Here is a 50,545-nt window from a genome sequence, read left to right as displayed (position 1 = left end):
ATACCGCTACCGCCAGCGAAGCGGTGCAGCCGTTGATCAGGGCCGAGGCATCCTTGGCTTTCAGGTCGAACTTGACCGGGCCGACGCCGGCCTTGGCAATCGCTTGCGGCGCGCTCATGCGCTGGCCTTGGTACATCACTTCAGCTTCGTCAAAGCCGGCAATCGCCGCCGCCAGGTAAGACAAGGGGGCCAGATCGCCGGACGCGCCGACCGACCCCTTTTGCGGCATGATCGGATGGATGCCTGCATTCAGGAAAGCCAGCAGGCGGTCTACCACTTCGACCCGTGGCGCCGAATAATTGCTGGCGAAGGCATTGGCGCGCAACAGCATGGTGGCGCGGCTGACTTCTTCCGAGAATGGCTCACCGATGCCGGCGCAATGGGCCCTGATCAGCTGGGTCTGGAACAGCTCGATATGTTCGACCTTGATGCGGGTGTCTTTCAACAAGCCGACGCCGGTGTTGAAGCTGTACATCATCGGCGCTTCGTCGTGCATCCAGGTCGATTCGATGTAGTCGCGGCTTTCTTTCAGGGCGGCGCGTGAAGAGTCGGCCAGGGTCACCGGCAGGTGCGGCGCGCGGGCGACGTCGACGACTTGCTGCGCGGTGAGATTAAAGCCGTCGATGGTGATGGTTTGGGACATGAGAACTCCAGATTTTTCTTCAATGAGGTCAAGCGCGGAGGCTGATTGAGCGCAGTAAAACTGCGCAATCAGCTTCCGGCTTTCAGGATAGCTTCAGATACCGGTGCGCCCGGCTTACTTGGCGCCGGAGGTATACCAGGTGCCGATCAGGGCACGTTCTTCATCGGTGATATGCGTCAGGTTAGCCAACGGCATCGCCTTCAATTGCACCGCTTGCTGATAGACCTTGTCGGCGTGCTGACGGATCTGGTCCGCCGTCTGCAACATCACTCCGGCCGGAGCAGTAGCAAATCCTGGCTGGGTTGGCTGTGCCGAGTGGCAGGTGGCGCAGCGCTGGCCGATGATTTCCTGGATATGCGCCATATCGGCAGTCGGTGCGGCTGCTGCCACGGCAGCGTCTGCCTTGGCAACCGGCGCCACCGGCTGCACCGGCTTCGGTGCAATCGCAATCGCCACCGCCAGCAGCAAGGCAACGCCGGCAATCGGATAGCCGAGCGAAACACGGCCGGCATGACGCAGGTTGAAGAAGTGACGGATCAAGGCGCCGGCAGCAATAATCGCCGCCAGGATCAGCCAGTTGTACGGATGGCTATAAGTCATGCCGTAGTGGTTGCTGATCATGATGAACAGCACAGGCAGCGTGAAATAGTTATTGTGCACGCTGCGCTGCTTGGCTTTCTTGCCGTAGATCGGATCCGGCGATTTACCGACGCGCATCGCTTCCACCAGCTTGCGCTGCCCCGGAATGATCACCATCAGCACGTTACCCACCATCATGGTGCCGATCATGGCGCCGACATGGATATACGCAGCACGGCCGCTCAGCAAATGCGTCAGCACATAGGCTGCGGCAACGATGAACAGATACATGACGATACCGAGCAGGCCTTCACGCTTGCCCAGCGGCGAACGGCACAGCACGTCGTAGACGGTCCAGCCCACCACCAGCGTGCCGAGGCCGACGCCGATTGCTTGCCAGGTATTCAGATCGGCCACGTCCTTGTTGATCATCATGGCCGAAGCATTGAAGTAATAGACGATGAACAGCATGGCAAAACCGGACAGCCAGGTGGCGTAAGCCTCCCATTTGAACCAATGCAAGTCGTCCGGCAATTCAGCCGGAGCCACCAGGTATTTTTGCGGATTGTAGAAGCCGCCGCCGTGCACTGCCCACAATTCTCCGGACACGCCCTTTTTGGCCAGATCGGATCCTGCCTTCGGCGGCCGGATCGAATTGTCCAGCCAGACGAAATAGAAGGATGCGCCGATCCAGGCGATGCCCGTAATCAGATGCAACCAGCGGACCAGCAAATTGAGCCATTCGACTCCATACGAAACTAATAATGCATCCATGTCTTCCCCAACGATTGTCACTCGTTTGCCACCGCGGGCTCTGCAAACGATAGAGGTTATTTCGATTTCTATTTGAAACGATAACTGCGTTGCTTCGCCTTGCCGTGCCGCAGCACTGTCTGCGGCTTTGCGCCTTGTTCTCGCTCCAAATAAAAACCGAAATGATTGCCTCCAACAAGGCCGCGAACTTTTTATAAACGTTGTTTTATATCAGCTCCGCTACGACCAACATGATGGGATAAGCAAGATACTTGCCTATCCTTCATTCCCCTGCCAGCGTCCAAGTACAAAACGCTCCAGATTCACGCAAGATAAACGTATTGGGAATCTAAAACATGGATTTTCAGATATATTTGACATACTCATATCCGTATAACAAAATGAACTTCATCATACCTATAAATATTAATTGCTGGAGACAACATGGCCAAGCTGCCGGACCACCTGGATATTCACCTGATACGCATACTGTATCTGTTGCTATGCGAGAAGAATGTATCGCGTGTAGCCCTCAAGCTCAACCAGCCGCAACCCTCTATTTCGGCCTCGCTGCGCAAGCTGCGCGAACTCACCGGCGATCCCCTGCTGGTGCGCGGCGCGCGCGGCATGGTGCCGACCCAGCACGGCGAAAGCCTGCTGAAGCCGGCCAAACGGATACTGGAAGAAACCGAACGGCTGTTTGTCCAAAAAACCGCGTTCGTGCCCCAGGCTGAAGCACGCACCTTCCATATCGCTGCACCAGATTACATGAATACGCCGTTCTTCCTGGAAGTCGTGGCGCGCTTGCGCCGCGAATCGCCGAAGAGCCGCATCGTGATTCACGCATTGGGGCCGGAAACCGATTATGTCCGGCTGCTGTCAGACGGCGACCTGGACTTGGTCATCGCCAATTGGGACGAACCGCCGCCGCATCTGCATTTATCGAAACTGTTCGACGATCCTATCGTCTGCCTAATGCGCGCCGACAGCGCCTATGCCAAACGCACCGGACCAGACCAGATGACGGTCGAAGACTATCTCTCGCTGCCGCATGTGGCGCCATGGCAGGTGCTGCCCGGTTATCACGGCATCATCGATTCCTTTCTCGACAGCCAGAACCTGAACCGCAACGTGGTGGTCGAATCCGCCTATTTCGGCATGCTGCCCTATATGGTGGCGCAAACCGACCTGGTGCTCACCACCGGCCGCCAGTTCGCCCGTTTTTATGAAAAGACCTTGTCGCTGAAAAGCTTCACCTTGCCGATCAAGTTTCCGCCGATGCGTTTTTATCAACTGTGGCATGAACGGGTGCATCAGGCAACCGAGCATAAATGGTTGCGCGAACAAATCGGGATTGCTGCCAAAGCAATGCTTGCCAAGTAAGCAGACAGAACCGCGTTGTCCTACAGGAAGCAGGTTAACTCATATATCCAAATACATAAATTAACTATCAATCAGCAAATATATCGTGAGGGCCTGGGCCAAGTAGTATCGGTCAGTACAGGCCCTGTCTTTACCACAGGTGACTTGTAAGGCTGCAGCGCATCGGCCGGAGTTTAAAAAAGCCGGGTTGATGTCGCCGCAAGCACTAAAATCATAATTAGCACCTAGGAGACACATGATGACCCGCAGCACAGATCCTGTAGATGAAAGACTCCCCGTAGGTAAACTCGCTGCACTCGGCATGCAGCACGTGCTGGTGATGTACGCCGGCGCGATTGCCGTGCCGCTGATCATTGGCGGCGCGCTCAACCTGGCAAAAAGCGACATTGCATTCCTGATCAGCGCCGACCTGTTCTGCTGCGGCCTGGTGACCTTGATCCAAAGCCTCGGCTTCTGGAAATTCGGCATCAAGATGCCGGTAATGATGGGTGTCACCTTTGCTGCCGTCGGCCCGATGGTGGCAATGGCCGGCAACCCGCAACTGACTATCGTCCACATCTACGGCGCCGTGATCGTCTCCGGTATCTTCTGTGTCTTTGCCGCCCCTTTCATGAGCCGCCTGATGCGCTTCTTCCCGCCGGTGGTGACCGGCACGGTGATCAGCGTTATCGGCATTTCGCTGATGGGCGTCGGCATCAACTGGGCGGCCGGCGGCCAACCGGTGATCGGCACCCTGGTCGACGGCGTCTTCACCAAAATCCCCAACCCTGACTATGGCTCGCCGACCAGCCTCGGCGTCGCGCTGGTGGTGCTGGTATCGATCCTGCTGATCACCAAATACGTCAAAGGCTTTATCGCCAATATCTCGGTGCTGAGCGGCATGATCATTGGTTTCGTGATTGCCATGGCGATGGGAAAAATCAGTTTCTACGGTCTCGGCGACGCCGAATGGTTTGCTTTCATCCGTCCCTTCCACTACGGCTGGCCGAAATTCGACCTGGGCTCGATTATCAGCATGTGCCTGGTCATGATCGTGACCATGATCGAATCGACCGGGATGTTCATCGCCCTGGGTGAAATCGTCGGCAAGAAAATCGATGACAAGACCCTGGCGCGCGGCTTGCGCGTCGACGGCCTGGGCAGCGTGATCGGCGGCATATTCAATACCTTTCCCTACACCTCGTTCTCGCAGAATGTCGGCCTGGTCGGCGTCACCGGCGTGCGCAGCCGTTACGTCTGCGCCGCCGCCGGCGTGATCCTGATGATGTTCGGGCTGTTCCCGAAAATGGCGCACGTGGCTGCTTCGATTCCGCAATTCGTTCTGGGCGGCGCCGGCATTGTCATGTTCGGCATGGTGGCGGCAACCGGCATCAAGATCTTGTCGAACGTCGATTTCCAGCGCAACCGCCATAATCTGTTCATCGTCGCCGTCAGCTTCGGCGCCGGCATGATTCCTATCGTGGCGCCGACCTTTTTCGACAAGATGCCGCTTTTCATGTCGACCATCCTGCACAGCGGCATCTTGCTGGCTTCCACCATGGCGGTTCTGTTGAATCTGTTTTTCAACGGCAAGGGTTCCAGCGCAGACAGCCGCTCGCATGCGTTGGCGGCGGCACAAAGCTCTGATCACTAAAACTGTTTTGAAGTAAATTGAAGTTGATGTTGCAGTAGATGTGGGTCCAACCCGTAACAGAAATAGAAGCGATTTAACCAAGGATGAAGCGGGTCGGACCCGCCAACGACACAAATGACAACATTAGAACAACTCAATAGCAGCGATGTAAGCTCCTTCGTTTCAACGCTGCATGGCATTTACGAGCATTCGCCGTGGATCCCCGAACGCGCCGCCGCGCAACGGCCGTTTGCCAACATCACCGCACTCAAGCTGGCCATGCAGGCCGTCGTCAGCAAGGCCACCCGGGAAGAGCAGCTGGGCCTGATCCGCGCCCACCCGGAGTTGGCCGGCAAGGCAGCCATCTCCGGCGAGCTGACTATCGAATCGACCGGCGAGCAAGCCAAGGCCGGCCTCAACAATTGCAGCCCTGAAGAATTCGCCACGCTGCAAAAACTGAACGCCGACTACAACAACAAATTCGGCTTCCCATTCATCCTCGCAGTCAAAGGCGCCGATGGCCAAGGCCTGTCGCGCCAAGCCATCATCGCCACCTTCAGCCGCCGCCTGAAAAACCAGTTCGACGATGAACTGGGCGAAGCGCTGCGCCAGATCGGCCGGATTGCTGAAATGCGCAGCAATGATCTGCTCGGCTACAGGCCGCAACTCGGCACAACCATCATGCAATGGGCCGAACAGATCGGCGCCTGGAGCGATGACGAGACTGGCCTCACCTGCGCCTACATGACCGAAGCGCACCAGCGCACCGCGACACAGATTGCCGGCTGGATGCGCGAAGCCGGCATGCAGGCCGAGACCGACGCCGTCGGCAACGTGGTCGGCCGCTATCTGTCCGACAATCCGGCGGCCAAGACGCTGATGACCGGCTCCCATTACGACACCGTGCGCAACGGCGGCAAATACGATGGCCGCGAGGGTATCTTGCTGCCTATCGCTATCGTCAAGCACCTGCATGAGCGCGGCGAAAAATTGCCCTTCCATTTTGAAATCGTCGCCTTCTCGGAAGAAGAAGGCGTGCGCTTCAAGAGTACTTTCCTCGGCAGCAACGCGATCATCGGCCAGTTCAACCTGGAGCTGCTGAACAGTCTCGACCGCGACGGCGTCAGCATGCGCGACGCTTTGCTGCAAGCCGGGCACGATCCTGCTGCGATTCCCGCCATCGCCCGCAACCCGGCCGACTTGCTGGGCTACGTCGAAGTGCATATCGAACAAGGCCCGGTCCTGCTGCAGCGCGACCTGCCGGTCGGCATCGTCACCTCGATTGCCGGCAGCTGCCGCTATATGGTGCAACTGAAAGGCGTCGCCAGCCACTCCGGCACCACGCCGATGTCGATGCGCAAGGACGCCGCCACCGCCGCCGCTGAAATCCTGCTGTATGTGGAACAGCGATGCGCGCAAGACCAGCAGGCATCGCTGGTCGGCACCGTCGGCCAGTTGCAGGTGCCTAACGGTTCGACCAATGTGATCCCCGGCGCCTGCGTATTCTCGCTGGACATCCGCGCCGCCGACGACACCATCCGCGATGCCGCGGTAGCCGATGTGCTGCAGCATATCGAAAAGGTTTGCGAACGCCGCTGCGTCGAAGCCAATGTCGAGAAAATGGTATCGGCGCCTGCCGCGCCTTGTGCTTCGTGGCTGATGGACCAGTTGTCCGCCGCCACCGGACGGGCCGGCGTGCAGCCGTTCAAACTCGCTTCCGGCGCCGGTCATGACGCCATGACCATCGCTAAAATAACTGATGTCGCCATGCTGTTTACGCGTTGCGGCAACGGTGGCATCAGCCACAATCCATTGGAAACAATGACTGCGGACGATGCCGAAGTATCGGCGCAAATCTTGCTGGATTTCCTACGCCGCTTTACACCAAAACCTTAAACCAGGGCTTGAACCAGCGTCTTTGGATTTAACGTAATGTCTAAAACTTTATTGATAAAAAATGCGCGCGTTGTAGTCACCATGGACCACGCGCGCCGTGAAATTGCCGGCGGCGCGGTTTTCATCCGCGACAATGTGATTGAACAGGTCGGCAACAGCGCCGACTTGCCGCAAACCGCCGACGAAGTCATCGACGCCGGCAATCATGTCGTCATCCCGGGCCTGGTGAACACCCATCACCATATGTACCAAAGCCTGACGCGCGTGATTCCGGCGGCGCAAAACGGCGAACTGTTCAATTGGCTGAACAACCTGTATCCGATCTGGGCCAACCTGACGCCGGAGATGATCCAGGTCTCGACCTTGACCGCGATGGCCGAACTGATCATGTCCGGCTGCACCACCAGCAGCGATCACCTGTACATCTATCCGAACGGTTGCAAGCTCGACGACAGCATAGAAGCGGCGCAGCAGATCGGCATGCGCTTCCACGCTGCGCGCGGCTCCATGAGCGTGGGCCAGTCGAAAGGCGGTTTGCCGCCGGATCGCGTGGTGGAAGATGAAAAAGCCATCCTGCAAGATACGCAACGCCTGATCGAAACCTGGCACGACCGCAGCCGCCACGCGATGCAACGCATCGTGGTGGCGCCCTGCTCGCCGTTTTCGGTATCGCGCGATCTGATGCGTGAATCGGCGAGCTTGGCGCGTCATCATGGCGTCTCGCTGCATACGCACCTGGCGGAAAACGCCAACGACATCGCCTACAGCCGCGAGAAATTCAACATGACGCCGGCTGAATATGCGGAAGATTGCGGCTGGGTCGGCCACGATGTCTGGCATGCCCATTGCGTCCAACTCGACGACGAAGGCATCTACATGTTTGCCCGCACCGGCACCGGCATCGCCCACTGCCCTTGCTCCAACATGCGGCTGGCCTCCGGCATCGCGCCGATCCGCAAGATGGTCGATGCCGGCGTGCCGGTCGGGATCGGCGTCGACGGTTCGGCCTCCAACGACGGCGCTCACATGCTGGGTGAAGTGCGGCAAGCAATGCTGTTGCAGCGGGTCGGTTTCGGTCCGGACGCAATGACCGCAAGGCAGGCGCTGGAGCTGGCGACGTTGGGCGGCGCCAAGGTGCTCAATCGCGACGACATCGGCGCGCTGCAACCGGGCATGTCGGCCGATCTGGTGCTGTTCGACCTGAACCAGGTCAAGTTCGCCGGCGGCTGGCACGATCCGGTAGCGGCGCTGGTATTCTGCACGCCGTCGGACGTCGCCTACAGCATCATCAACGGCCGCGTAGTGGTGCGCAACGGCCAGTTCACCACGGTCGATCTCGGCAATCTGCTGGAGCGCCACAATAAACTGGCGCGGTCACTGGCTGAAGCTGCGCGCTGATAAATAGTCCCGGCAGTAGTTCCGGCAACGCAAAAAATGGCCGCTCGCTGCAAGCAAGCGGACATTTTTTATTCAGAACGGTTTAACGATTTATTCAGCGCCGCACAAAGGAAAACGGCCACGCAGAACGCCGTGGCCGTCGAATTCACAGGCAGCGGTTTTACTCCGGCCAGATTTCCGCCAGACGCAACAAATTGGTGCTGCCCGACTGGCCGAAAGGCATGCCGGCGGTGATGGCGATCTGGTCGCCTGCCTTGGCAAATCCTTCCTTGACGGCGGTCTGGCAAGCGGCGGTCACCATCTCGCTTTCATTATGCACCTGGTCGCTGATGGTCGAATGCACGCCCCATACCAGCGCCAGCCGGCGCGCTGTGGACAGCTTCGGCGTAATGCTCAGAATCGGCGCCATCGGCCGTTCACGCGCTGCGCGCAAGCTGGTGTGGCCGGAACTGGTGTAGGTCACCGTCGCCTTGGCGCCGATGATGCGGGTAACATCGCGCAAGGCCGAGCAGATGGCGTCGCCGCGGTTCGGCAATGGCGATTCGTGTTGCGCGTCCAGCATGTTCTGGTACAAAGGATCGCGTTCGACTTCGGTGATGATGCGGTCCATCATCGCCACTGCCGGCAGCGGATAAGCGCCGCTGGCCGATTCGGCCGACAACATCACGGCGTCGGCGCCGTCGTAGATGGCGCTGGCGACGTCGGAAGTTTCAGCGCGCGTCGGCACCGGCGAAGTGATCATCGATTCCAGCATCTGGGTCGCGATCACGATCGGCTTGCCGTGCTGACGGCAGACCCGCAGGATGCGCTTTTGCACGCCAGGCACGCGTTCCGGAGGCAATTCCACGCCGAGATCGCCGCGGGCCACCATGATGGCGTCGGACACCTGGACGATCGCATCCAGTTGTTCCAGCGCTGCCGGCTTTTCCAGTTTCGACAAGATGCTGGCGCGATCGCCGATCAAGGCGCGCGCTTCCAATACGTCTTCCGGCCGTTGCACGAAGGACAGCGCAATCCAGTCGACGCCCAGTTCCAGCGCGAATTTCAAATCGCGTTTGTCTTTTTCAGTCAGGGCCGGAATCGGCAATACCGCATCCGGCACGTTGACGCCCTTGCGGTCCGACAGCGAACCGCTGTTGACCACGCGGGTGCGGATAGACTGACCGTCGCAGGCCAACACTTCCAGTCTTACCTTGCCGTCATCGAGCAATAATGACTGGCCGCCGGCGATCACCTCGAATAATTCCGGATGCGGCAGGTAGACACGTTGAGCATTGCCAGGCGTGTTGTCGCGGTCTAGCGTGAATTCCTGGCCGGCTTGCAGCGCTATCTTGCCGTCGGCGAAGGTACCGATGCGCAGCTTCGGTCCTTGCAGATCGGCCAGGATAGCGATCGGGCGGCCGACGTTTTTCTCGACGGCGCGCACGATGTCGTAGCGTTCCTGATGATCGGCGTGGCTGCCGTGGCTGAAGTTGAAACGGAAAACGTCGGCACCGGCTTCAAACAGCGCCTGGATGGTTTTCTGGTCGGCGCTGGCGGGACCGAGCGTGGCGACGATTTTTGCTTTGCGTTGGCGGCGCATGATGAGCTTTCTGTAGAAGATCGACCGACTGTCGACCAGTTGCGTGGCAAGCGTCGGCCCGGAATGGCTGCCGACGCGGGATTTTACAATTGCTGGAAACCTGACTCGGCTAGATCAGAGAATCACGATGGCACGGAAATCGTTGACGTTAGTGCGCGTCGGCCCGCTGACGACGAGATCGCCCAGCTCACTGAAGAAACCGTAGCCGTCGTTATTGTCGAGCATGGCGCGCGGACGCAATCCCAGTTCGGCTGCCTTGCGCATCGAATCCGGCTGGTAGATGGCGCCGGCGTTGTCTTCGGAGCCGTCGATGCCGTCGGTATCGCAGGCAATCGCGTGGATATCGGGAAAGCCGTCCAGAGCGCTCGCCAGGCTCAGCAGGAATTCTGCATTGCGGCCGCCGCGCCCTTTACCGCGCACGGTGACCGTGGTTTCACCGCCGGAAATGACGACGCACGGCTTGCTGAATGGTTGTCCGCGCCGTGCGATCTGTCGCGCCAAGGCCGCATGCGCCAGGCCGATATCGCGTGCTTCGCCTTCCATCTCGTCGGACAGGATATACGGCGTCAAGCCGGCAGCGACAGCGGTGGCGGCGGCGGCTTCCAAAGCGTCTTGCGCGGTGGCGATCACATAGTGCTGGTTGCGCTCCAGGCGCGGATCGCCGGGCTTGGGAGTTTCACCCGCGCCGGATTCGAGATGCTTGCGAATTGCTTCAGGCGTGTCGATATCGTATTTGCGCAGCACCGCCAGAGCTTCGGCGCAAGTGGTTGCATCAGGCAAGGTAGGGCCGCTGGCGATGATGCCGGGATCGTCGCCCGGAATATCGGAAATCATCAAGGTTACGACTCGCGCCGGGGCGCAGGCCAGCGCCAGCCGGCCGCCTTTGATGGCGGACAGATGCTTGCGCACGCAGTTCATTTCAAAAATATTGGCGCCGCTTTTCAGCAAGGCTTTGTTGACGGCTTGCTTCTGCTCGAGCGAAATACCGTCGGCCGGCAATGCCAGCAAGGCCGAGCCGCCGCCGGAAATCAGGCACAGCACCAGATCGTCTGCAGTCAAACCTTGGACCAGTTCCAGCATGCGTGCTGCCGCTTTGCGCCCGGCTTCGTCCGGCACCGGATGAGAGGCCTCCACGACTTCGATCCGTTTGCAGTCGGCGCCATGGGCGTAACGGGTCACCACCAAACCTGAGATTTCGCCCTGCCAATGATCCTCCACCGCCTTGGCCATCGCTGCGGCGCCTTTGCCGGCGCCGATCACCAGGGTGCGTCCCTGGCCTGACGGCACCGGGATCCGGGCCAGATATTCCGGCAGGCATTTGGCGGCGCTGACGGCGTCGACCGCGGCCTGGTACATGTCGAGCAGAAGCTGGCGGGGTTTGATGTTGTTCGCGGTAGTCATGCTGTATACCTTGATATATGAAGCGTTTGATATATGAAACTATATGGAACGCTCGATCTGTGAAGCGGATGGTCTCTAAAAATTCTTGTATTTATTCGGCTGCTGCTATTGCGGCTTAATTTCGTAAAACGATAACAGATATTGCGGGTCGAAGTGCAGCGCGTTCCGACCCGCAGTTTTGATACAAGACAGTATCTTACGCCTTGGCGATTTCGTGGTTCGACATGATTTCAATCGCACGGCACAGCGCCGAGTGATCGAGGCCGCTCAAGCCGTTGGCGGCGCAGGAATTCATCAGTTCTTGCGCCACCGCAGTGTTCGGCAACGATACGCCCAAGGCCTTGGCGCCTTGCAAGGCCAGGTTCAAATCCTTCTGATGCAGTTCGATGCGGAAGCCTGGATTGAAAGTCCGTTTTACCATGCGCTCGCCGTGCACTTCCAGTATCCGCGATGCTGCAAAGCCGCCCATCAAAGCCTGGCGTACGCGCGCCGGATCGGCGCCTGCCTTGGAAGCAAACAGCAAAGCTTCAGCGACCGCCTGGATGTTCAGCGCAACGATGATCTGGTTCGCCACTTTAGTGGTTTGACCGTCGCCATTGCCGCCGACCAGAGTAATGTTCTTGCCCATCAGTTCGAACAAGGCCTTGGCATCGTTGAACGCACCTTCGGAACCGCCGACCATGATAGTCAGCGATGCTGCCTTGGCGCCGACTTCGCCGCCGGAGACCGGCGCGTCCAGGTATTCGCAACCCAGGGCGTTGATCTTCTTGGCGAAACCCTTGGTGGCGATCGGCGAGATCGAGCTCATGTCGATCACGATCTTGCCGGCGGTCAGGCCTTCGGCGACGCCCTTTTCAGCGAACAGCACTGCTTCAACGTGCGGGGTGTCCGGCACCATGATGATGATGATGTCGGCGCGCTTGGCCACTTCCGCACCGGAAGTACAGACGGTTGCACCGCCGTCGATCAGCGCTGCCGGTGGATTCTTCTGGTCATGCAGATACAGTTTGTGGCCGCCGCGCTGCAGGTTTTCCGCCATTGGCGCGCCCATGATGCCGAGTCCGATAAAGCCAACTTTTGCCATGATATTTCTCCGTAATTTTTAAGATGCCTGAAACTGTTAAACGCCGTGCGCAGCGCGCCAGCCCAAACCTTCGACGGTGCCGGCCTGCGGCTTGTACTCGCAGCCGATCCAGCCGTCGTAGCCGATTTCATCGAGGAACTTGAACAGATAGCGATAATTTATTTCGCCTGTGCCCGGTTCAAAACGTCCCGGATTGTCCGCCAGCTGCACATGCTTGATTTGCGACAGGTTGGCCTTGATGGTGTTAGCCAGTTCGCCTTCCATGCGCTGCATGTGATAGATGTCGTATTGCACAAACACGTTGCTGGAACCGGTGGCCTTGATCAACTCCAGCGCCTGCTGCGTCCCAGTCAGGAAGAAACCCGGAATATCGAAGCTGTTGATCGGTTCGATCAGCAGACGGATGCCTGCAGCCTGCAACTTGTCGGCAGCAAATTTCAGATTGCCGACCACGGTGGCGCGCGCCAGCTCGGCGCTGACGCCGGCAGGAACGATGCCGACCAGGCAGTTCAACTGCTTTACGTTCAACACCTTGGCATAACGAATGGCATCGTCGACGCCTTGCTGGAATTCGCTGACGCGATCCGGGTGGCAAGCGATACCGCGCTCGCCGGCTTCCCAGTTACCCGCGGGCAGATTGTGCAAGACCAGCTCGAGGCCGTTGGTGCTCAATTTATCAGCCAGTTGCTCGGCCCGGAACGCATACGGGAACAGGAATTCGACTCCCTTGAACCCGGCCTTGGCGGCAGCATCGAAACGCTCCAGGAACGGCAGCTCGGTAAACAGCATGGTCAGGTTAGCGGCTAGTTTTGTCATGTCGTCTCTCCTGAAAAATCAGTCCAGCAAGGATATGGCGGTCGGCGCATGGCTGCGGTGGGTTGCCAGCTCTTCGAACTCGTTGATGTTGTCGATCTCGGTGCCCATGGAAATGTTGGTGACGCGTTCCAGGATGATTTCCACCACCACCGGCACGCGGAATTCCTTCATCCAGCGCTTGGCTTGCGCGAATGCATCCTGGATGCCGTTTGGATCGGTCACGCGGATTGCCTTGCAGCCCAAACCTTCCACCACGGCGATGTGGTCGACGCCGTAGCCGTTGAGTTCCGGCGCATTGATGTTTTCAAACGCCAGCTGTACGCAATAGTCCATCTCGAAGCCGCGCTGCGCCTGACGGATCAGGCCGAGGTAGGAGTTGTTCACCACGACGTGCACGTAAGGCAGGTTGAACTGCGCGCCTACCGCCAATTCTTCGATCATGAACTGGAAGTCGTAATCACCGGAAATCGCCACCACTTCGCGTTTCGGATCGGCGACGCAAACGCCCAGCGCCGCCGGAATAGTCCAGCCCAAAGGACCGGCCTGGCCGCAGTTGATCCAGTGACGAGCGTGGTACACGTGCAGGAATTGCGCTGCAGCGATTTGCGACAAACCGATGGTGCTGACGTAGCAGGTATCGCGGCCGAAAGCTTTATTCATTTCTTCGTAGACGCGTTGCGGCTTGACCGGCACGTTCTCGAAATGGGTGCGACGCTGCATGGTGCGCTTGCGCTCCTGGCACTCGTCCAACCAGGCCGAGCGGTCTGGCAACTTGCCGGCTGCTTTCAATTCTTTCGCGATGTCGACGAACAAGGTCAAGGCCGCCTTGGCGTCCGACACGATACCGTAGTCCGGACCGAACACGCGGCCGATCTGGGTCGGTTCGATATCGACGTGGACGAACTTGCGGCCCTTGGTGAACACTTCCACCGAACCGGTATGGCGGTTAGCCCAACGATTGCCGATACCGAGCACGAAGTCGGATGCCAGCATGGTGGCGTTGCCGTAACGATGGCTGGTTTGCAAACCGACCATGCCGGCCATTTGCGGATGATCGTCAGGGATTGCGCCCCAGGCCATCAAAGTCGGGATCACCGGTACGCCGGTCAATTCCGCGAATTCGACCGCCAGATCAGCGGCGTCAGCATTGATCACGCCGCCGCCGATAGTCAGCAATGGACGCTCCGCTTGATTCAGCATGGTCAAGGCTTTTTCGATCTGCGCGCGCGATGCCGTCGGCTTATAGACGGACAAAGGCTCGTAAGTGTCCGGATCGAATTCGATCTCCGCCATTTGCACGTCGAAAGGCATGTCGATCAAGACCGGGCCTGGACGGCCGGAACGCATGATGTGGAAAGCCTGCTGGAATACGCGTGGCAACAAGGCCGGCTCACGTACCGTGACCGCCCATTTGGTGACTGGCTTGGCGATCGATTCGATATCGACCGCCTGGAAATCTTCCTTGTACAAACGCGCACGCGGCGCCTGGCCGGTAATGCACAAGATCGGGATCGAATCGGCCTGGGCCGAATACAGGCCGGTGATCATGTCGGTGCCGGCCGGGCCGGATGTACCGATACAGATACCGATATTGCCTGGATTGGCGCGGGTGTAGCCTTCGGCCATGTGCGATGCGCCTTCAACGTGGCGCGCCAGCACGTGCTCAATCCCGCCATGCCGTTTCATTGCAGAGTAGAACGGGTTAATTGCGGCACCCGGCACGCCAAAGGCTTGTACACAGCCCTCTTTTGCCAATACGTGCATTACTGCGTCTACAGCCTTCATCTTTGCCATGTTGCCTCCGGATTACCAAATGTGAATTATTGCCAATGAGTCATCGCCACCGCCTGCGGCCCGCCGCTGCTGGTCCTCGCTTGCCGCGTCATCCGCTACGGATGGAGGGACGGTTCGAGACTGCCGAGTGGATGAAGCACATGCTATAACTAAACATATTGTTTGATAAGAACACAAACAATCGCTTTATTCGATACGTCAAGTATGGAATACTAGAGAAAACAACATACGGATAACTAAGCGGATAACTAAGCTGGCAAGCAAGCAGGAAGAGACATGGACAAACTCAAACAGATTGAAGCATTCGTCAGCGTGGTAGAAAAAGGCAGCCTGGCGAGCGCGGCGCTGGAGCAAAACATCACTCCCGTGATGCTGGGACGACGCATCGACGCCTTGGAGAAACGGCTGGGCACCAAGCTGATGCACCGTACCACGCGCCACCTGACGCTGACGGAGCAAGGCACGGTCTTCCTCGATCACTGCCGCAAGCTGTTGACCGAGCTGGATTTCGCCGAGAAGATTATTTCTGAAGGCAGGCACAAGGCCACCGGCCATCTGGTGGTATCGGCGCCAGCCGCCTTCGGCCGCAAACACGTGGCGCCGCATGCACCCGCCTTCATCGCCACCAATCCTGAAGTACAGATTTCATTCAACCTGACCGACCGCGTAGTCGACCTGGTGCGCGAGGGCTATGACATCAGTATCCGCATCGGCGGCGCCATCGATCCGAATTTCGTGGCGGTCAAGCTGGCCAGCAACCGGCGCGTGGTATGCGGCACGCCGGAATACTTTCATCGCAACGGCATTCCCAAAACACTGGAAGACATCGCCAGCCACAATTGCCTGTCCTTCAATCTGCAAGGCGGCCAGCAACGCGGCTGGTATTTCCAGCAAGGCGGCAAGCCGGTGATCATCAAGACTGCCGGCAACCTGGATTGCAACGACGGGGAATTGCTGCATCGCTGGGTCAGCGAAGGCTTGGGGCTGGGATGGCGCTCGACCTGGGAAATCGAATCGCAACTGGCATCGGGTGAACTGATGACGGTGCTGGACGAATTTGCACTGCCGCACTACGACATCATGGCGGTCTATCCGCAACAGCGCCATTTGCCGGCCAAAGTCCGTTTCTTTATCGATCGCTTGAAATCGATCTATGCGCAGCCGGATTACTGGAGCAAGAGCTGAAAAATTCAGGGCGACGGGCAAGAAACTTGATTTCCCTTCATTTCCTTCATGCATTCTGGAAACCGATTTCCCTCCGAACTGTCCAATTTAGTCAACCAAGTCAGTCTCGACATCGTTTTAGTGTAGTGCAACGCACATACGCAAGGCCACGAAGTACTACACTGAATACCCCAACTCATTCATATAACGAGGCAGTTATGATCATCCGCAGAACATCTCAACAAGCCATGCTGGCTGCAGTTATCGGCGGCGCGCTGCTGCTCGGCGGCTGCGCCGCGCCGTATGGCGGGCAGGGCTATGGCAACCAGGGATATAACAATCAAGGCTACGCCAATCCACCGCAGCAGACTTACCCGGCTTACCAACAAGGCTATCAACAAAACAATAGCGGCAACTACGGCGTGGTCGACGCCATCGATGTCGTCAACACACCTAGCCAAGGCATAGGCGGCGCGATCGTCGGCGGCGTGCTGGGCGGCGTCGTCGGCCACCAGATCGGCCACGGCACCGGCAATACGCTGGCCACCATTGCCGGCGCGGTCGGCGGTGCGGCGGTTGGCAATCAGCTTGAGGCACGCAACAGCCCCGGCTCCACCTCGTACAACGTGCGCGTGCGCATGAATAACAACGGCTACCAGACCATCACCGTCAGCAATCCTGGCGATTTGCGGGTTGGCGACCGGGTGCGCGTTGATAACGGCCAGATTTCCCGCTACTGATATCGCGGCGCACATGGCAATTGAAGCGTAATTGAAGCTTGGCAGCCGCCTTGTTCTTGCCGCTCTAAGCGAAGCTGTGTACTTGATTAGTCCGCATGCATCCGGCATCTTGCCGGATGCAATAAAACAAGGAGGCATCATGAAAATGCAACTGAAACCGCTATGGCTGTCACTCTTTATCGCAGCTAACGCTTTTGCGCTACATGTCAACGCTGCCGAAGAAAACGTAGAACACAGAGATCCGCCGCGCTGGACCATGGAAGACCGGACACCGCAAGCGCGTTTCCAGAGCATGAAGAAGGAAAATACCAATGCCTATGCGCAGGCATTGAATGATTGCCGTGCAATGCGCGGCCGTGAAGCCGGCGACTGCAAGAAAGAAGCCCGCATGAATTTTGACAGAGACATGCAACGCGCACGCGAAATGACGTCGCAACGGCATTAATGAAATAGTTAAAACAAGCTTAGAAAAACAAAAAGCCCGCTTGCGCGGGCTTTTCTATTTTGGCGTCCCCAGGGGGATTCGCCTACATGCCGCAGGCCGCTGAATCGCTTGCAAGCGATTCCCTTCTCATCCCCCGCGTAAGCCGCGCAGGCGGCTTACTTGTGGCCTCCAAAACAAAAAAGCCCGCTTGCGCGGGCTTTTCTATTTTGGCGTCCCCAGGGGGATTCGAACCCCCGTACTCACCGTGAAAGGGTGATGTCCTAGGCCTCTAGACGATGGGGACAGTAATCTGTCCGTGCTGCTGACCTTTTACTACTTACTCATACTACTTACAGAAACAATAAAGGCCGCAACAGGCGGCCTCATTGATTGTATCGAACCTGCCTGATACCGAAAATGGCGATCGGTTTTTGATCGCTTACCTGTCGATACCAAGATAATTCTGGCGTCCCCAGGGGGATTCGAACCCCCGTACTCACCGTGAAAGGGTGATGTCCTAGGCCTCTAGACGATGGGGACATTAATCTGTCCGTACTACGCTTATTACCTGTTACTGCTTCCAACTTTCGCTGGTGGAGGTAAGCGGGATCGAACCGCTGACCTCTTGCATGCCATGCAAGCGCTCTCCCAGCTGAGCTATACCCCCGTTTGCAGAAGCGAGATTATAGCAAGCTTATTTAGAGCTTGTAAATCCCGATTTGCAGATTTATTGCAAAATCACGCCAGATAAGACTGCAAACGTGCGATCACTGTGTCTCGACCCAACAATTCGAGCACCGCATCAATCGCCGGCGTCTGCAACTGCCCGGTCAGCATCAAACGCAATGGCATTGCGATCTGCGGCATCTTCAGCGTATGCGCAGCCAATACTTCCTTGATCATCGGCGCCAGGCTTTCCTTCTTCCACTCGACGCTTGCGCAACGTGCAGCGAAATCGGCCAGGGCCGGCTTGACCGCATCGGTAAAGTGTTGCGTCAGCAAAGCCGCATCCGGCACCGGCTTGCGATAAAACAGCATGGCCGCTACTCCGATTTCGTTGACGGTATGGGCACGCTCTTTCAACAGGCCGATCACTTTTGGCAAATCAGGCGCATTGCTGAAATCGGCGCCGTCCTGTTCCATCAGCGGCTTGACCATCGTCGCCAGGCGCGCATTGTCGGCCAGCTTGATGTAATGATTGTTGATCCACGCCAATTTCTCCGGATTGAATTGCGCCGGCGATTTCGACAGGTGATCGAGATCGAACCATGCACAAAATTGCTCCATGCTGAAAATCTCGTCGTCGCCATGGCTCCAGCCGAGGCGCGCCAGGTAGTTCAGCATCGCTTCCGGCAAATAACCTTGCGCCGGATAATCCATCACGCTGACCGCGCCGTGGCGCTTCGACAGTTTTTCGCCGTCGGCGCCCAGGATCATCGGCACGTGGCCGTACAGCGGCAAGGCCGCACCCAGAGCCTTCAGGATATTGATCTGGCGCGGCGTATTGTTGACGTGATCGTCGCCGCGGATGACGTGGGTAATTTGCATATCCCAATCGTCTACCACCACGCAGAAATTGTAGGTTGGCGTACCGTCCGGACGAGCGATCACCAGATCGTCCATTTCGCGATTCGAGATGGTGATGTTGCCCTTGACTACGTCATCCCAGCTGACGTCGCCGTCCAGCGGATTCTTGAAACGCACCACCGGCTGGCGATCGGCCGGCAGCGGCGGCAAAGTCTTGCCCGGTTCCGGACGCCAGGTGCCGTCGTAACGCGGCTTTTCGCCGGCAGCGCGCATACGTTCGCGCATCGCTTCGACTTCTGCCGGCGATGAGTAACAGTGATAGGCAGTGCCCTCTTGCAGCATTTGCGCGATCACTTCGCGATAGCGGTCCATGCGCCGCATCTGATAGAACGGGCCTTCATCGTGCTGCAAGCCGAGCCACTGCATGCCGTCGATAATCGCCTGCACGGCTTCCGGCGTCGAGCGCTCCAGATCGGTATCTTCGATGCGCAACACGAAAGTGCCGCCGAAATGGCGTGCATAGGCCCATGAAAACAGCGCGGTACGCGCGCCGCCCAAGTGCAGGTAGCCGGTCGGGCTGGGGGCAAAACGGGTACGGATCGGCTTGGAAGAAGCAGTAGAAGCTGGAGTGCTGACAGTCATGATAAATAAAAACGGCCTTGGATTGCCAAAGCCGCTATCAAGGAAAACCCCATTTTACCGCGTTGCACCAGCGGATGGAACCGCTGGCCGGTATTGGCCGGGATGAACGACTATTTGACGGTGACGTTGATGGTTTTACTCAACTCCGGACCATAAGACTGGTGAGCGCCGTTGGCAAATTGCATGGTCAGTTTATATTTCCCCGGTGGCAGCGTGACGCTGGTTTCAGTCTGCCCCTTGCCAAAATGCAAATGCTTGTCATCCACCGGGATCGATTGTCCGGCCGCGATGCTGTCTGCGTTGATCAGCAGATGATGATGGCCGGTGCCCGCCGTCATATCGCCGGCCGGTTTGACTTCCATGCCGCTGACGCCGAACTTGACGGTAAACGGGCTGCTGACTAGCGCGCCATCCGCCGGCTCGATGAAGGAAACCGATGCGGCGTGGGCCATCTGCGGCAGCAGGCTGGCGCCCAGCAGGGCTGCTGAAAACAGTACGGAAAAAATGCGTGATTTCATTGTCTTCTCCTTCATGTGGGAAATCTGAATAAAATCGGTGCAACGTAGTGGGTGCAATAATACGCCGCTGCCTAATCGTTGCTGAATACATCGCTGTTACAAGGAAAATATTATGCAAGGTGACCACGGCAACGCCCACGGCAATTTATTGACCCCGCTGCCGCCCGATGGTTCGACCGAAGTATTCGAACTTCTGCACCAGCGCGCCGGCTTGAAAATCGAGCGCATCATTTCCAATGGCCAGGCCAGCCCGCCCGGCTTCTGGTACGACAATCCGCAAGAGGAATGGGTGCTGCTACTCAGCGGCAAGGCCGGCCTGACGCTGGAGGGCACGGCCGATGAACATGTCATGCAACCGGGCGCCTGGCTCCACATTCCTTCGCATTGCCGCCATCGCATCGAATGGACCGATGCGGCGCAGCCTACCATCTGGCTGGCGATACATCATGATGTAGCCGCCTTGTTTCCGCCTTAATCGTTCTTGATCACGATAGTAGGAAACTTACTGCTCATATCCTTGGCCTTTTCCGCGACCTTGATCGCCACCTTGCGCGCGATCTCTTTATAGATGTGCGCTACCGGGCCGTCAGGTTCGGCCACCACGGTCGGCGTGCCGGAATCGGTCTGCTGGCGGATCGACATGGTCAGCGGCAAGGCGCCTAGGAATTCAACGCCGTATTCGCCGCACATCCTGGCGCCGCCGCCTTCACCGAAGATGGCTTCGGCGTGGCCGCAATTCGAGCAGATATGGGTACTCATGTTCTCGACGATGCCAAGGATCGGAATGCCGACCTTCTCGAACATTTTCAAACCCTTGCGCGCATCCAGCAGAGCGATATCCTGCGGCGTAGTGACGATCACGGCGCCGGTCACCGGCACTTTTTGCGACAAGGTCAGCTGGATATCGCCGGTGCCCGGCGGCATGTCGACGATCAGGTAATCCAGATCGCGCCAGTTGGTCTGGTCCAGCAACTGTTGCAAGGCCTGGGTCACGATCGGACCGCGCCACACCATCGGCTCGTCCGGATCGATCATGAAGCCGATGCTGGAGACTTGCAAGCCGTGGTTTTCCAGCGGTTCCATGGTTTTGCCGTCCTTGGTCTCGGGACGGCCGCTGATACCCATCATCATCGGTTGCGAAGGGCCGTAGATATCGGCGTCGAGAATCCCGACCTGCGCACCTTCCGCCGCCAGCGCCAGGGCCAGGTTGACGGCGGTGGTCGATTTGCCGACGCCGCCCTTGCCGGACGCCACCGCAATGATGTTCTTGACGTTAGACATCAGCTTGACGCCGCGCTGCACTGCGTGCGATTGTATTTTTGAATAGACATGGGGGCTGACCTTGCCGATCCCGTCCAGCGCGCCAACCGCAGCCGCGGCGGCATCGCCGATCAAGGCGAACTGGCTCTTGGCCGGATAGTCGAGCTCAACGTCAAACAACACATCGGCGCCTTCGACCCGGATATTCCTGGCCGACTTGCTGCTGATCAGATCCTTGCCGGTATTCGGGTCGACCACACTGGACAACGCTGCCTTGACCGCTTCAATCGTGACGCTCATTACTTTTCCTCTGCAGGTTCTTTATAAGATGCGCCAAGTCTAAACCAAATCGCCGGTTTTCCGCTGGTGTCGCTCTGACTCAAAGCGCGATTGACGTAAGGATTAGAGCAGGGACTGGCCGGTCACTGCTAAAATCACTCTTTTATTCCAACCAGCAGCGCTTGACGTTGCAAATTCATTGCCAAATGAGCATCACCTTGACTTCAACTCCCCGCCAATTATTCGTCACTACCGCCCTGCCTTACGCCAACGCAGCGTTCCACATCGGCCACATCATGGAATATATCCAGGCCGACATCTGGGTGCGGTTCCAGCGAATGCAGGGCCACGAAGTCAATTTTGTCGGCGCTGACGATGCGCACGGCGCGCCGATCATGATCGCCGCCGAAAAGGCCGGCATCACGCCGCAGGAATTCGTGGCGCAGATCGCGGCCGGCCGCAAGCAGTACCTGGACGGCTTCCATATCGCCTTCGATAACTGGCACTCGACCGACGGCCCGGAAAACCACGAACTGTCGCGCGACATCTATCGCAAGCTGAAAGCCGCCGGCTTCATCTCGACCAAGACCATCGAGCAGTTCTTCGACCCGGTCAAGAACATGTTCCTGCCGGACCGCTACATCAAGGGCGAGTGCCCGAAATGCGGCGCCAAGGACCAGTATGGCGATTCCTGCGAAGTCTGCAGCTCCGTATATGCGCCTACCGACCTGAAGAACCCCTACTCGACGCTGACTGGCGCGACGCCGGTGATGAAATCGTCGGAACACTTTTTCTTCAAGCTGTCCGATCCGCAATGCGTGGAATTCCTGCGCGGCTGGGCCTTGGGCAATGCTGAAGGCAAGCCGCGCCTGCAATCCGAAGTCGCCAACAAGGCCAAGGAATGGCTGGAAAGCGACGGCGGCATGGGCGATTGGGATATCAGCCGCGATGCGCCTTATTTCGGTATCGAGATTCCGGATGAGCCGGGCAAGTATTTCTATGTCTGGCTGGATGCGCCGGTCGGCTACCTGGCTTCGCTGAAAAATTATTTCGGCAAGATCGGACGCGACTACGACGCCTTCATGGCCGATCCGAAGACTGAGCAGTATCATTTCATCGGCAAGGACATCACCTATTTCCATACGCTGTTCTGGCCGGCGATGCTGCATTTCTCCGGTTTGAAAGTGCCGAACAATGTGTTCGTGCATGGCTTCCTGACAGTCTCCGGCGAAAAAATGTCGAAATCGCGCGGCACCGGTATTTCGCCGCTGCGCTATCTCGAACTCGGCATGAATCCGGAATGGATGCGCTACTACATCGCGGCCAAGCTGAGCGCCAAGGTGGAAGACATCGATTTCAATCCGGAAGATTTTGTCGCCCGCGTGAACTCCGACTTGATCGGCAAGTACATCAACATCGCCAGCCGCGCTGCCGGTTTCATTGCCAAGAAATTCGACGGCAAGCTGAGCACCGCCTGGGCTACCGACAGCGATCCGTTCCTGGCCAGGCTGCGTGCGGTTGCAAGCGATATCCAGGCGCTCTACGACGGCCGCGAATATGGCAAAGCGCTGCGCGCAGTGATGGAGCAAGCCGACCTCATCAACGCTTACGTCGACGCCAACAAGCCGTGGGAGCTGGCCAAGGATGCCAGCAAGGGAGCAGCCCTGCATGAAGTCTGCAGCCGCCTGCTGGAAGCTTTCCGTATCCTCACCATCTATCTGAAACCGGTATTGCCGGCGCTGGCAGCGCAGGTTGAAGATTTCCTGCAAATCCCGCCGCTGGCGTGGTCCGATGTGACCCGGCCTTTAGCTGACGGTCATCGCATCAATGCCTACTCGCACCTGATGACGCGGGTCGAACCGAAGATGCTGGACGCCTTGTTCGATGCGCCGGCTGCGCCCGGTGCTGCAACCGCAACTGAAGTTGCCGGCACCGAAGACAGCCGCGCCAGCACCATTGAACCACTGGCCGCCGAAATCAAGATCGACGATTTCGTGAAGGTCGATTTGCGCATCGCCAAGATCGTCAATTGCGAGCAGGTAGACGGTTCCGACAAATTGCTGCGACTGACGCTTGACGTCGGCGAAGGCCGCTTGCGCAATGTGTTCTCCGGCATCAAGTCTTCCTACCAGCCGGAAGAGCTGATCGGCAAACTGACGGTGATGGTGGCTAACCTGGCGCCGCGCAAGATGAAGTTCGGCATTTCGGAAGGCATGGTGCTGGCTGCTTCGGCCGCCGACGACAAAGCCAATCCCGGCATCTATGTGCTCAATCCGTGGCCAGGCGCTGAGCCCGGCATGCGGGTCAGTTAAGCAACTGAATTTGTATGCCGTGTTTGAATCTGAACTAACGCTGGTTAAAACGGTAGGGTGGACACATCGTGCCCACCCTACGTTAGTGCCCGTAGACTTGCGATACCGAAGTACCGGTCACCAGCCCGCTGGCGATATCCATGTGCACATTAAAGAAAGCCTGGCTGGCGTCGCTCTGGATGTAGCGCCAGTCCCACACTTCCTCGTTCTTGCGCGTGAACTGCACCACAGTACGTGGCCTGCCTAGCATCTGGCGCACCTCTTCCTTGCGCATGCCGACCTTGATCCTGGCGAAATTCTCTTCAGTCAGCACCTGCTTGTAATCGCTCAGCTTGCCATCCGTGCCGATATAGAACATCCAGGTGCGTGCGCCGGCAGGTCCTTTCGGATACTCCAGCGTGCGCTCGCCGTCTTCTTTTTCCCATACCGTGTCCGGCTGGCCCATGGCGTTGCGGACATCGGCTTCTGACGATACCCCGCGATTCAGTTTTTCCAATCCGGCCTCCTGTACGAAATTACCGTTCTGGTCGCAAGCGGCAATCAGAAATGGAACAATTATTGTAAAAATGCTGCGTAGCCATGGATTCATGCTGCCTCCTCTAGCCGATGGTTGTGCAAGAACTGCTCAAGTATATCGTCATTTAGTTGCCACTTGGATATGTGGCATTAGCTGCATCCCCGGACGGCAAACCGTTCGGGCGGCCGGAAATAGCTTAAAATAGCGCCTGATCCCAGCCCATTATCAAAGCACCCATGAAATTTTCCAAACAAATTAACGGTTATCAATCCGACATCACCAAGTTCGTTGAAGAACTCAAGGAAAAGAATCCAAAGCTGGAAGAACAGCAGCGCGCCGGCCGCGCCCTGCTGTGGGACAAGACCCCGATTGACCTGGACAGCCAGCTGCGCACCCAGGAATCGCGCGTCGATCAACAGCCCTATGTGTATCAAAACAATCACTGACACCGTCAAGCTCAGGTAACGATCAGATGAGCCAGAATTCGTCGGATGCTGCCGAACTGACACTGGAAGGTCAACCCGATTCGACACCGAACGTGATCGACGGCGTGGCTTTTGCGCGCCTGTATGGTGAGCCGCTGTTCCGCATGCCGACCGATCTCTACATTCCGCCGGATGCGCTGGAAGTCTTCCTGGAAGCATTCGAAGGTCCGCTCGATCTGCTGCTGTACCTGATCCGCAAGCAGAATTTCAATATCCTCGACATTCCGATGGCGCAAGTCACCTTGCAATATCTGGAATACGTCGATCAGATCCGCATCACCAACCTGGAACTGGCCGCCGAGTATCTGCTGATGGCGGCCATGCTGATCGAAATCAAATCGCGCATGCTGCTGCCGGTCCGCAAAACCGACAGCGAAGAAGCTGAAGATCCGCGCGCGGAACTGGTGCGGCGCCTGCTGGAATACGAACAGATGAAGCTGGCGGCGCGCGAGATCGACGCCCTGCCGCAACTCGGGCGCGATTATGTCCGCACCCAGATCTACATCGAACAAAGCATCGTCACGCGCTGGCCGGAAGTCAACCTGGACGATCTGCAAGCCGCCTGGGCCGATGTCATCAAGCGCGCCAAGCTGACCGCCCACCACACCATCAGCCGCGAAGAACTGTCGGTACGGGAGCACATGACCGGGATTTTGCGGCGCCTGCAATCCTCGCGCTTTGTCGAGTTCGCCGAATTGTTCGATCCGTCGCGCGGGGTGCCGGTGCTGGTGGTGAATTTCATCGCCATGCTGGAGCTGGCGAAAGAAACGCTGATTGAAATCACCCAGGCCGAACCGTTCGCGCCTATCTACGTGCGACTGGCCTACTCGCCGACTTATGCGCCGGCATAATTTTTTGTTAATTTAACCGTTTTATCTGATCAGTTGGGGACAGAGTCGCACGGATAGTGTAATTCGCCACGCTACGGTGGCTCTTAAACTCCGCCCGGCTACTTTTCTATACAATTTAACCATTTATCTGATCAGTTGAGGACAGAGTAATTCGCCACGCTACGGTGGCTTTTAAACTCTGTCCCGCAATTATTACAATTATGAAAATCATTTCCTCGATTGAAGAGCTACGCGATCAACTGCGCGGCCAACTGCGTACCGCGTTCGTCCCGACCATGGGCAATCTGCATGAAGGCCACCTGTCGCTGATGCGGCTGGCGAAGAAACATGGCGACCCTATCGTCGCCTCGATCTTCGTCAATCGCCTGCAGTTCGGCCCCAATGAAGATTTCGACAAGTATCCGCGCACCTTTGCCGCCGACGTCGCCAAGCTGGAAAAAGAAGGCGTCTACGTCCTGTTCGCGCCGACCGAGAAAGACTTGTATCCGGAACCGCAGGAATTCCGCGTGCGCCCGCCCGACGATCTTGGCAATACGCTGGAAGGCGAGTTCCGCCCCGGATTCTTTACCGGCGTCACCACGGTTGTCCTCAAACTGTTTTCCTGCGTCCAGCCGCGTGTCGCGGTGTTCGGCAAGAAGGATTACCAACAGCTGATGATCGTGCGCAATATGGCGAAGCAATTCGCCTTGCCGACTGAAATCATCGCCGCCGAAACCTGGCGCGCCGACGATGGACTGGCGCTTTCCTCGCGCAATATGTATCTGTCTGAAGATGAACGCGCGGAAGCACCTAGCCTGTTCAAGACGCTCAACCAGGTGGCCGAAGAAGTACGCGCCGGCCATCTCGATATTTTCGAACTGGAAAAGCAGGCGATGGCGCAACTCGGCGGCCGCGGCTGGAAGCCGGATTACATCTCGATCCGCAAGCGCAGCGATCTGCAGGCGCCGGCGGCGGGCGATCTGGCGCAAGGCGAAAAACTGGTGGTGCTGGCCGCCGCCAAGCTGGGCACCACGCGCCTGATCGACAATCTGGAAATCTGAGCCTGGATGCTACCGTGCAACGGCCGCAACAGCATTATCGCAATGGACTAGCACGCATCTGGCTGGCAACGGCCGGAATGTCTGTGTTGATTGCGTTCGCCGCCGTGGCGAGCGCCCAGGGCGTCACGGTGCGCGACGATGCACGGCATAAGGTGGCGCTGGCGCAGCCCGCACATCGCATCGTCAGCCTGGCGCCGCACGCGACCGAGCTGCTGTTCGCAGCCGGCGCCGGTGCTTACGTGATCGGCGTCAGCGACTATAGCGACTACCCTCCTGCCGCCAAACAAATACCTTCCGTCGGCAGCAGCAGCGCATTGGATATCGAACGGATTGTCTCTCTCAAGCCGGATCTGGTCGTGGCCTGGAGCAGCGGCAATTCAGCCAGCCAGATCGCCAGCTTGCGCGCCATCGGCATTCCGGTTTTTGAAAGCGAACCGCGACAGCTGGACGCCGTCGCTTCGTCCCTGCTACGGCTATCGCAGCTGGCCGGCACCGAAGAAAGCGGCGTGGCGGCGGCTACCGCTTTTAGGGCTCGCCTGGCGCAGCTTGAAGCCACCTATAGTCAACGGCCGACTGTGCGCGTGTTTTATCAGATATGGAAAAAGCCGCTGATGACGCTCAATGACAGCCATATGGTGACTAGCGTGATCCGTTTATGCGGTGGCGAAAACGTGTTCGGCAAGCTGCCGCAACTGGCGCCGACCGTCAGCACGGAAGCGGTGTTGCAAGCCAATCCGGAAGTGATCTTTGCAGCGGATGGCGGCAGCTCGCCCGGCACCAGCTGGCAACGCTTCCCCCGGCTCGCCGCGGTGGCCGGCAACAATCTGTTTGCCCTGACGCCCAACTGGATGAGCCGTCCCGGGCCGCGCATCCTGGATGGCGCCGCCGAGCTATGCGAGAAACTGGATCTGGCGCGCAGCCGGCGCCGGTAGTTGTTTGGCCGCCCCTTGAATATCAGGGCACGCTGGCAAGCGGCACGAACAAACGCCGTGAGCCGTTTTCCACCACTTCAAACGGACAGCAAAATGCGGCCTGCAAAATCTCAGGCTGCAGCACGCTATCCGTACTGCCCTGCCACACCCGGCCATCCCCCAACAGCAGCACGTGGCTGGCATAACGCGCCACCAGATTGATATCGTGACAAGCCGCGATCACTGCTTTTTGCGGCGCCAGGCGGCGCAATAATTCCATCACGACGATTTGCGCCGCGGCGTCCTGATGGGCGGTAGGTTCATCCAGCATGAATAACAACGGGTCTTGCGTCAGCAAGGTAGCCAACGCCACCCGCTGCCGTTCGCCACCCGACAGCTGCATCACATCGTGGGCGCTGAAGGCAGCCATCCTGACCTGTTCCAGCGCTTGCATTGCCAGCGCCCGGTCTTCTTCCATATCCCAGCCGAAACCGAACTGATAGGGATGACGGCCGGCGATCACCGCCGCCAGCACGCTGCTGGAAAACGCATCGGCCTGCTGCTGCGCCAGCAATCCGCGCAAACGCGCCAACTGCTGTGCCGAGGTAGACTGGATATCCTCGCCCTGGATCTTTACACGGCCGCCAGCCGGGCGATTCAGCCCAGCCAACGTATGCAATAAAGTAGTCTTGCCGATGCCGTTACGGCCGAGCACACACCAGAACTGGCCCGGCGCGACCTGCCAATCAAGCCCGCTGCACAAGACTCTGCGGCCGACACTGACTGTCAGTTGTTCGGTACTCAATAATGGGATAACGACTTCGCTCATGGCCGCTTCCTCATGCCTTGCTGCGCGATAGCAGCCACAGGAATACGGGCACGCCGACCAGAGCCGTAATCACCCCGACCGGCAGCTGGGTCGGCGCAACCACGGCACGCGCCGCCAGATCCGCCAGCACCAGTGCGGCGCCGCCGACCAGCGCACTCGCAGGCAACAAGATCCGCTGGTCATTCCCGACCAGCAGGCGTATCGCATGCGGCACCACCAGGCCGATGAAACCAATCGTGCCGGCTACCGTGACCGCTGCAGCAGTGGCCAGCGAAGCCGCACACAAGGTCAGCAATCGCAAGCGCAACACCGGCACCCCGAGCAACTGCGCAAAACCCTCACCGCGCGCCAACAGATTCAACTGCCGCGCATGCAACACACTCCATACCAGAATCAGCAACAGCAGCACGGCCGCCGGCAACAACAGCCGCGCGTCTTCCAGATCGCCCATCAGCCAGAACAGCATGCCGCGCAACTGGCCGTCAGGCGCCAGTGTCAGCACCAGCGTCACGATCGCGCCGAAGCCGGCGGCGATCATCACGCCGGTCAGTATCAGGCGATGACCGCTATGCTGGGCGACCCCGGGCAGGCGCCGCAGCGCCTGCTGCGCCAGGCCGAACAACAGCAATACCGCCAGCCCGGCGCCGAGCGCCGCGCCCGATGCAGCGGCAACGTCGCCCATGAAACCGAAGTGGCTAGCGATTAATAAAGCGGATAAAGCACCGGCAGCGGAACCGCCGGACAAACCCAGCACATAAGGATCGGCCAGGGGATTGCGCAGCAATACCTGCATCAACGCCCCCGCCAACGCCAGCAAACCGCCAACCACGAACGCGGTCAGCGCACGCGGCAAGCGCAAGGACCAATAGATTTGATCGGCCGCCAAGCCGCAGCCACTGCTGCCGCAAGACACCGCGAGCGCCAGCGCCAATGCTGCGAATAACGCTAAGCAGCACAAGATGGCGATGGCACGGCGCAAGGTAGTGAGGCTAGTCAATGGTGTGAGCGTTTCGTTGGTTGGTCGGCCGATTAGGCGATTACTGCTGCCAATTTACACCAACAAAGACGCCGCGTGATGGCTGGTTATAGCCATAGGCGGTTTGATAATCGCGATTGAACAGATTGTCGACGCGACCGAACAACGATATTTCCTTGTTCAACTGATAGCGCGCATTGGCGTTGGTCAGCCAGTACGGAGCCAGTTTGGGATTGCCGGGAATATCGGTACGGCTGTCGGTGTATTGGACATCGGCGCCGATGCGCCAGGCGCCTAAGCTTTTGGCGGCACCCAGCGAACCCAGGGTTTTGGCGCGACGTACCAAGGTTTGGCCGGTCGATTCGTTCTTTGGATTCTGCAGCGTCAAACTGGCGCGCCAGTCGATTGCCGCCAAGGTGGTGCTGGCGCTCAACTCCAGGCCCTGGTTCTTGGCGCGCGCAATATTGATGGTTTGAAAGGTAAGCGGATCGTAGCCGAACTGGTCGCGCGTGCGGGTATCGAACAGCGTGGCGCGCAACAACGTAGCGCCGGCAGCGTACTGCACGCCCAGCTCGTAAGATTTCGAACGCTCCGCCTTCAGATTGACGTTGCCGTACAAGGGGTCGAACAATTGTACCGGCGTCGGTGCATTGAATGCAGTCGACGCATTGGCGATCAGCTTGACGGAATCGGTCAGGGCATAGCCATAACCCAGGTAACCGGTATTGTCCGAGCCTGAGCCGCCGACATCGTCATGCCGCACATTCAATTGAAATTGATTGGCGCCGATCTTGCCGTTTACGCCGGCATACACACTGGAAGTCGAACGCGAGAAGCTATTGCTGCTGTTGCCAAAGCTGCTGTTGGAATTGACCTCTGCCTTTTCACGGCCGGCGTCGACGCCGGCATTGGCCACCCACAGCGGCGACAGGCGCAACTCGTTGGCCCATTGCAGCAGGTTTTGCGTGCTCTTGTAGCCATTGCTGCTGTTGCCGAAGCTGCTCAGGTCTTCCAGCTTGTCGCGGTTGACGTTTTGCGACAAGGTCAGGATTGAGGTCCAGTCCTGGGTAAAGCTGTTTTTCGAGAATACCGCAATCGACTGGCTCTTCGAATGGCCGTTGTTCTGGTCAGTCGGCGTGCCAAAAGCATCGTCGAAAGTGTACTTGGAATCGTTGGCGTACACGCGAGCGCCTATCTCATTACCCTTGCGCCATTCCTGCGACACCGAGCCCGAGACGCTGGTATTGCCGTCGCCATTGCGGTCCGGATTGACGTTCGGGTTTTGCAAGGGATTCTGCGCCGAGAATCCATCTGTCTTGAAGCGTGTCAACGACAACGCATAACGGGTATCGCCGCTCTTGCCGTTGACGCCGACGTTACCTTGGTAAGTACCGCGCGAGCCGGCTTCGACCGAAGCGTTGAACGCCGGCGCGCCGTTGCCGCGTTTGGTGAAGATCTGCACTACGCCGCCGATCGCGCCGGAACCGTAGATGGCCGAGACGTTGCCGCGCACGATTTCGATGTGATCGATCTGGTCCGGCAAGATATTCTCAAGCGCCGGCAAGCCGAACGACGCCTGGCGCCGCATCGGCACGCCGTCGATCATGATCAGGGTTTCCGAGGAATTCGCGCCGCGCATGAACAAGGAAGCCTGCTGGCCGGGACCGCCGACGCGAGTGATCTGGATACCGGCTTCGCGTTCCAGCAATGCCGGCAAATCCGGCGCTTGCGAATTGCGGATGTCTTCGGCGCTGATCACCGTGGTGTGCGGCAACGCATCGGTTTGCGCTTGCTCGATGCGGGCAGCGGTGACTACCACCGGCACCAGAGCCTGGTCCTGCGTAGTTTGCGCCGATACGGCCGCAGCTGAAGTAGCAATTGAGAGGATGGCTGAAGCAAGCGCGAGCGGCTTCAAGGTCGCGCCGCAGCGGCGTGATAAAGAGAATGTCATGTTTGGATACGATAAGAGTCCCCGGCCTGCTTCCCCGCAAGCCCGGTTGCAACAGTAGTAGCGAACAAGCACGTAGTGTTTATTCCTTACTCCCCCTGATCTGGCCGGTATCCGGGCTAACAAGTCGGAGCGCGTAACCTTCCCATGCAAATGCACAGTGGTATGGGACGCGCTCTGTCGCTAGGTAAATCATGATGAATTCAACCGGCGACGCTTGTTTTACCGTTGCGGGGGCAGCACACGTTGGTCGGCGCTCTTGTCGAGTCGCCTGGCGCCGTGTTTCCCGTTTAACTGCGGACATGGACATGTCCGCGTGCACCAAAACCCCGCCATTGTAAGCCCGAGGCCGGTTTGCAGCAATTACTGGATGCGTGGCGTCCTTACACTGTGGTTAAATTCGCATTCCCGCGATACAAAGCGGCGACCATGTCGGACTGCGTCACCATGCCGACCAGGCGCCGCTGGTCATCGACAATCGGGATGTGATGGATGCCGGAATCGGACAAAGGCTGCACCAGTTCCACGATATGCGCATCCTCCTCCGCGCTTTGCACCTTGGCCGTCATGATCTGGCCGACCACTTCCGGCTTGTCGGAATGGGTATTGGTGGTGCGTCGGATGAACTGCTTGAGTTTCTGCTCAAAACCGGTGTACACCTGCAAATTCGCCTGGCGCATGAAATCGGTCTGGGTGATGATGCCGATCAGGCGCCGTGCGGAATTAATCACCGGCAAGGCCTTGATCCTGTGCTTTAACAACAGCCCCCATGCATCTTCCAGCGACGTGCCATATTCGACGCTGATGACATCGCGCGACATGATGTCGGCGCAAGTAATCGCGCCGAAACGGCGTTGATAAGCATGCAATTCCGTTTGCAGGATCAGGTCTTCCAGATCATCCCGGCTGACGTCCAGCACCTGATTGTATTGGTGCAATACATAATCCAGATCTTCCTGCGTAAAACCGATGCGCCTGCCGCTGGGCTGGTCTTTGGTCTGATGCAATTTACCGAGGTCGGCATGGGCGACATGCGGATAGCGGCGGCGGGTAGCGTTATTGAACAACAGCGCTACCGATAGCAGCAAAAAGGAATTCAGCAGCACCGGCGTCAGCACGAAATGAAAACCCTGGCTGGTCACCGCCGGGCCGCCCAGCACCGCAGTCAGCGTCACTGCGCCGCTAGGCGGATGCAGGCAACGCAAGGCAAACATGGCGCCGATCGCAGCGGACACGGCAATCGCCGGCGCCAGCACGGGATCGGGAATCCAACGTGCGCAGCTGACGCCAATCACGGCCGCCACCAGGTTGCCGCCGATGATAGACCACGGCTGCGCCAATGGGCTGGCCGGCACGCCGAACAGCAACACGGCAGAAGCGCCCATCGGCGCAATCAGCAAAGGCAAGGGCGCACTGGAACCCAGCGCCCAGTGGCTCACCAGTCCCGTCAGCAAGATCCCCAACAAGGCGCCACTGCAGGCGCGCAGGCGCTCGGTGGCATTGACCATTACTGGCCCGGGGATAAAACCGCGCAACCACAACCAGAACAATGCCATCTTCTTTGCTTTCCAGTTTATTGCAGTCAGAGACATGTCAGCCGCCATAAGCATAGGTAAATTTATTATTCACGATCCGGCCCATCACGCGTGAACGCTGGTCCAGACCGACGTGATCTTTGGGATTCATGTTGACCACCCCTTGCGGGATGGTCAGGTCATGCGTGTTTTCCAGCGCATTCCGCAGCGCCATGCGGAACTGCCTGCTGCCGGGCTGGGCTGACTTGAGCGCTTGCGGCAGCGCATTGGCGATCAGCATGTAAGCGCCCCAGGCATCGGCGGCAAACTGGGTCACGCTGTCGACGCCGTAAGCAGCTTCATAGCGGCTGGTGAAAGCCAGCGCGGTTTTCCTGACCGGATTCGATAACGGCAATTGTTTAGCCACCACCGCCGGCCCGGTCGGAAAGAAAGTGCCTTCGACGTCCTTGCCGCCGACTTTCAGGAAATCCGCCGTGGCGATGCCGTGCGTCTGATAAATGCGGCCCTTGTAGCCGCGCTCGGCCAGCGTCTTTTGCGGCAATACCGCCGGTGTCGCCGACGCGGCGATCAGTACCGCATCCGGTTGCGCCGACATGATCTTGAGAATCTGCCCGGTGACGCTGGTGTCGTTACGGTTGTAGCGTTCGCTGGCGACGACCTTGATTTTCCTGAGTTCGGCCAGGCGCGAGAACTCGCGCCACCAGCTGTCGCCGTAAGCATCCGCAAAGCCGATGAACGCCACCGTCTTGATGCCGTTGTCAGCCATGTGCTGGGTCAAAATGGTCGCCATATGCGTATCGTTTTGCGGCAGCTTGAAGACCCAGGCGCGCCTGGCATCTTGCGGCTCGACGATAGAGGCCGATGCCGCCAGCGCCAGCAGCGGCGTTTCCGCCTCAGACACCACATCCAGCAACGCCAGTGCGGCAGGCGTGGTATTCGGCCCCACAATCAGGTCGACTTTTTCTTCATTGATCAGCTTGCGCACATTACGCACCGCGTTGGTCGGATCGGAAGCGTCATCCAGGATGATGTACTCGACCTTCTGACCGGCGATCTCTTTCGGCCATAGCAGGATGGCATTTTTTGTTGATGCGCCAATCGCCGCCGCCGGCCCGGTTACCGCGATATCCACCCCTATCCGGATTTGCGCCAGGGCCGCGCCGCTCCACATGAAGAGAGCAACAGTGGATGGCAGCAGATAACAGCGTGTGATTTTTTTCATAAAACATCAATCCTGTTGGCGTGACATGTTTTTTTTCCACAAGGACAGGATTCTACTGGAATGTAATCAGCAGCATGCGTCAACCAGCCGCCACCCGATGCGACCTTACGTCCCCCATGCGATCTTAACCATCAAGACCGGGCTATTCATTAACCCAGAACAAGAACTGCATTATTTACATTGCCGGCAATAAAACCAGTGGTAAATGTCGCGGCAGAACCCGGCTGTCTTTGCAACAGGTCTTGATTTTTCCAACAATTCGTATGATGATATGGTCACATTACGATAAAAACATGCCGTTGGAAGAGACAAAATGTTCAATAAACTGAATGCCAATCGGACTTCCTTGAGCGATACCGTCGCCCAGGAATTGCTGAAAAAGATAGAAACCGGCGAATTTGGCCCGGGTGCAAAACTGCCCACCGAGCCTGCCCTGTCCGAGCAATTCGGCGTCAGCCGCACCGTGGTGCGGGAAGCGATTTCCCGTTTGAAGAATGAAGGCGCGGTCGAACCGCGTCAGGGCAGCGGCGTCTATGTCAGCCAGCAAGGCCATCTGCGGCCGTTGCGGATCCAGTTCGACCAGGCTTCGTCAGCCGATGCCGTATTGCAGATTGTTGAACTGCGGCGCGCTATCGACGCTGAAGTGGCGGCGCTGGCAGCTACCCGCCGCACCCCGCGTCAGCTGAAAGCCATCGAAAGCGCGCTGAAAGGCATCGCCGCCGATGTCGACGCCGGCGGCGACGGCGTGCTGGCCGATGTCCTGTTCCATCGCAGCATCGCCGAAGCCACCGGCAATCCCTTCTTGCTGCAAACGCTGGCGTTCCTGAGCCAGTACCTGGAAGCCGCCACCGCCGTCACCCGCAGCAACGAAGCCAGGCGCGACGATTTCATGCGCCAGGTCTATGAGGAACACGCCGCCATCGCTGCCGCGATCGCCGCCGGCGACGCGCTGGCTGCGCGCAATGCGGCACAAAACCATATGTTCAATGCTGCGCGGCGTCTGTCGCAAGGCGCTATCGCCGCCAAGACTCAGCAGAAAACCAAGAGCACTGCAAAAACCCATTAATCAGGATCAAACAATGACTATCAACGTAGGTGTAATCGGCCTTGGCGCCATGGGCTTGGGCGTTGCCCGTTCTTTGCTGCGGGCCGGCTTGCGCACGCATGCATGCGATGTCCGCCCGGAAGTTTTACAACAGTTCGCCAGCGAAGGCGGCATCGTCTGCAACAGCCCGGCCGAACTCGGCGCGCAATGCGAAGTGGTGATTACGGTGGTGGTCAACGCCGCGCAAACCGAGCAGGTGCTGTTCGGCGAACAAGGCGCTGCGGCCGCCATGCGTCCCGGCAGCCTGGTGATCGCCAGCGCTACCGTGGCGCCGGAATATGCCGTCAAGCTTGGCCAGCGACTGGCGGCGCAACAGCTGCTGTTTCTGGATGCGCCGCTGTCTGGCGGCGCGGCGCGCGCGGCGTCCGGCGCAATGACCATGATGACTTCCGGCCCGGCCGCGGCGTACGCAAAGGGTGAAGCAGTGCTGGCGGCGATTGCCGGCAAGGTATACCGGCTGGGCGAAGCGCATGGCATCGGCTCCAAGGTAAAAATCATCAACCAGCTGCTGGCCGGCGTGCATATCGCTGCCGCTGCCGAAGCGATGGCGTTGGGATTGCGCGAGGGCGTCGATGCCGACGCCCTGTACGAGGTAATCACCAACAGCGCCGGCAATTCTTGGATGTTTGAAAATCGTGTGCCGCATATCCTGAAGGCCGATTACACGCCGCTGTCGGCAGTCGATATCTTTGTCAAGGATTTGGGCCTGGTGCTCGATACCGCACGCGCCAGCAAATTTCCGCTGCCGCTGTCAGCCGCTGCGCACCAGATGTTCATGATGGCGTCCACTGCCGGCCATGGCGGCGAGGACGATTCCGCGGTGATCAAGATCTTCCCCGGGATCACGTTACCGACGGCGCAGGAGTAAGCCATGTCAGTACAAGCAAGCGCAGCGACACGCCCCCTGCTCGGCTGCATCGCCGATGACTTTACCGGCGCCACCGACCTCGCCAACATGCTGGTGCGCGAAGGCATGCGCACGGTGCAAACCATCGGCGTGCCGGACAGCGCACCGCAAGCAGTGGACGCCATCGTGGTAGCGCTGAAGTCGCGCACGATTCCTGCCGCAGAAGCCGTCGCCGCTTCTCTGGCCGCGCTGAGCTGGCTGCAGCAGCAAGGCTGCCGTCAGTTCTTTTTCAAATACTGTTCTACCTTCGACTCTACCGCGCAAGGCAATATCGGCCCGGTTGCCGATGCGTTGCTGCAGGCTCTGGGCAGCGATTTCACGATTGCCTGCCCGGTGTTCCCGGAAACCGGACGCACCCTGTATCGCGGCCATCTGTTTATCCAGGACCAGCTGCTCAATGAATCGGGGATGCAAAACCATCCATTGACGCCGATGACAGATCCGAACCTGGTGCGCGTGCTGCAACAGCAAACCCGGTCCAAGGTTGGATTGATCGCTTATCCAACGGTTTCCCAAGGTGCCGACCAGATCCGCGCCGGGATTGAAGTGCTGCGCCAGCAAGGGGTGCGGATGGCGATTGTCGACGCCCTGGAAAACCAGGACCTGTACGCCATCGGCGCGGCCTGCGCCGGCTTGCCGCTGGTCACCGGCGGCTCCGGCATTGCGCTTGGCCTGCCCGGCAATTTCGTGCGCGCAGGTTTGCTCAATCCGCAACAAGGTGCAAGGGCCGGCGAACTGCCTGTGGTCGACGGCTTGTCGGTGGTCCTGGCCGGCAGCGCATCCAAAGCCACCAATGCGCAGGTAAGCGCATGGATTGAAGCAAATCGCCCGGCGTTCCGCATTGATCCGCTGGCGCTGGCCGCTGGCGAACCCGTGACAGCGCAGGCGTTGGCCTTCGCCCAACATCATCTGCATCAGCAGCCAGCGCTGATCTACGCCACCACCACGCCGGAACAAGTGAAGCAGGTGCAGGCCAAACTTGGCGTCGAGCGCGCCGGTTTGCTGATCGAGCAAGCGCTGGCCGACATTGCGGCGGCCTTGCTGGCCGGCGGCGTGCGGCGCTTTGTGATTGCAGGCGGTGAAACTTCCGGCGCCGTGGTCAAGGCGCTGGGCGTGCATGCCCTGCGCATCGGCGCTCAAATCGATCCGGGTGTGCCGGCGACGGCGTCGACCGGTGCGACACCGTTAGCACTGGCGCTGAAATCCGGCAATTTCGGCAGTGTCGATTTCTTTGAAAAAGCGTTGCGTCAACTTGGCGAGGCTCGTCTATGACTACTTCAAAAAATCAGGTCAGCGGTAATCACACGCTCAAGGAACAGGCGCTGCGGGAAGAAATCTGCGAGATCGGCGCCAGCCTGTATCGGCGCAATTACACGGTCGGCGCGGCAGGCAACATCAGCGCCCGCCTGGATGACGGCTGGCTGATCACGCCGACCGATGCCTGTCTCGGCAGGCTGACGCCGGCGCAGATCGCCAAGGTCGACCTGAGCGGCCAGTGGATCAGCGGCGACAAGCCGTCGAAGACGCTGACCTTGCATCGCGCAGTCTACGACAACAATCCGCTGATGCAGGCGGTGGTGCATACCCATTCGACCAATCTGGTCGCGCTCACACTATCCGGCGTCTGGCATGACAGCGCAGTGCTGCCGCCGATCACGCCGTATCAGGTGATGAAGGTCGGCCGCATCCCGCTGATCCCTTATTGCCGTCCCGGCGATCCGCAGGTGGCGCAGCAAGTCAAACTGCTGGCAACCAGCGTGCGCGGCGTATTGCTGGAACGGCTGGGGCCGGTGGTGTGGCATGAAAGCATTTCGCAAGCGGCATTCGCGCTGGAAGAGCTGGAAGAAACGGCAGGCTTGTGGCTGATGTCGCGCAATAAACCGGAGCCGCTGAATGCGGAGGCTCTGGACGAGTTGTATCGGGTATTTGGGGTGCGCTGGTAAGTTTCAACAAATAGAAACATCCGGATTTTAAAATCAAACTGGTGGAGATAAGATGTCAGCAATAATCGAAAGCAAAGGCGCAAAAAAAAGCGCACAGGCTAGTGCCAGCCTGCCGGCTGAACAAGCCGAAAATCTGTACAAGAAAGTATTCTGGCGCTTTGTGCCATTCATCATGCTGTGTTACGTGGTGGCTTACCTGGACCGCGTCAACGTCGGCTTTGCCAAACTGCAGATGTTGCAGGACCTGGGCTTCAGCGAAACCGTTTTCGGCCTCGGCGCCGGCATCTTCTTCCTCGGCTATTTCCTGTTTGAACTGCCCAGCAACCTGCTCATGAACAAGGTCGGCGCCAAGCTGTGGATCGCCCGCATCATGATTACCTGGGGCATCCTGTCGGCTTGCTTTGCCTGGGTCCAGACGCCGACTCAGTTCTATGTCCTGCGCTTCTTGCTGGGACTGGCTGAAGCTGGCTTTTATCCCGGCATCATCCTCTACCTGACCTACTGGTTTCCGTCGCATCGACGGGCCAAGGTGGTCGCCACTTTCATGGCGGCGATCCCGATCGCCGGCATTTTCGGCAATCCCTTGTCGGGCTGGATCATGCAAGCCTTCCACGGTTCCAGCGGCTGGCACGGCTGGCAATGGATGTTCATGATCGAAGCGATTCCGGCGATACTGGTCGGTATCGCGGTATTTTTCGTGATGGACAACAGCGTTCGCAAGGCAAAGTGGCTGACTGAAGCGGAGAAGGATTTCCTGGAAGCGGAAATCCGCGCCGACCAGCAAGACATGCACAGCCCGAAAACGACCGCAGCTGTATTCAAGGATATCCGCATCTGGCATATGTGCCTGATCTACTTCTGCATCGTCATGGGCCAGTACGGCCTGACGTTCTGGCTGCCGACGCTGGTCAAGGCATCTGGCGTGGCCGGCGATTTGAAGATCGGCCTGATCAGCGCGATTCCGTTCCTGTGCGCGGTGTTCGCCATGATCCTGATCGGCCGCCGCTCTGACCGCATGCGCGAACGGCGCTGGCACCTGGTCGTGCCGGCCCTGCTGGGCGCGGTAGGTTTCGTGGTTTCCGCTCTTGCCGCCGACAATACCGTGATTGCAATCGCCTTCCTGTCTCTCGCTGCGATGGGCGTATTGACCTGCTCGCCGCTGTTCTGGTCGTTGCCGACGGCCTTCCTGTCCGGCACCGGCGCCGCCGCCGGCATCGCGGTGATCAACTCGGTCGGCAACCTGGCCGGCTTCGTCAGCCCGTTCATGGTCGGCTGGCTGAAGGATACTACGCATAACAATCAAACCGGCATGTTCATGCTGGCCGGCATGCTGGTGATCGGCGCAATTGCAATTTTGAAAACGCCGCCCAAGATGGTCAATCGTTAAGATGCTGTTCACCGTAGGGTAGGCATGATGTCAGCAACGTCATGCCCGCCCTGCGAATCATTTTCAGGAGTTTTGACATGCCACGCTTTGCCGCCAATCTGACCATGATGTACAACGAGCACGCTTTTCTTGACCGTTTTTCGGCTGCGGCCAAGGACGGTTTCAAGGGCGTGGAATTTCTGTTTCCGTATGAGCATGCTGCCGCCGAGCTGCAGACCAGATTGCTGGACAACGGCTTGACGCAGGCGCTGTTCAACGCCCCGCCGGGCGACTGGGCAGCCGGCGAGCGCGGCATTGCCTCCTTGCCGGGACGTGAAGATGAATTCAAGCGCAGCGTCGCCACCGGCCTGGAATATGCGCAGGTACTTGGCAATAACAAATTGCATGTGATGGCCGGATTGATCCAGCCGCAGCAGGATAGTGCCCGCCATCGCGCCGTATATCTGGAAAACCTGGCCTATGCCGCCGCCGAAGCGGCCGCGCATGGCGTCACGATTGTGATTGAACCGATCAATACACGCGACATTCCGGGCTTCTTCCTGAATCGCCAGGACGATGCGCAGGCAATCTGCACCGAGGTCGGCGCCCATAACCTGCAGGTGCAGTTCGACCTGTACCACTGCCAGATCGTCGAGGGTGACCTGGCCGTCAAGCTCAAGCGCGACATGGTGCGGCCGCAGGCCGGCATCGGCCATATCCAGATTGCCGGCGTGCCCGAGCGGCACGAACCGGATATTGGCGAAATCAATTATCCGTATCTGTTCGAACTGATCGATGCGCTCGGTTACCAAGGCTGGATCGGCTGCGAATACCGGCCGCGCGGCGCCACGTCAGAGGGCCTGGGCTGGCTCAAGCCTTGGCTGTAAACACCATTCAATAAGGAATTCCCATGCAAGTAGTCATCACCGGCGGCGCCGGATTCTTAGGCCAGCGCCTGGCCCGCAGCCTGCTCAAGCAGGGCAGCTTGCCGGACCGCAGCGGTCAGCTGCAAACCATCAGCAAGATCGTCCTGGTCGACGTGGTCGCCGCCACCGGTTTCGACGACGCGCGGATTGAACAGGTCACCGGCGACATCAGCGACAGCGCTTTGCTGGAGCGGGTGATCACGCCGCAGTCGGCTGCCATCTTCCACCTGGCGGCAATTGTCAGTGGCCAGGCCGAAGCGGATTTCGATCTTGGCATGCGTATCAACCTGGATGCTTCGCGCTTGTTGCTGGAACGCTGCCGCGCCTGCGCCCACGTGCCGCGCGTGATCTTCACCAGCTCCGTGGCGGTATTCGGCGGCGTATTGCCGGCTGTGGTGCAAGACCATACGGCACTCAATCCGCAGTCTTCATACGGCACGCAAAAGGCGATTGCTGAATTGCTGCTCAACGACTTCAGCCGCAAGGGTTTTGTCGACGGCCGGGTATTGCGCCTGCCAACCATCAGCGTGCGGCCCGGCAAACCGAACCAGGCCGCCTCGTCTTTCGCCAGCGGCATCATGCGCGAACCGCTCAACGGCCAGCCTGCCATTTGCCCGGTAGCGCCGGATACGCGTTTGTGGCTGTTGTCGCCGCGCAAGGTGATCGCCAGCCTGATCCACGGTTATGCGCTGGCGGCGGAGACATTGGGCAAGAGCCGCACCATTAACCTGCCAGGGATCTCGGTCACCGTTGCCGAAATGGTCGCGGCGCTGGAGCGGGTCGCCGGCAAGCCGGTCGCCGCACGGGTCGAATGGGCTCACGATCCGGTGATCGACCGCATCATCTCAAGCTGGCCCGGGGCATGGGATGCCAGCCGCGCCACGGCCCTGGGTTTCGTCGGCGACGCCAATTTCGACGACATCATCCGCGCCTATATCGAGGATGATTTACCTGCTGTGTAGGCATTGCAGGCATGGCGCAAGCGGTTGCGGCGCCCCGGCAAACTTGCATGTGTTTTTTTGACATGTGCAAGGCTAACCCCATCTTGTGAGCCATGCGGCGGCGGTACGGTAAGATTGCCACTTTATGACTTTTACCTAGCCGACATGAAGACCAGCTTTTTTCAGCTTATAGTGCGCTTGCGTTTAAGCGTATTTATGGGCTCGCTGCTTTGCCTGCTGCTGGCCAGCGGCGCTTCGGCGTATGCGGCTGCGGCCGCCGACAATAATGCCAGCAATAACGCCAGCGCACCGCCAGCCGCGGCGCCAGCGCCATCCACGCTGGATTCGCTGTCCAAGGTATTGCAAAGCAATCCAGCCGCCGGCAGCCTGGTAGCCACCCTGATCCAGGCAGAACAGAAAAACAGCAAGGCGTCGCCGTCGCAAAAGGGATTCATCGGGCTGATTTCCAATAGCCTCGACGTTTTCCAGACCCATTTACGTCAGGCAGTCACACCGGAAACATACTGGACCCAGCAATTCTCCCTGGCCTGGCAAGACCTGTCGACCATACTTGAGCGCCAGGACTCTGAAACCGGGCTGCAAGTGCTGGCCAATTTCTTCGAAATGCTAGCCTTGTTCGGCGTAGTCGCTCTCTCCATACAATACATCGGCAGACGGGCGCACCGGCACTTCAAGGTCGACACAAAACTGCCGCCGGACCCCAGCACCAAGGAATTGCTGCTGTATATCCTGCGTCACATAGCGCCGATACTGCTGGCGCTGGTGGTGGAAATCTCGGTGGTAGTCAGCCTGGCGTCTTCGCAAGGGCCGTCGCTGGGACGGACGCTGGCTACCGTGCTGCTGTACACCTTGATTGGCGCACGTCTGTTCCAGGCGCTATGCGCCATCATTTTTTCGCTGTCGCATGGCGGCCACCGCATGGTCGCCGTGCATATCATCTACCAGCGCGCCTGGAGTTTGCTATACGTGATCGGCTGCGCCGGCTGGCTCGGCGATGCACTGGATAATCCGCAGGTGAACCAGATCATCGGGGTTCATCTGTCCAGCGTGGTGGCGACCTTGTCGAGCCTGATTGCGGCGCTGCTAGGCGGCTGGTTCGCCTTGCAATACAGGCGTCCGGTGGCGCACATCATCCGCAACCGGCCGCTGGCGGTACGGCGCGACCATCCGGCGCGGATGGAAACCCTGGAAGTGGTCGCGGCCTTCTGGTATGTGCCGATACTGCTGTTGAGCATCAGCGTCAGCGTTGCCACCATCCTTGATTTATCGAGCAACAATTCTGCGCTCAATCACGCATTGGGCAGCACGGCGCTGCTGATCGCCATGTTCTTCATCGGCGCGCTGTTGCAGCGCATACGCAGCCGCAAGACGGCTGCAGTAGCGGCCCGCCGCCAATCTCCTTACATCCGGCGTCTGAGCAACGTCGGCTTCAGCTTGCTGCAACTGGCGCTGTGGATCGGCTTTTTTGAACTGCTGACCAGGATCTGGGAACACTCCCTGATGGAATTTGCCAATGCCACCCTGATCGGCCAGATGATCGTCTCCGCTCTCGGCAAGATCGGTCTTACGCTGGTAATTGCCTGGCTGGTCTGGATCATGCTCGACACATTTATTCAAGAAGCGATCACCCCGACCCGCAACAGCCGTTACGCGCGCAAGAATCCGAGCACGCGCATGCGCACCATCCTGCCCTTGCTGCGCAACGCCTTGATGCTGCTGATCCTGACCATCACCGTCATCACCACGCTCGCCAACCTCGGCATCAATGTCACGCCCTTGCTGGCCTCGGCCGGCGTGGTCGGGCTGGCATTCGGCTTCGGTTCGCAATCGCTGGTGAAGGACTTGATCACCGGCGTCTTCATCATCATGGAAGATTCGATGTCGGTCGGCGACTGGGTCGACGTCGGCAACGGCCACGCCGGCACAGTGGAAAACCTGACCATCCGCACCGTGCGTTTGCGCGACAGCAACGGCTCGGTGCACAGCGTACCGTTTTCGCAAATCACGGCGATCAAGAACGATACGCGCGAATACACCTATGCTTCACTCAAGCTGCACATCACCCACGATTCGGACGTCGACCAGGCCCTGCGCCTGATGCGCGAGACTGGCGCCGAGATGCTGGAAGACCGCCGGCTGCGGCGGCTGCTGCAACAACCTATCGAGATATACGGGGTCAACGGTTTCGATTTGAACGGCGTGACGCTGCTGGCCGGCATCCGCACCAAGCCGCAAACCCAGAATGAGGTCATGCGCGGCTTCAACCTGCGCATCAAGAAGAAAGTGGATGGCGATCCGAGGGTGCGCTTTGCCACTGAATGGACGACTTTCCCATTGACCACGGCGGCTGCTTCCGCAACCGCCGTGCCGCCAGAAGCGGCACCGGATTCGCCCCCGGCCAATGCAAAGAATTAGCGCTGCGCCTGCCTTATTTGATGCGGCAGCTCAGCAACCAGTAATACTCCAGCCGCAAGATGCGCAGCTCGCGCGTGATGGGCGCCAGTTTCTTGCGCAGGCCGCTGTCGGTCGGGAAATTCTTCATGACTTCGTAGCGCTCGCCGTTGGGCAAGGTACGGAACTGGTAGGTATTTCCTTCTGCATCGGTACGCGCAATCGGCGTGCTTTGTTCTTCAACATAGCCGTTGTCGATCATCACCAGCAAAATATCCTTGCCCAGTTTTTCACGCAGCTGAGCGATGAAACGCACCTGGTCCTGACGCGCTACATGCGACCACCAGAATCCCAGGAAGCAGGCGGTGAACGGCCGGTCCGGCTGGAAGGTGTTGAGGTCCGCCAACGCAAAGGTCGCTTTGCCGGCCGGCAGTTTCTTGGCGTTTGCCAGTGCAATCATTTCCGGATTGATGTCGGTTGCGTACACTGATTTTGCCGAAGCAGCGATTTGCTCAGTCCAGAATCCGGTGCCGCAGGCCAGTTCGAGCACATCGTGGCCTTCCATCAATTCCTGCACGCGCACCTGCAGCGTCAGCAACTCATCCTGGCGCTCCGGACGTTGGTAAATCTCTTCGTATGTCGAAGCGCGCTTGGCATAGTAAGCCACCACATCTGTATTAATCATTTTTCCGGCTCATTTTCTAGTTTCTTCACTTCTGCTTTTTCTAAATTGGTCAGCGCCGCACCGGCGGCGGCCCGATAACGCTCCGACAGCGCGTCATATAACGGCGGCGCAAAAAAACGTGACACCCGGCTGGCAATCAAAGCCGTCGCCATCAAGGAGATGACCAGCGCATGACCGTTAATCATTTCCATCACGATCACGAACGCGGTAATCGGCGATTGCGTGACGGCAGCCAGGTAACCCACCATCGCCAACGCGATCAGCATCGGCAATGAGGTGTGACCGAACACCTGGTGCAGCAAATTGCCGAAGCCGGCGCCGATCGACAGCGATGGAGCAAAAATCCCGCCGGGAATGCCAGGCAGGTAAGACGACACCATCGACGCCATTTTCAGGAACGGGTAAAACACGGACAAATGCTGCTGCCCTTCCAGCACACCCTTGGCTTCAACATAGCCGCTGCCGAAAGTGGCGCCGCCTGCGATCACACCGATTAGCGCCACCAGCAAGCCGCACAACGCGCCGAAGGCGATCGGACGGGTATTGCGCAAATGCTGGACCCGGGCCGGGATCCAGCGTTTGGTGTTCAATAGCAGCCAGCCGAATATGCCGCCGGCAACGCCAGTCAGGATGCCGGTAACCAGCACCGCCAGCGCCAGCATGTCGGTCAGCGCGCTATCGATCTGTATGGTGCCGAAATAAGTATAGTTACCGTTCAAGCCCAGCGCCACCGCACCGGCAAAAATAATCACGGTAATCACGACGCCACTGGCTCTATGCTCAAAGCTGCGCGTCAGTTCTTCGATCGCAAACACGATGCCGGCCAGCGGCGTATTGAACGCAGCCGACAAGCCGGCCGCAGCTCCCGCCAGAATCAGGCGCCGCTCCAACGCCGCACTGGCGCGCGGGTAGAGACGCCGCAGATTGAACATCAAGGCCGCGCCGACCTGTACCGTAGGGCCTTCGCGCCCGATGGTGAAGCCGCCGAGAATGCCGACAAAGGAAATACCGATCTTGCCTGCCAATATTTTCAACGACAGCAGCGACTGGCCGCGCTTGCTGGTCTCTTCTTCCAGCGTCGCGATCACTTGCGGAATACCGCTACCTTCGGAACCGGGAAAATAGCGCCTCGTGGCCCACACGCACAAGGCGCCGATCGCCGGCGTAATGAACAGCGGCAGCCAGAAGTGCGACTGCTGCATGGAGCGGAACATGCCGAAACCGACATCCATCAGCCAGGCATAGAGCACTGCAATCAAACCGACCAGCACCGCACCAAGCCACAAAATCCCGTATTTGCGCCACGCGCGCCGCAGCTGGCGCAGCGTCTGATCGGAAAAACTAGGTGGCAACGGATTCATCGGATTTGGGCGCAAAGACATGATTATAAATTATCCCTGCGCAATTCCCCTCAAATAGGCCGCCGGCATGGCAATCAAAGCGGCGCAGGGATAGCGGAATGCCTAGTCCAAAAAATTGCCTATTGCGAATTGACTGCCTATATATGATAGCTTTTCAGCCAGGCTTTGATATTTTTGACATCTTCAAACGCCAGCAGCTCATTTTTGAGCCCATTGATATTCTGTTGCATGCCCTTGATGCCGCTTTTCAGGTGACGCATCGCCAATGCGGGAGACATGGCCTGTTGCGGCCCGAACTGGAAGCGCCTCCGGAAATCCGCCTCAAGCCCGGCGATCTCGTCCCGCAGTTCGGCCGACTGTTCCGTCAGAACCTTGCTGTAATGCTTGAGGCGCTGTTCCGACAAAGAGTTGATACGGCTCTGGTCTATCTGCTCGATTTCCAGTTGAAGCTCCAGCAAGCCGAGCAGATCTTGCTTGTCATAGGCGATATTCACCCTTTGCATCAGCACCGTCTTGCGCGCGCGCTCCAGAGGATCCTGCTCGCGGTCGGGATGCAAGGCGCTGGCCAGCTTTCGATAGACTTCGCGTACCGACTGGCTGGCATTGTGCGATTCTTCCTGTTGCCTGGCTTCCTTTGCTGCTGCCTTGGCCGATTTTTTGCGCTTGCCGGCGCGCTCACCGCCACCTGCATCCTGCGGATTGCAAGCGGCATCTGCCTGCTGCGTGGCTGCTCCAGCGTCCTGCTGTTCCGCCTCTGTGTCGAAGTCGCCGCCGCCATGCATGCGATAGATCCGCTTTAGATCCTCAGCGTCGCTGTCGCCGATGATAGCCGCGCTGACCGAACAGATGATGTGGCTGATTTTTTCCTGGTCGTGCCTGCTCAAGCCTTTTGCCGACCAGGCGCTGTCCAGCAAACGCACCAGTTGCGCTACCAGCCGGTGGTAGCTGTGCATCAGGGGCTGGTACTGGCTGACATAAAGCTGATGATGCTGCGCGATCATTTCCTGCCATGCCGCCAGCAGCTGGCGCTCGGTTTCAATTTTCTTGAGCAGCGCATTGAATATTTTCTGTCCCGGCGACAAGCTGGCTTGCCCGTACTGCTCGACGATGTTGAGCGCCTTGGTTTCTGACTTTTTCATCGGTTTGAATACTGGATATTGAAGTGTGATTGCCGGATAAAAATTCAGGCGAAAATCCAGATGAAAAAAATGGATGGCGCGGCGTGATTATAAGCGGCCGCTGGCGCGGCGCAGCAGAAAGCAGCCAAGGAGCGTATCATCTTGTCTTTGCAATAATCCCCTGCTATGGGGGTTTCTTGCATCCAGTTCAATGCCCTGTTCCCCAAAACGGCGAATCCGCCGATAAACAACAAATATGGCTATCCATTCCGCCGCCGCGCATTCGAGCGACCAGGTTTTACCTTTCCGTGAATCTTTACTTGCCATGCTCGGCATCGCCTTTGTCGTGATGCTGGTAGCGCTGGATTCGACCGTGGTCGGCACTGCATTGCCGACTATCGTTGCCGAATTAAAAGGTTTTGAATTGTACGCCTGGGTTGCGACTTCCTATTTGCTCACCTCGGTGATCACCGTGCCAATCTTCGGACGGCTGGGCGATTACTATGGCCGCAAACCCTTCGTGCTGGTCTCCATCCTTCTGTTCACCACCGCCTCCATCTTGTGCGGCATGGCCGACAGCATGCTGTGGCTGGTGATTGCCCGCGGCTTGCAAGGCATAGGCGGCGGCATGCTGGTAGGCACCGCATTTGCCTGCATCCCCGACCTGTTCCCCGGCGCTCACGTGCGCCTGCGCTGGCAAGTCATGATGAGTACGGCATTCGGCATCGCCACTGCAGTAGGACCGTCGCTAGGCGGCTTCCTGACGCAATACTGGGGCTGGCGCTGGGTGTTTTATGTGAATCTGCCGGTCGGCGTACTGTCGCTGTTCTTCGTCTATAAATACCTGCCGCATTTGCGCCATACCCATCCTGACGCCAAGATCCGCCTGGACTGGCCCGGCGCCTTGCTGATCACATCCTCGCTGGGATGTCTGCAGTTGTTCGTCGAAATGCTGCCCAAGCACGGCTTGTCCTTAGGCATGCTGGGCCTGCTGGCTGCCAGTATCGTGTCTTTTGTTGCGCTCTGGAAATGGGAACATCACACGCCGCAACCTATCCTGCCGTTTGATCTGCTGTTCGATCGTCAATTATCTATCCTGTTCCTGCTATCGGTGCTGAGCGGTTTTTCCATGTTCTCGCTGATGTTTTACGCGCCTTTGCTGTATCAGGGCGGTTTCGGGCTGTCGCCGCAAGAAGCCGGCCTGCTGATCACGCCGCTGGTGGCCTGCATCATGGTCGGCAGCATTTCCAACGGCCGCATCATCACCAAGATCAGGAATCCGAACGCGATGCTCTACATCGGCTTCACTTTACTGGCGCTGTCTTGTCTCGGCGTCGTCATATCGAACCGCTGGACCTCGCATGGCGTCATCGCCATTTTCATGCTGATAGGCGGGCTTGGCCTCGGCTTTATTTTGCCAAACCTGACCATCTTCATCCAGCAAGAAGCCGGTCGCGAACACCTGGGCATCGCTACCGCCCTGATGCAATCCTTGCGCATGATCGGCAGCATGTTGGGTACAGCGATTATCGGCACGCTGATTAACCATATGTACGCAGGCAGCGTGCGCCGGGCGCTGGCCGCGGATAAGGCCGGCAGCTGGTTCAGCAGTTTCTCCGACCCGCAAATCCTGATCAGCCATGAAACCCAGACCACCGTGCTGGCGCAGCTGGCAAGCGCCGGCCATCAAGGCCAGCTGCTGCTGGAAGCGGCGCGCGAGGCGCTGATCGGAGCGATTCATATGGGAGTCGGACTGGCGGTCGTGGTTACCGTGATTGCATTGTGGCTGGTCGGCAAGGTAGCGCCGATTACTTTGCACGCCAAACCGGAAGCGGCCGTAGTCTCCGAGTAAGCAAGAATAGCTTTAGCCGGCGCGGCCACCGCGCTGGCTTGTCTGAAGCATCTGTAAGTGATTAAGACGAGCCTAACAAACTCTTACATCTCACACTGTCTGGAAGCACCTGTATCACCCTCTCAATGGCATTCTGGCCTCGTGATAATTCAAACAGGAAAGAAGGCCAAAATGAAAAAGCTCATCGGACTCGTGGTGCTTGGCATCACTTTATGTGCTGCCGTCAGCGGTTGTGTGATTGTGCCGGCGCGCGGGTATTATGCTCCGCATCCTTATTACTATCGTTAATGCGTTATTGCATGCTGGCGGGTGTACTCCGTGGCCCGTTAAATAGGGTCAGAGTCAATTTTCGCAGGCTCCATCGCGGAATTTGACTCTGACCCTATTTAACTACAGTTCGTACATATCCTTCTCACCATTCATCACTTGTTCAATCAGCTTGCGATTCATGGTCGGCGCCAGCAATTCGATGAAGGTATATACATAGCTGCGCAGATAGGCGCCCTGCTTGACCGCCGCCCGCGAGATATTGGTGCCAAACAGATGCCCGACCGGAATCGAGCGCAACCCGACATCCCGTTCCGCATCAAATGCCATGCCGGCAATAATCCCCACCCCCATGCCTAACTCGACGTAAGTCTTGATGACATCGGCGTCGATCGCCTCCAGCAGCACATCCGGTTTCAAGTTACGCAGGGAGAACGCATGATCGATCTTGGTCCGGCCGGTAAACGCGCTATCGTAGGTAATCAGCGGAAACGCGGCAATTTCTTCCAGCGTGATCGCCTTCGACTGCAGCAGCGGATGATCCGGCGGCACCACCACCACATGCTCCCACTGGTAGCAAGGCAAGGTCACCAGGCCGTCGGCATTGACAATCGCCTCGGTCGCCAGCGCCAGGTCGGCCTGGTCGTTACGCACCATATCGGCAACCTGCCTGGGATTGCCTTGCAATAAAGACAAGCGCACCTTGGGAAACTTCAAGGTAAATGCCTGCACCACTTTAGGCAGCGCATAACGCGCCTGCGTGTGCGTGGTGGCGATCGTGAAGCTGCCGCTGTCATGGGCGGCGTATTCGTTGCCGATACGCTTGAGGCCGTCGATTTCCTGCATGATCAGTTCGACCGATTTCAATACCGCCCGCCCCGGCTCCGTCAGCCCGCGGATACGCTTGCCATGGCGTGTAAAAATATCAACGCCCAGTTCTTCCTCCAGCTCGATAATCGCCTTGGAGACGCCCGGCTGCGATGTATACAGCGCCTTGGCCGCCTCGGTCAGATTGTAATTCTGGCGTACCGCCTCACGGACAAAACGGAACTGATGGAGATTCATGGATTTTCCTTGGTTTTTCTTGAGATAAGCATCTGTTCAGTACGGCTGAAAATTATCAAAAAGATAAATTCAAACACATTACAAAAAACAATGACATGATGTAGCCCGGCTTCTTCTTTGCTTCCTGCCCCAGCCAGCCCCGGTCAAAGCAAACGTATTTGCCGTATTTACATATATCAAAAACGCATATAAGCAAATAAATAGTCTGTAGTTGGAGATATATGTGAAGTTTATTACGATTCGAGGTGTTTCGTACGAGGTGATATGACTGTTTCTTATGTAGTGAGCGGTTTTGCCGTCGGATTATTGGTGGGATTGACTGGCGTCGGCGGCGGCTCGCTGATGACGCCTTTGCTGACCCTGCTGTTCGGCATCCATCCCAGCGTTGCCGTTGGCACCGACCTCGCGTTTGCGTCGGTGACCAAGGTCGCCGGTACTGTCGCTCACCGTTCGCGCGGCACCGTGCGTTGGGACAT

General features: G+C 58.4%; 43 protein-coding genes, 3 tRNA genes and 1 riboswitch (1 of these 47 running past the window's edge). Of the genes, 23 read left to right on the top strand and 23 right to left on the bottom strand.

Annotation, left to right across the window (positions count from 1 at the left end):
- Positions 1–643 (bottom strand): aromatic amino acid ammonia-lyase (locus tag BLV81_RS07315; RefSeq protein ID WP_143036305.1); only part of this gene is annotated, 643 nt, incomplete at its 3' end.
- 114 nt (positions 644–757) lie between these two features.
- The gene (locus BLV81_RS07310) at positions 758–1,996 is read right to left on the bottom strand and encodes a urate hydroxylase PuuD (protein ID WP_092353879.1); all 1,239 of its coding nucleotides are present in this window, start codon (positions 1,994–1,996) and stop codon (positions 758–760) included.
- Positions 1,997–2,419: 423 nt separating this feature from the next.
- Here BLV81_RS07310 and BLV81_RS07305 point away from each other — a divergent pair, with 423 nt between their 5' ends.
- The 4 genes from BLV81_RS07305 to BLV81_RS07290 all read left to right on the top strand — a co-directional run bounded on the left by BLV81_RS07305 (position 2,420) and on the right by BLV81_RS07290 (position 8,264).
- Positions 2,420–3,358, top strand: coding sequence for a LysR substrate-binding domain-containing protein (locus BLV81_RS07305; RefSeq protein WP_092353878.1), 939 nt, complete (start codon positions 2,420–2,422; stop codon positions 3,356–3,358).
- Positions 3,359–3,596: 238 nt separating this feature from the next.
- Positions 3,597–4,991 carry a nucleobase:cation symporter-2 family protein gene (locus tag BLV81_RS07300; protein WP_092353876.1) on the top strand — a complete coding sequence of 465 codons (1,395 nt, stop codon included), beginning with the start codon at positions 3,597–3,599 and terminating at the stop codon, positions 4,989–4,991.
- A gap of 114 nt (positions 4,992–5,105) precedes the next feature.
- A complete protein-coding gene (locus BLV81_RS07295; RefSeq protein ID WP_092353875.1) occupies positions 5,106–6,866 on the top strand; it encodes an allantoate amidohydrolase in 1,761 nt (586 codons plus the stop codon).
- 36 nt (positions 6,867–6,902) lie between these two features.
- A complete protein-coding gene (locus BLV81_RS07290; protein ID WP_092353873.1) occupies positions 6,903–8,264 on the top strand; it encodes an 8-oxoguanine deaminase in 1,362 nt (453 codons plus the stop codon).
- 160 nt (positions 8,265–8,424) lie between these two features.
- Here BLV81_RS07290 and pyk read toward each other — a convergent pair whose 3' ends face one another.
- The 5 genes from pyk to gcl form a co-directional block, all read right to left on the bottom strand.
- Positions 8,425–9,846 (bottom strand): pyruvate kinase, encoded by a 1,422-nt coding sequence (pyk, locus tag BLV81_RS07285; protein ID WP_092353871.1) that lies wholly within the window; start codon positions 9,844–9,846, stop codon positions 8,425–8,427.
- 114 nt (positions 9,847–9,960) lie between these two features.
- A complete protein-coding gene (locus tag BLV81_RS07280) occupies positions 9,961–11,247 on the bottom strand; it encodes a glycerate kinase type-2 family protein (protein ID WP_092353869.1) in 1,287 nt (428 codons plus the stop codon).
- 196 nt (positions 11,248–11,443) lie between these two features.
- Entirely contained in the window at positions 11,444–12,331 is an 888-nt protein-coding gene (locus BLV81_RS07275) for a 2-hydroxy-3-oxopropionate reductase (protein ID WP_092353867.1), read from the bottom strand.
- A gap of 36 nt (positions 12,332–12,367) precedes the next feature.
- Positions 12,368–13,147, bottom strand: a complete 780-nt coding sequence (gene hyi / locus BLV81_RS07270) for a hydroxypyruvate isomerase (RefSeq protein WP_092353864.1) — start codon at positions 13,145–13,147, stop codon at positions 12,368–12,370.
- A gap of 18 nt (positions 13,148–13,165) precedes the next feature.
- Positions 13,166–14,941 (bottom strand): glyoxylate carboligase, encoded by a 1,776-nt coding sequence (gene gcl, locus BLV81_RS07265; protein WP_092353862.1) that lies wholly within the window; start codon positions 14,939–14,941, stop codon positions 13,166–13,168.
- Positions 14,942–15,217: 276 nt separating this feature from the next.
- On the opposite strand from gcl, the gene BLV81_RS07260 reads away from it, so the two are divergent.
- From BLV81_RS07260 to BLV81_RS07250, 3 genes are all read left to right on the top strand, one after another.
- The gene (locus BLV81_RS07260) at positions 15,218–16,126 is read left to right on the top strand and encodes a LysR family transcriptional regulator (protein ID WP_092353860.1); all 909 of its coding nucleotides are present in this window, start codon (positions 15,218–15,220) and stop codon (positions 16,124–16,126) included.
- A 197-nt stretch (positions 16,127–16,323) separates the two neighbouring features.
- On the top strand, positions 16,324–16,845 hold the full coding sequence (locus BLV81_RS07255) for a glycine zipper 2TM domain-containing protein (protein WP_092353858.1): 522 nt from the start codon (positions 16,324–16,326) through the stop codon (positions 16,843–16,845).
- Between the two features lie 139 nt (positions 16,846–16,984).
- On the top strand, positions 16,985–17,290 hold the full coding sequence (locus BLV81_RS07250; protein ID WP_092353856.1) for a hypothetical protein: 306 nt from the start codon (positions 16,985–16,987) through the stop codon (positions 17,288–17,290).
- 207 nt (positions 17,291–17,497) lie between these two features.
- Here the strand turns inward: BLV81_RS07250 and BLV81_RS07245 are convergent.
- The 5 genes from BLV81_RS07245 to BLV81_RS07225 form a co-directional block, all read right to left on the bottom strand.
- A tRNA-Glu gene (locus BLV81_RS07245) sits at positions 17,498–17,573 on the bottom strand.
- A 160-nt stretch (positions 17,574–17,733) separates the two neighbouring features.
- Positions 17,734–17,809, bottom strand: a tRNA-Glu gene (locus BLV81_RS07240).
- Between the two features lie 51 nt (positions 17,810–17,860).
- Positions 17,861–17,936 (bottom strand) — tRNA-Ala (locus BLV81_RS07235).
- Positions 17,937–18,007: 71 nt separating this feature from the next.
- On the bottom strand, positions 18,008–19,438 hold the full coding sequence (gltX, locus tag BLV81_RS07230) for a glutamate--tRNA ligase (protein WP_092353854.1): 1,431 nt from the start codon (positions 19,436–19,438) through the stop codon (positions 18,008–18,010).
- Between the two features lie 110 nt (positions 19,439–19,548).
- On the bottom strand, positions 19,549–19,890 hold the full coding sequence (locus tag BLV81_RS07225) for a DUF4399 domain-containing protein (protein WP_176992788.1): 342 nt from the start codon (positions 19,888–19,890) through the stop codon (positions 19,549–19,551).
- Between the two features lie 178 nt (positions 19,891–20,068).
- On the opposite strand from BLV81_RS07225, the gene BLV81_RS07220 reads away from it, so the two are divergent.
- Complete coding sequence (locus tag BLV81_RS07220; RefSeq protein WP_092353850.1) at positions 20,069–20,431, top strand: cupin domain-containing protein; 363 nt, start codon at positions 20,069–20,071, stop codon at positions 20,429–20,431.
- Here BLV81_RS07220 and apbC read toward each other — a convergent pair.
- Positions 20,428–21,516, bottom strand: a complete 1,089-nt coding sequence (gene apbC / locus BLV81_RS07215) for an iron-sulfur cluster carrier protein ApbC (RefSeq protein WP_092353848.1) — start codon at positions 21,514–21,516, stop codon at positions 20,428–20,430. The two genes, BLV81_RS07220 and apbC, sit on opposite strands and share 4 nt — an antisense overlap.
- Positions 21,517–21,701: 185 nt before the next feature.
- Between apbC and metG the strand changes: the two genes are divergently transcribed.
- Complete coding sequence (gene metG / locus BLV81_RS07210) at positions 21,702–23,807, top strand: methionine--tRNA ligase (RefSeq protein WP_092353846.1); 2,106 nt, start codon at positions 21,702–21,704, stop codon at positions 23,805–23,807.
- 82 nt (positions 23,808–23,889) lie between these two features.
- Here the strand turns inward: metG and bamE are convergent, their stop codons facing one another.
- The gene (bamE, locus tag BLV81_RS07205; protein WP_092353844.1) at positions 23,890–24,396 is read right to left on the bottom strand and encodes an outer membrane protein assembly factor BamE domain-containing protein; all 507 of its coding nucleotides are present in this window, start codon (positions 24,394–24,396) and stop codon (positions 23,890–23,892) included.
- A 164-nt stretch (positions 24,397–24,560) separates the two neighbouring features.
- On the opposite strand from bamE, the gene BLV81_RS07200 reads away from it, so the two are divergent.
- The 4 genes from BLV81_RS07200 to BLV81_RS07185 all read left to right on the top strand — a co-directional run bounded on the left by BLV81_RS07200 (position 24,561) and on the right by BLV81_RS07185 (position 27,632).
- The gene (locus BLV81_RS07200; protein ID WP_092353842.1) at positions 24,561–24,770 is read left to right on the top strand and encodes a DUF3460 family protein; all 210 of its coding nucleotides are present in this window, start codon (positions 24,561–24,563) and stop codon (positions 24,768–24,770) included.
- A gap of 26 nt (positions 24,771–24,796) precedes the next feature.
- Positions 24,797–25,660 carry a segregation and condensation protein A gene (locus BLV81_RS07195; protein ID WP_092353841.1) on the top strand — a complete coding sequence of 288 codons (864 nt, stop codon included), beginning with the start codon at positions 24,797–24,799 and terminating at the stop codon, positions 25,658–25,660.
- Positions 25,661–25,860: 200 nt separating this feature from the next.
- Positions 25,861–26,700, top strand: a complete 840-nt coding sequence (gene panC, locus BLV81_RS07190; RefSeq protein ID WP_092353839.1) for a pantoate--beta-alanine ligase — start codon at positions 25,861–25,863, stop codon at positions 26,698–26,700.
- Positions 26,701–26,777: 77 nt separating this feature from the next.
- Complete coding sequence (locus BLV81_RS07185; RefSeq protein WP_092353946.1) at positions 26,778–27,632, top strand: cobalamin-binding protein; 855 nt, start codon at positions 26,778–26,780, stop codon at positions 27,630–27,632.
- Positions 27,633–27,654: 22 nt separating this feature from the next.
- On the opposite strand, the gene BLV81_RS07180 is transcribed toward BLV81_RS07185, so the two are convergent.
- From BLV81_RS07180 to BLV81_RS07160, 5 genes are all read right to left on the bottom strand, one after another.
- Entirely contained in the window at positions 27,655–28,440 is a 786-nt protein-coding gene (locus BLV81_RS07180) for an ABC transporter ATP-binding protein (protein WP_092353837.1), read from the bottom strand.
- 10 nt (positions 28,441–28,450) lie between these two features.
- A complete protein-coding gene (locus tag BLV81_RS07175; RefSeq protein ID WP_255365020.1) occupies positions 28,451–29,437 on the bottom strand; it encodes a FecCD family ABC transporter permease in 987 nt (328 codons plus the stop codon).
- A 40-nt stretch (positions 29,438–29,477) separates the two neighbouring features.
- Entirely contained in the window at positions 29,478–31,367 is a 1,890-nt protein-coding gene (locus BLV81_RS07170) for a TonB-dependent receptor plug domain-containing protein (protein ID WP_092353835.1), read from the bottom strand.
- A gap of 84 nt (positions 31,368–31,451) precedes the next feature.
- Positions 31,452–31,705, bottom strand: a riboswitch (cobalamin riboswitch).
- 42 nt (positions 31,706–31,747) lie between these two features.
- The gene (locus tag BLV81_RS07165) at positions 31,748–32,956 is read right to left on the bottom strand and encodes an HPP family protein (protein ID WP_255365019.1); all 1,209 of its coding nucleotides are present in this window, start codon (positions 32,954–32,956) and stop codon (positions 31,748–31,750) included.
- A gap of 1 nt (position 32,957) precedes the next feature.
- Positions 32,958–34,121: an ABC transporter substrate-binding protein gene (locus tag BLV81_RS07160; RefSeq protein WP_092353833.1), complete on the bottom strand. Its 1,164-nt coding sequence runs from the start codon at positions 34,119–34,121 to the stop codon at positions 32,958–32,960.
- Positions 34,122–34,434: 313 nt separating this feature from the next.
- On the opposite strand from BLV81_RS07160, the gene BLV81_RS07155 reads away from it, so the two are divergent.
- The 8 genes from BLV81_RS07155 (at position 34,435) to BLV81_RS07120 (ending at position 43,745) form a co-directional block, all read left to right on the top strand.
- The gene (locus tag BLV81_RS07155; RefSeq protein ID WP_092353831.1) at positions 34,435–35,187 is read left to right on the top strand and encodes a FadR/GntR family transcriptional regulator; all 753 of its coding nucleotides are present in this window, start codon (positions 34,435–34,437) and stop codon (positions 35,185–35,187) included.
- Positions 35,188–35,200: 13 nt separating this feature from the next.
- Positions 35,201–36,094, top strand: coding sequence for an L-threonate dehydrogenase (gene ltnD, locus BLV81_RS07150; RefSeq protein ID WP_092353829.1), 894 nt, complete (start codon positions 35,201–35,203; stop codon positions 36,092–36,094).
- Between the two features lie 3 nt (positions 36,095–36,097).
- Positions 36,098–37,405 (top strand): 3-oxo-tetronate kinase, encoded by a 1,308-nt coding sequence (gene otnK / locus BLV81_RS07145; RefSeq protein WP_092353827.1) that lies wholly within the window; start codon positions 36,098–36,100, stop codon positions 37,403–37,405.
- Positions 37,402–38,076, top strand: coding sequence for a 3-oxo-tetronate 4-phosphate decarboxylase (locus BLV81_RS07140; protein ID WP_092353825.1), 675 nt, complete (start codon positions 37,402–37,404; stop codon positions 38,074–38,076). The genes otnK and BLV81_RS07140 overlap by 4 nt, the downstream gene beginning before the upstream one ends.
- Before the next feature lie 52 nt (positions 38,077–38,128).
- On the top strand, positions 38,129–39,463 hold the full coding sequence (locus BLV81_RS07135) for an MFS transporter (RefSeq protein WP_092353823.1): 1,335 nt from the start codon (positions 38,129–38,131) through the stop codon (positions 39,461–39,463).
- 77 nt (positions 39,464–39,540) lie between these two features.
- Positions 39,541–40,329 carry a 2-oxo-tetronate isomerase gene (gene otnI / locus BLV81_RS07130; protein ID WP_092353821.1) on the top strand — a complete coding sequence of 263 codons (789 nt, stop codon included), beginning with the start codon at positions 39,541–39,543 and terminating at the stop codon, positions 40,327–40,329.
- 23 nt (positions 40,330–40,352) lie between these two features.
- Positions 40,353–41,330: a D-erythronate dehydrogenase gene (gene denD / locus BLV81_RS07125; protein WP_092353819.1), complete on the top strand. Its 978-nt coding sequence runs from the start codon at positions 40,353–40,355 to the stop codon at positions 41,328–41,330.
- A gap of 195 nt (positions 41,331–41,525) precedes the next feature.
- On the top strand, positions 41,526–43,745 hold the full coding sequence (locus BLV81_RS07120; RefSeq protein ID WP_176992784.1) for a mechanosensitive ion channel family protein: 2,220 nt from the start codon (positions 41,526–41,528) through the stop codon (positions 43,743–43,745).
- A gap of 13 nt (positions 43,746–43,758) precedes the next feature.
- On the opposite strand, the gene BLV81_RS07115 is transcribed toward BLV81_RS07120, so the two are convergent.
- The 3 genes from BLV81_RS07115 to BLV81_RS07105 all read right to left on the bottom strand — a co-directional run bounded on the left by BLV81_RS07115 (position 43,759) and on the right by BLV81_RS07105 (position 46,906).
- A complete protein-coding gene (locus BLV81_RS07115; RefSeq protein ID WP_092353815.1) occupies positions 43,759–44,406 on the bottom strand; it encodes a class I SAM-dependent methyltransferase in 648 nt (215 codons plus the stop codon).
- Positions 44,403–45,788, bottom strand: a complete 1,386-nt coding sequence (locus BLV81_RS07110; RefSeq protein WP_255365018.1) for a chloride channel protein — start codon at positions 45,786–45,788, stop codon at positions 44,403–44,405. Before BLV81_RS07110 ends, BLV81_RS07115 begins: the two co-directional genes overlap by 4 nt.
- Before the next feature lie 116 nt (positions 45,789–45,904).
- Positions 45,905–46,906 (bottom strand): J domain-containing protein, encoded by a 1,002-nt coding sequence (locus tag BLV81_RS07105; RefSeq protein WP_092353811.1) that lies wholly within the window; start codon positions 46,904–46,906, stop codon positions 45,905–45,907.
- Positions 46,907–47,141: 235 nt separating this feature from the next.
- Between BLV81_RS07105 and BLV81_RS07095 the strand changes: the two genes are divergently transcribed.
- Entirely contained in the window at positions 47,142–48,737 is a 1,596-nt protein-coding gene (locus tag BLV81_RS07095) for an MDR family MFS transporter (RefSeq protein ID WP_092353807.1), read from the top strand.
- A gap of 390 nt (positions 48,738–49,127) precedes the next feature.
- Here the strand turns inward: BLV81_RS07095 and BLV81_RS07090 are convergent, their stop codons facing one another.
- Complete coding sequence (locus BLV81_RS07090) at positions 49,128–50,069, bottom strand: CysB family HTH-type transcriptional regulator (protein ID WP_092353805.1); 942 nt, start codon at positions 50,067–50,069, stop codon at positions 49,128–49,130.
- 264 nt (positions 50,070–50,333) lie between these two features.
- Here BLV81_RS07090 and BLV81_RS07085 point away from each other — a divergent pair, with 264 nt between their 5' ends.
- Positions 50,334–50,545, top strand: partial view of a sulfite exporter TauE/SafE family protein gene (locus tag BLV81_RS07085; RefSeq protein WP_092353803.1) — the 5' end (the start) only. The gene runs 562 nt beyond the window's last position; only the first 212 of its 774 coding nucleotides appear in the window; its start codon is at positions 50,334–50,336; its stop codon lies off the right edge, out of view.

It is taken from the genome of Collimonas sp. OK242 (genome assembly GCF_900107095.1).
GTDB lineage: Bacteria > Pseudomonadota > Gammaproteobacteria > Burkholderiales > Burkholderiaceae_D > Collimonas.
This window is presented reverse-complemented; position numbering and strand designations above follow the sequence as displayed.

Excerpts from the sequence above, each read along its gene's own strand:
- BLV81_RS07310 (WP_092353879.1), bottom strand. The coding sequence starts at position 1,996 with ATGGATGCATTATTAGTTTCGTATGGAGTCGAATGGCTCAATTTGCTG.
- BLV81_RS07305 (WP_092353878.1), top strand. The coding sequence starts at position 2,420 with ATGGCCAAGCTGCCGGACCACCTGGATATTCACCTGATACGCATACTG.
- BLV81_RS07300 (WP_092353876.1), top strand. The coding sequence starts at position 3,597 with ATGACCCGCAGCACAGATCCTGTAGATGAAAGACTCCCCGTAGGTAAA.
- BLV81_RS07295 (WP_092353875.1), top strand. The coding sequence starts at position 5,106 with ATGACAACATTAGAACAACTCAATAGCAGCGATGTAAGCTCCTTCGTT.
- BLV81_RS07290 (WP_092353873.1), top strand. The coding sequence starts at position 6,903 with ATGTCTAAAACTTTATTGATAAAAAATGCGCGCGTTGTAGTCACCATG.
- pyk (WP_092353871.1), bottom strand. The coding sequence starts at position 9,846 with ATGCGCCGCCAACGCAAAGCAAAAATCGTCGCCACGCTCGGTCCCGCC.
- BLV81_RS07280 (WP_092353869.1), bottom strand. The coding sequence starts at position 11,247 with ATGACTACCGCGAACAACATCAAACCCCGCCAGCTTCTGCTCGACATG.
- BLV81_RS07275 (WP_092353867.1), bottom strand. The coding sequence starts at position 12,331 with ATGGCAAAAGTTGGCTTTATCGGACTCGGCATCATGGGCGCGCCAATG.
- hyi (WP_092353864.1), bottom strand. The coding sequence starts at position 13,147 with ATGACAAAACTAGCCGCTAACCTGACCATGCTGTTTACCGAGCTGCCG.
- gcl (WP_092353862.1), bottom strand. The coding sequence starts at position 14,941 with ATGGCAAAGATGAAGGCTGTAGACGCAGTAATGCACGTATTGGCAAAA.
- BLV81_RS07260 (WP_092353860.1), top strand. The coding sequence starts at position 15,218 with ATGGACAAACTCAAACAGATTGAAGCATTCGTCAGCGTGGTAGAAAAA.
- BLV81_RS07255 (WP_092353858.1), top strand. The coding sequence starts at position 16,324 with ATGATCATCCGCAGAACATCTCAACAAGCCATGCTGGCTGCAGTTATC.
- BLV81_RS07250 (WP_092353856.1), top strand. The coding sequence starts at position 16,985 with ATGAAAATGCAACTGAAACCGCTATGGCTGTCACTCTTTATCGCAGCT.
- gltX (WP_092353854.1), bottom strand. The coding sequence starts at position 19,438 with ATGACTGTCAGCACTCCAGCTTCTACTGCTTCTTCCAAGCCGATCCGT.
- BLV81_RS07225 (WP_176992788.1), bottom strand. The coding sequence starts at position 19,890 with ATGGCCCACGCCGCATCGGTTTCCTTCATCGAGCCGGCGGATGGCGCG.
- BLV81_RS07220 (WP_092353850.1), top strand. The coding sequence starts at position 20,069 with ATGCAAGGTGACCACGGCAACGCCCACGGCAATTTATTGACCCCGCTG.
- apbC (WP_092353848.1), bottom strand. The coding sequence starts at position 21,516 with ATGAGCGTCACGATTGAAGCGGTCAAGGCAGCGTTGTCCAGTGTGGTC.
- metG (WP_092353846.1), top strand. The coding sequence starts at position 21,702 with ATGAGCATCACCTTGACTTCAACTCCCCGCCAATTATTCGTCACTACC.
- bamE (WP_092353844.1), bottom strand. The coding sequence starts at position 24,396 with ATGAATCCATGGCTACGCAGCATTTTTACAATAATTGTTCCATTTCTG.
- BLV81_RS07200 (WP_092353842.1), top strand. The coding sequence starts at position 24,561 with ATGAAATTTTCCAAACAAATTAACGGTTATCAATCCGACATCACCAAG.
- BLV81_RS07195 (WP_092353841.1), top strand. The coding sequence starts at position 24,797 with ATGAGCCAGAATTCGTCGGATGCTGCCGAACTGACACTGGAAGGTCAA.
- panC (WP_092353839.1), top strand. The coding sequence starts at position 25,861 with ATGAAAATCATTTCCTCGATTGAAGAGCTACGCGATCAACTGCGCGGC.
- BLV81_RS07185 (WP_092353946.1), top strand. The coding sequence starts at position 26,778 with ATGTCTGTGTTGATTGCGTTCGCCGCCGTGGCGAGCGCCCAGGGCGTC.
- BLV81_RS07180 (WP_092353837.1), bottom strand. The coding sequence starts at position 28,440 with ATGAGCGAAGTCGTTATCCCATTATTGAGTACCGAACAACTGACAGTC.
- BLV81_RS07170 (WP_092353835.1), bottom strand. The coding sequence starts at position 31,367 with ATGACATTCTCTTTATCACGCCGCTGCGGCGCGACCTTGAAGCCGCTC.
- BLV81_RS07165 (WP_255365019.1), bottom strand. The coding sequence starts at position 32,956 with ATGTCTCTGACTGCAATAAACTGGAAAGCAAAGAAGATGGCATTGTTC.
- BLV81_RS07160 (WP_092353833.1), bottom strand. The coding sequence starts at position 34,121 with ATGAAAAAAATCACACGCTGTTATCTGCTGCCATCCACTGTTGCTCTC.
- BLV81_RS07155 (WP_092353831.1), top strand. The coding sequence starts at position 34,435 with ATGTTCAATAAACTGAATGCCAATCGGACTTCCTTGAGCGATACCGTC.
- ltnD (WP_092353829.1), top strand. The coding sequence starts at position 35,201 with ATGACTATCAACGTAGGTGTAATCGGCCTTGGCGCCATGGGCTTGGGC.
- otnK (WP_092353827.1), top strand. The coding sequence starts at position 36,098 with ATGTCAGTACAAGCAAGCGCAGCGACACGCCCCCTGCTCGGCTGCATC.
- BLV81_RS07140 (WP_092353825.1), top strand. The coding sequence starts at position 37,402 with ATGACTACTTCAAAAAATCAGGTCAGCGGTAATCACACGCTCAAGGAA.
- BLV81_RS07135 (WP_092353823.1), top strand. The coding sequence starts at position 38,129 with ATGTCAGCAATAATCGAAAGCAAAGGCGCAAAAAAAAGCGCACAGGCT.
- otnI (WP_092353821.1), top strand. The coding sequence starts at position 39,541 with ATGCCACGCTTTGCCGCCAATCTGACCATGATGTACAACGAGCACGCT.
- denD (WP_092353819.1), top strand. The coding sequence starts at position 40,353 with ATGCAAGTAGTCATCACCGGCGGCGCCGGATTCTTAGGCCAGCGCCTG.
- BLV81_RS07120 (WP_176992784.1), top strand. The coding sequence starts at position 41,526 with ATGGGCTCGCTGCTTTGCCTGCTGCTGGCCAGCGGCGCTTCGGCGTAT.
- BLV81_RS07115 (WP_092353815.1), bottom strand. The coding sequence starts at position 44,406 with ATGATTAATACAGATGTGGTGGCTTACTATGCCAAGCGCGCTTCGACA.
- BLV81_RS07110 (WP_255365018.1), bottom strand. The coding sequence starts at position 45,788 with ATGTCTTTGCGCCCAAATCCGATGAATCCGTTGCCACCTAGTTTTTCC.
- BLV81_RS07105 (WP_092353811.1), bottom strand. The coding sequence starts at position 46,906 with ATGAAAAAGTCAGAAACCAAGGCGCTCAACATCGTCGAGCAGTACGGG.
- BLV81_RS07095 (WP_092353807.1), top strand. The coding sequence starts at position 47,142 with ATGGCTATCCATTCCGCCGCCGCGCATTCGAGCGACCAGGTTTTACCT.
- BLV81_RS07090 (WP_092353805.1), bottom strand. The coding sequence starts at position 50,069 with ATGAATCTCCATCAGTTCCGTTTTGTCCGTGAGGCGGTACGCCAGAAT.